This is a genomic window from Parabacteroides sp. ZJ-118 (genome assembly GCF_011038785.1).
Lineage (GTDB): Bacteria > Bacteroidota > Bacteroidia > Bacteroidales > Tannerellaceae > Parabacteroides.
This window is the reverse complement of record NZ_JAAKDT010000033.1, coordinates 1-40,774: the sequence shown is the minus strand read 5'-3', so window position 1 is coordinate 40,774 and position 40,774 is coordinate 1. Positions and strand designations below refer to the sequence as shown.

Below are 40,774 nucleotides of genomic sequence, written 5' to 3'. Positions count from 1 at the left end.
TCAGACGATTTTTAGCGAGGTCCGGTCTGCGACCGAACAGAACTTTAAATGCTAAACTTGTCAATGAACTCTTTGGCCTTGTGGCTGATGCCGCTTAGCCGATAGTTATATTTTTAACGGACTATTGTTATTAAGGTACAGTGTTTTTCATGGTATTAGAATTAAGTTAGATTAGGTTATCCGTCTTGTTCGCGAGAATAGGGCGGTTTCCCTGTTTATAGGGGTCTGTACTTTGAGGCGGTTAGGATCTCTTGGGCGTCGTTGTTTTGCATCAACGCCTCCGGGGTAGATCCTGTCTCCTTCATGTATTGGTTGATGATCTGCCAGCCTATCCAAGTCCCGATATTTCCGGGAGCGTCGTTCTCGGGGAAAACGGTCGGGATGTCCTCGAAATATTGGGAAGTCGTCAGTTGATCCGGGGTATAAAGATGCTTGTGCTCGATGATCGCTTTCCAGATCGCTCCTTCGTTATCCTTGCACCAGTTGTGGGCCTGTTCGGTGTATCCCATTAGCTCGGCGGCATCGGGAGCGCCTAAGGCTTGCGAGAGCAGGTATTTGATTTTTCCTTCGTAAATCATCCGGTCTAGCAAAACGTTCTCTTTTCCTGCGAAAGGATATTCGGACATGAGCCACCCCGCCAGATAATCGGGGACTACGAGTCTGCGTCGCATTTTCAATCTCTGGGACTCATAGAAGAAATCCTGATACAAGGGATAGTCCTTTCCCATATACTTATCGATGGAAAGGGAAAGCAGGCTGTCGCCTACCAATACGTTCTGGTTGAAACCGGATACATGCATATAGATCGCAGGAACCTGCATCGATGGGAAATTCTCCTTTAGATAGGCAAATCCGTATCCCAAGGATTTCTCGATGTCCTCCACGGAAGCATATTGAGTGATAGCGTCACGATACAAGCCTTTCAAGGTAGGCTCTGAGTAATAACGCCGCATCTTCTCGAAGAAGCCGGGCACCTCGATGGTTTGCAGGTTTAATATGCCTTTCCCGATGATATCCAGCATTTCCGGGTATTGTTTAACCAATCCGGATTGCAAGGTCGTATCTCCCGTATCGATCAGCCGGAATAAATCCTTGTCAAAGCGATGGATATGCAGGGGTTCGACGGTAGCGTAGTTGATCGTATTTGTGTTTTGCCCATTGCAGCTCGATAACGTAGCGGACAAGATACAGGCCAGGATGAGTTTTGTAACCATATCTCTTCGTATAAATGTGATATACTAAGAAACGGATCGCATGGGGTAATATTGTGTGACCGCCGTAGGGTCGCGTGCGAACGTGGCGGTTATCCCATGGAAAGGGAATTGGCGTAACAAGAAAATCGGAAGACTTATCTTTTGATCAGTACGGTAATTCGTAGGGATAAATCAAAAAAGACCATCTTGGCATTCACGTTCTGTGTGATATGGCGTTCCGCTTTCGCCAATTCTTCCATCAAATCGATCACGTTTCGCTCGTTCACGAAGGGGGAGAACTTAACGGAGAAGCTAGCCTCGTCCAGATTCATGTAATTCAGTTCCGGCGATTGGAACCGGTACATGAAGTTCTCCCGGATCAAGTGCTGGCAATAGGAGAGGAAGTTCTTCTGCCGTTCCCGTCCGATCCCTGCCATGACGTCCGCCATCGCTTTCATGCCTTTTACGTTTCGCGCCCATGAGTTTCGCATCATGGCCTTGAATTGCTCCAGAAAGAATTTATTTTCCTCGCCCAAGCTAATCGCCTCCATCGCCTTGATAAAACTTCCGGAGGAGAGGTGGGCGACCTGTTTGGCGTCCTCGGGCGAAAGTCCGAAACGGGATACCAGGGCATTCATGATCGCGTCGGTCTGAATGGGACGGATGTGGATGCGTTGCGCACGGGATTGGATGGTCCCGAGGATAAGGTCCGGAGTCTCGGATACCATAAGGATAACCGTTTTCATGGGAGGTTCCTCTATGATTTTCAGAAGCTTGTTGGCGCAAGTGGGATGCAGTTTCTCCGGCAGCCAAACCATCAAGATGCGATATTCCGCCTCATAAATCTTCAGGCTCAGTTTATGGATGATCTCATCGCTTTCCTTGGAATAGATGATCGCTTGTGAGTTCCCGGCCTCGATATAATCCAGCCACCCATCCATATCGAAGTAGGGATGTTCTTTGAGGAACCCGCGCCATTCACCGAGATAATCATCGCAGACCTCTTTCTTTTTCTCTTTCTTGGCTACGATCGGGAATACGAAATGCAAATCGGGATGTGCCAATTCATCATATTTAAGGCATGACGGGCAACGTCCGCAAGCGTCCGCGTCCGTCCGGTTCGTGCAATTCAGATAACGGGCGTACGCCAAAGCCAGCGGAAACGCCCCGGCCCCTCCCTGTTCCGTGAACAACTGCGCATGGGGTACGATCCCTGTCCGGGCTGATTGTCTCAGCCGTTCTTTGACCTCCTCTTGCCCGATGATATCTTTAAAATACATGAGACAGTCCCTTTCCCATCAATAAATGGCTTTCGCTATTTTGTAAACGCTATCCGAGGCCATCATTGTGTAGAAATGCAAGCTCGGTACGCCATGAGCGATCAGCTCCTTGCACTGTTGTATACACCATTCCACACCCACTTCTTTCGCTTCCGCGTCATCTTTGCATTTACGTAGTTCTGTCGCGAAAGGCTCCGGTATGTCCGTACGGAATATCTTCGGAAGAACCGTTAATTGGTTCTTGAAAACGACCGGTTTAATACCGGGGATGATGGGAACCGTGATCCCTTCCGCACGGCAGCGATCCACGAACGCATAGTATTTGTCATTATCGAAAAACATCTGGGTCACCAGATACTCGGCTCCATTTTTGACTTTCTCTTTCAGGTAATAGATATCCGATTCCATATTGGGCGCCTCCTCGTGCTTCTCCGGATAGCAAGCCATGCCGTACGAGAAGGGAGTCTCTATGCCGTCTATCTTGGAACCGTCCAACGCGATACCTTCGTTGAAACGATTAACCTGCTGTTGCAAGTCGGTCGCGTGGTCGTGATAGAACTCCGGATTTTGTTGGGAGGCCTCCAAGGCCTTTACATCTCCTCTCAATATCAAGAGGTTGTTTACACCCAGGAAGTTCAAATCGATCAAAGCGTACTCCGTCTCGTCTTTCGTAAAGCCCTTACATATAAGGTGGGGTACGGCAGGAATACCGTATTTATTCTGGATAGCCGAAGCGATCGCTACGGAGCCCGGACGTTTACGGATGTTTACCTTCTGGAAGCTTCCGTCCGGCAAGGCCTTATAGACAAACTCGCTATGATGCGCGGTGATATTGATGTATTTAGGGTCAAATTCCTTCAACTTGTCAATTACATGATATACCTTCTGGATGCTGTTGCCTTTCAACGGCGGTAATATCTCGAAAGAAAAAGCGGTGCACTTACTATTCCTTATCAGATCAATGACTTTCATAGTTCAATTATTTTTGGTGCAAATGTAGCGAATATACTTCGAAACAGCCTACATTTACGACCATTAATCTTGACAAAGCGGCTAATCGGGCGCTTTTGTGTCAACCAAGGGCTTTGTCCGCTTGCTTTTTTTAGCCTATAGGCCGAACTATATATAAATTAGCGTATATTTGCGGTGCGCGAAATCTCCCATGGCGACGGCTGGGGGCGTTTTTTTGCTTTCGAATGATATTATTAATAGTGTGATTCGTTAATTGTAAACGGATTACGATAAATTGTATAGATATGGAAAAGTTAAACTGGTCTGAGCTGGGGTTTGGTTATATCAAGACAGACTACAATGTAAGATGCTACTATCGCGACGGCAAATGGGGTGAGTTGGAAGTCTCTTCCTCCGAGATTATCAATATTCACATGGCCGCTACTTGCCTGCATTACGGGCAAGAGGCTTTCGAGGGTTTGAAGGCCTTCCGCGGGAAAGACGGCAAGATCCGTGTATTCCGTATGGATGAGAACGCCAAGCGTATGCAATCTTCCAGCCGGGGTATCAAGATGGCCGAGCTGCCGGTGGAGATGTTCGAGGAGGCCGTACGGAAGGTCGTGAAATTAAACGCACGTTTCGTCCCTCCTTATGAGAGCGGCGCGGCCTTATATATCCGTCCGCTGATGATCGGCTTGGGCGCTCAGGTGGGAGTGAAGCCGGCTCCCGAATATATGTTCATGATCTTCGTCACTCCGGTAGGCCCCTATTTCAAGGGAGGATTCCAGCCGTCGAAGGTATGCGTGCTTCGTGAGTACGACCGCGCGGCTCCCAACGGGACCGGTACGATCAAGGTGGGAGGTAACTATGCCGCCAGCCTGGTAGCCGGCGAGATCGCTCATTCCAAGGGATACGCCGCCGTATTGTATCTGGATCCGAAAGAGAAGAAATACCTGGATGAGTGCGGTCCGGCGAACTTCTTCGGAATCCGCGGCAACAGCTATATCACTCCGCGCTCCCACTCGATCTTGCCTTCGATCACGAATAAGAGCTTGCAGCGATTGGCCGAGGATATGGGCTTGACGGTAGAGCGTCGTCCGGTTCCGTTCGAGGAGATCGCTACGTTCGACGAGGCTGCCGAGTGTGGTACCGCCGCGGTTATCGCCCCGATCTCACAAATCGACGATTTGGACGAGAACAAATCTTTTGTTATCGCCAAAGATGGCAAGCCGGGTCCTGTTTGCGAGAAACTCTATCATAAGCTGCGTGCCATCCAGTATGGCGACGAGCCGGACACTTACGGGTGGATCTCGATTATCGACAATTGTTAGTTTGAACTTTGCTTTTTGCAATAAGATTGCAATCTCCGCATTGCAAATGAGAAAAGATGTTTATCTTTGCATCGGTAATTTCAAATGATCAATTACCCATTATGTAGGTGGAAGCATTCTTTAAAACACATAAATACTTGGTAGAGCATCTGTATTCTCCGGTGCGAAGGGAATTGATGGATGAGATCAACTGGGAGGATCGGTTGATCGGCATTAAGGGTTCGCGGGGCGTCGGAAAGACTACGTTCTTGTTGGACTACGCCCGCGCGTATTTTGGCGCCGACAATAAGGAATGCTTGTACATCAATCTGAATCATTTTTATTTCACGGAACGCACGCTCGTTGATTTCGCCGCCGAGTTTCGGGCCAAAGGGGGAAAGGTGCTGTTGATCGACCAAGTGTTCAAGTATTCCGACTGGTCGAGAGAGTTGCGGTATTGCTATGATAATTTCGAGGACTTGAAGATCGTTTTCTCCGGCTCGTCGGTGATGCGTCTGAAAGAGGAGAACCCGGACCTGTCCGGCAAGGTGGTATCGTATAACCTCAGGGGGTTCTCGTTCCGTGAGTTCTTGAACCTGATGTCGGGGAACCGGTTCCCCGCGTACACGTTCGATGAGGTCGTGGAGAACCATCCGGAAATCGCCAAACGCATTTGCTCGGTCGTAAAGCCGATGGCCTATTTCCAAGATTATCTCCATCATGGTTTCTATCCGTTCTTCCTGGAAAAGCGCAACTTCTCCGAGAACCTGCTGAAGACCATGAACATGATGCTGGAGGTGGACGTGTTATACATAAAACAGATCGAGCAAAGTTATCTGCCAAAGCTACGCAAGCTACTCTACTTATTGGCTACGAGCGCCCCTTGTACTCCAAACGTGAGTCAGTTGAGTAAGGATATCGAGACCTCCCGGGCTACCGTGATGAACTATATCAAGTATTTGACAGATGCCCGTTTGATGAGTATGCTGTACCCGGTGGGCGAATCCTTTCCGAAGAAGCCCGCCAAGGTATACATGTATAACCCGAACCTGATGTACCCCATCCGTCCGATGGAGGTAAACGCCGGGGCGGTGCGCGAGTCCTTCTTCTATAACCAGCTGTTGAAAGACAATCGGCTGAATGAGGGGAACAAGAACGCCCACTTCCTGGTGAACGCGCGGTATAACTTCCGGATCGAGGAGAGCATGAAAGTGAAGAACAATCCGGATATGTACTATGCGGTCGATAAGACCGAGGTCGGAGAGGGGAACATGATCCCGCTTTGGTTGTTCGGTTTTCTATATTGAGTAAGGATATTTTTTTAATACTAATAGTTTTTAGGTCTATGACAAAACAGAAGAAATTTTTAACCTGTGATGGTAATCAGGCCGCTGCCCATATCTCGTATATGTTCAGCGAGGTAGCCGCGATTTACCCCATCACTCCATCGTCTACGATGGCTGAGTATGTAGATGAATGGGCTGCGGCCGGCCGTAAGAATATTTTCGGCGAGACCGTAATGGTACAGGAAATGCAATCAGAGGGTGGCGCAGCGGGTGCTGTTCACGGTTCACTGCAAGCAGGTGCCTTGACAACAACTTACACGGCCTCCCAAGGCTTGTTGCTGATGATTCCGAACATGTACAAGATCGCCGGAGAATTGCTGCCTTGCGTTTTCCACGTATCCGCCCGTACATTGGCTTCTCACGCGTTGTGTATCTTCGGCGACCATCAAGACGTGATGTCTGCCCGCCAGACCGGTTTCGCCATGTTGGCCGAGGGTTCCGTACAGGAGGTGATGGACTTGGCCGGTGTCGCTCACTTGGCCACGATCAAGTCTCGCGTGCCGTTCGTGAACTTCTTCGACGGTTTCCGTACCTCTCACGAGATCCAGAAGATCGAGGCGCTGGAGAATGACGACCTGGCTCCGCTGATCGACCGGAAGGCCTTGGCCGAGTTCCGTGCCCGCGCCTTGAATCCGGAGCGACCGGTCGCCCGCGGTATGGCCGAGAACCCCGATCACTTCTTCCAGCACAGAGAATCTTCCAACACGTACTACGAGGCAGTTCCCGCTATCGTGGAGGAGTATATGAACGAGATCTCCAAGATCACGGGCCGCAAGCACGGTTTGTTCGATTACTACGGAGCGGAAGATGCTGAGCGCGTGATCATCGCCATGGGTTCCGTCACGGAAGCCGCACGCGAGGCGATCGACTACCTGACGGCCAAGGGCGAGAAGGTCGGCTTGGTATCCGTTCACTTGTATCGTCCCTTCTCGGCCAAGCATTTCCTGGCCGCCGTGCCTAAGACGGCCAAGCGCGTCGCCGTATTGGATCGCACGAAAGAGCCGGGCGCTAACGGCGAGCCGTTGTATCTGGACGTGAAAGACTGCTTCTATGGCCGGGAGGATGCCCCGGTGATCGTAGGCGGCCGTTACGGTTTGGGCTCCAAGGATACGACTCCGGCCCAGATCCTTTCCGTATTCGAGAACTTGGCGTTGCCGATGCCGAAGAACCATTTCACGATCGGTATCGTGGATGACGTGACCTTCACCTCCCTGCCTCAGAAGGAGGAGATCGCCCTGGGCGGCGAGGGGATGTTCGAGGCGAAGTTCTACGGCTTGGGTGCCGACGGTACGGTAGGCGCCAACAAGAACTCCGTGAAGATCATCGGTGATAACACGGATAAATACTGTCAGGCCTATTTCTCGTACGACTCCAAGAAGTCGGGCGGTTTCACCTGTTCGCACCTGCGTTTCGGCGATCATCCGATCCGTTCTACCTATCTGGTGAATACGCCGAACTTCGTGGCTTGCCACGTCCAGGCCTATTTGCGCATGTACGACGTGACCCGCGGCTTGCGCGAGAACGGTACCTTCTTGCTGAACACCGTCTGGGGCGCCGAGGAGTTGGCCAAGCACCTGCCGAACCGCGTGAAACGTTACTTCGCCCAGAAGAACATCACGGTATATTATATCAACGCGACACAGATCGCCCTGGAGATCGGTTTGGGCAACCGTACCAATACGATCCTGCAGTCGGCTTTTTTCCGCATCACGGGGGTCATCCCTGTTGACCTGGCGATCGAGCAGATGAAGAAGTTCATCGTGAAGTCGTACGGCAAGAAGGGCGAGGACGTGGTGAACAAGAACTACGCCGCGGTAGACCGCGGTGGCGAGTATAACCAACTGACGGTGGATCCCGCGTGGGCCAACCTCCCGGATGACGAGGCGGCCGCGAACAACGACCCGGCGTTCATCAACGAGGTGGTCCGCCCGATCAACGCGCAGGATGGCGACCTGTTGAAGGTCTCCGCTTTCAAGGGCATCGAAGACGGTACCTGGCACCCGGGCACCGCTAAATACGAGAAACGCGGCGTGGCCGCTTTCGTCCCGGCATGGAATGAGGCGAACTGTATCCAGTGTAACCAATGCGCCTACGTCTGTCCTCACGCCGCTATCCGTCCGTTCGTGTTGAACGACGAGGAGCAGCAGGGCGCCGGCTTCGCGATGTTAGACGTGAAGGCCCCGGCCGCGCTGAAGGGCATGAAGTTCCGCATGCAGGTCGACGTGCTCGACTGTCTGGGTTGCGGCAACTGCGCGGATATCTGCCCGGGATTCAAGGGCAACAAGGCCTTGTCGATGGTTCCGCTGGAAGGCCAGCTGGCCGAGGCCGATAACTGGAGCTACTGCGTGGCGAACGTCTCCTCCAAGCAAGAGTTGGTAGACATCAAGTCCAACGTGAAGAACTCGCAGTTCGCGACCCCGTTGTTCGAGTTCTCCGGCGCCTGCTCCGGTTGCGGCGAGACGCCGTACGTGAAGCTGATCACCCAGTTGTTCGGCGACCGCGAGATGGTGGCCAACGCTACCGGATGCTCTTCCATCTACTCCGGATCGGTTCCTTCCACGCCTTATACCACGAACGAGAAGGGGCAAGGACCCGCTTGGGCGAACTCCCTGTTCGAGGACTTCTGCGAGTTCGGCCTGGGTATGGAATTGGCGAACGAGAAGATGCGTAAGCGTCTGGAGGGTTTGTTGCGACAGGTCACCGCGGGCGAGCATGCCCCGGCCGAGGCCAAGGAGATAGCCGCCGCCTGGATCGCCAATCAGAACGACGCCGAGAAGACGAAGGAACTGGCCCCGCGGGTAATGGCATTCGTCGAGCAGGGCATCCAGGAGGGTTGTCCGGTTTGCGCCCAGATCAAGGAGCTGTCTCACTTCCTGGTGAAACGTTCGCAATGGATCATCGGTGGCGACGGCGCCTCTTACGATATCGGTTACGGCGGTCTGGACCACGTGATCGCCTCCGGCAAGAATGTCAATATCCTGGTATTGGATACGGAGGTGTACTCCAACACGGGCGGTCAGTCCTCCAAGGCGACTCCGGTGGGCGCGATCGCCAAGTTCGCCGCCGCCGGCAAGCGGGTACGTAAGAAAGACCTGGGCTTGATGGCTACCACTTACGGCTATGTATACGTGGCCCAGGTGGCCATGGGCGCCGACCAGGCGCAGACCTTGAAGGCGATCCGCGAGGCGGAGGCTTACGACGGTCCCTCCCTGATCATCGCTTACGCGCCTTGTATCAACCACGGCCTGAAGAAGGGTATGGGCAAGTCGCAAGCCGAGGAGAAAGAGGCCGTAGCGTGCGGTTACTGGCACTTGTGGCGCTACAACCCGGCCTTGGAGGCAGAGGGCAAGAACCCGTTCACCTTGGACAGCAAGGAGCCGGATTGGAGCAAGTTCCAAGACTTCCTGAAGGGGGAGGTCCGTTTCGCTTCCGTCATGAAGCAATATCCGCAGGAGGCCGCCGAGTTGTTCGCTGCCGCCGAGGAGAACGCGAAATGGCGTCTGCGCAGCTACAAGCGCATGGCCGCCGAGAATTGGGATGTAGAGGCTTGATTATAGAACAGCTCCTTTAGAGCAGCATGAGGGCGGTGCCTCCGGAGACGGAGAAGGCACCGCCTTTTTTTCTTGCTCGGCAGCGCGGAAAACGTTACCCTCGCGAACGAGCGGGCCTGTCGCAAGGCGGGAGATATGCGATAAAAAGCCCCGCCCGGCAAGCGATACGCGCGGGAAATAGGACAGGATGTTTTATCTTTGCCCCCAAAACAGGATAACGATATGATTAAGGCGGTATTTTTTGACATTGACGGTACGTTGGTAAGTTTCAAGACGCATAAACTGCCGGACTCCGCGGCCCGCGCCTTGGACCGGTTGCGGGAAAAGGGGATCAAGGTTTTCATCGCCACCGGCCGCCAGGCGCGGTCGATCAATAACCTCGGGACGCAAGTCTTCGACGGCTATGTAACCTTGAACGGAGGCTATTGCCTGGCCGGGAAAGAGCGGGTAATCTACAAACACCCGATCCCGCCGGAGGATATAGCGGCGTTGATCCGCTATCAGGAGGAGGTGGAGGAGTTCCCGTGCGCCTTGGTGGAGGAAGACGGGATCTACCAGAACTACGTGGACGACTCCGCGCGGCAGCTTTACGGCATGCTGGACTTCCCCCATCCCCCCGCGCGCCCCTTGCGCGGCAACGGCGGGAAGGAGGTGTACCAGCTGATCGCCTTTTTCTCTCCCGCCCAGGAGGAGCGCATCCTGTCCGTCCTGCCGCATTGCGAGGCCACGCGCTGGAACCCGCTGTTCGCGGACGTCGTGCCGCGGGGCAGCAGCAAGGCGGTGGGGATCGACAAGATCATCGCGTATTACGGGATCTCGCTCCGCGAGACGATGGCCTTTGGCGATGGCGGCAACGACAGCGCCATGCTTCGCCATGCCGGGATCGGGGTGGCGATGGGCAACGCCGGCGACGCGGTGAAAGCGGCGGCGGATTACGTGACCGACTCCGTGGATGACGATGGCGTCTGGAACGCCCTGAGGCACTTCGGCCTGATCGCTGAATGAGCGCCCGGCCGGTTCAGACTTATTTGCACGAGTCATAAATAATCGAAAAAACGAAATATTTTCATATGTTCTACAACATTGTTTTGAATAAAACGGTTATATTCGCGACGGTTTAAGAGAGAAAGATCGTTTTAGGATTAGTTATTAACTGGCTTTCCAAGCGCGGGAAGCGTAAAACAAAAAGAGTATGATGATGAGAGAAAAAGAGAAAAGCATGCGTGCTTTAGCGATGTTGCGTTATCAAGCGGATCGTTACCGGTCGACCGGCAACGGCGCCATGAGTCAGCGATTAAGCGCTGAGATCCGTCGCCTGATGAGCGAGATACGTGTAGACGCGGACAAGAACTGAAAGGCCGCGTCTCTCCCCCGACGTAAAGAATTAAACCTACCTTCCCCCTCCCTGCTCCTTCGCGTTATCCGGGAAATTACCTATATTTGTGGATGAAAAAACAAAAACAAGAATCATTAGAACATGACAACGATGAAAAAAGCAGGATTACTCGTAATGTCGCTGGCATTCGGTACGGCTCTTTGGGCAGAGAGCCCGGAGAAGAGGGGTTTGGACGTAATAAACCGGTCGACCGCCGAGGCGCATATCGGCTTCCTGGCCGATGATGACCTGGAGGGTCGCGAGGCCGGCTCCCGCGGCGGCCGCGTGGCGGGCGATTATATCGTGGCGAACTTGAAGGCCCTGGGAATCGATCCCGTGGGCGATTCCTATTACCATCCGTTCGAGGCCTACCACCTGGAACGCCAGAAAAGGGGAGCCCGTTGGCAGGTCCACCCGGACTCGGTGGCCGCGATCAAGCAGACCGGCATTTTCCGGAAGCTATCCTTGAATAATATATTGGGTAAGATCGAGGGGAAGCGCCCGGATGAGATCGTGATTGTCGGCGCCCATTACGACCACCTGGGCATCGACCCGGCGCTGGACGGCGACCCGATCTATAACGGGGCGGACGATAACGCCTCCGGGGTCTCCGCCGTTTTGCAGATCGCGAGGGCTTTCCTCGCCGCGGGCCGGCAACCGGAGCGGACCGTCATATTCGCCTTCTGGGACGGCGAGGAGAAGGGGCTCCTCGGGTCGAAAGCCTTTGTCCGCTCCTTCCCGGAGATAAAGAACGTGAAAGGCTATTTGAATTTCGACATGATCGGGCGTAACCATGATGAGGCGAAGCCCGCGCACGTGGTCTATTTCTACACGGAGGCGCACCCGGCTTTCGGCGATTGGCTGAAGAGCGACATCCGGAAATACAACTTGAACCTGACGCCGGATTACCGTCCGTGGGACAACCCCGTGGGAGGGAGCGACAACGGTCCCTTCGCCCGGATCGGCATTCCGATCATCTGGTACCATACCGACGGGCACCCGGATTACCACCTGCCCGGCGACCATGCCGAAAGGATCAATTGGGACAAGGTGGTGAACATCACGAAGGCCTCTTTCCTCAACATGTGGTATATGGCGAACGAGGAGACATTTTAGGAGAACCGCTGAAAACCGCGCCGTAGGGCGGCGGCGCGGTGAGCGAGGGGGCGAAACGAAAGCAGGTCGGAAAACATCCGTTTCCCGACCTGCTTGTTTTTAAGTACGATCCCTCTCCGCTAAAGGATTAAAGGGCCGGACCGGCGCCCCATTGCGGCGCGTTGATATCTTGCCAGATGCGTTCGCTGTTCAAGATATCGCCGGAGCCGACGCTGAAGCCCTGCTCTTTGTAAGTCTGATTCAAGACATCATACATCAAGTCCGTTGGCGACGGCGCGTTCAACGCCACCCGACGCGGGATCTTGGTCACGGGGAAACCCTGCGCGCTGTAATCCATGCGCGGGAAGATGGAGGATCCGATCTTGGGCACACCCGAACGACGCGCGGTCGCGTAAGCGTCGATCGGCGACATCAGGAAGTGCAGGATCTGCTGGATGTATACCTTCTCCAGATCCGAGGCCTTGTCTCCGGTCAGCTGATAGTCCTTGTGAGACATCATCTCGTCGATCTCGCCGGCCACCAATTCGATCGATTTCTCGTGCGGGTCGTAATTGTAAGTCGTGCCGTAGTACGGGATCTTGTTCAAACGAGCCAGACGGTCGTATTCCTCGACGGAAGCGCGGATCGCCTTGTTGAAATAGCCTTGGGCGGACCCGGGCAGATTCGCGCCCAACAGCTTGAACTCCGCGAGATACAGGTTCACCTCGGCGGTGGTCAAATACATACCATACCAGGGGTTATCCTCAACGTCTTGGATGACAGGATCTCCCGCGGCGACCGGGTAGGTGAAATCGATCCGGCCATACACCAGCTCTTGCTGGAAGCCAGAGAACGGTATGTAGGTATAATCATCGTTGTACTTGCAATTGATGGAATAGTTGAACCAATCGCCAAACTTACCGGCTTGCTGTCCGGCGTTGTAATCCAGCGGGAATCCGTAGTAGCGTACCCACGGCTCGCCGGCGCCTTTCCACGCGTTGAATTTGTATTTGCCGTCAGCGCCCACCGTATAATCGATGTTCTCCATGATATAGTGGGGCACTTGAGACTGCTTGCCCGCATCGAAGAACAACTGTACGACCTTGGAGTTCCAATCATTCTTCTGGAAGACGAACCGGACGCGCGGGTCGCGGTTGTTTACCATCAAGTCGATCAATGTCTTCGATCCTCCCACGCTTTGCAGGACGCCGTTGTTCCAGTGATAGGTCTTATCCTGGTTGGATGAATTATAGGTAGCCTTGTTGAACAAGAAATCATCGGCCTCGCCATCCAATACGCCGCAAGAGGCTTGCGCCACTTGTTCCGCGATCTGGAGCGCTTTCGCGCGGTCTTGCGAGATCAGACGGGCGGCGATTTTCAATTTCAATGAGTTCGCCAATTTCGCCCATTTGTCTTTCTGGCCGTTATAGATCGCGTCCTGTTGCGCGCTGAATACTTGGTCCTGGGCCGTCGTGAAGGTGACGATCGCCGCGTCCAGATCGCTCAGCCATAAGTTATACAAGCTTTCCACGCTGTCGTACTTCGGTGTCAACGTACCCCCGTGCAACGCTTGGGCGGCCTCCGTATAGGGTATGTTCCCGATGAAATCGGAATCGAAGATTCCCATATAGGCGCACAATACATTGATGGCTGCCTCGTAAGCCTCGTACAAGCGGCTCTCTTCTTCCGGCATCTGCGAGCGAAGATACTTGATCTCGTTGGCATACTTCAATACGTCGATCGCTTTGAGCCCGGGATTCGTACCCCCGTCGAACACGGTGGATGTCACGCCACCCGTGTTGACCAGCAGCTGTGTCCATTGGTACATCTGGTCTGCGTTATAGAACCAATACGTATAGTCGGATGGCTCAAAGTCCAAAACGCCTTGGGCGAACAAATAGCTGATATCGCCTTTCGTTACTGCCGAGGGATCTTGGTTCAATTCTGCGAAATCATCCTGGCAACCGGTCATCAACAAAGAGGAACCTGCCAGCAGCAAGGATGTTATGTGATGATATTTTCTCATATCTCTATTCTTTATTTTATGCGTTAATGAATGAATTTAGAAACCTACGTTTACCGTGAATGTAAAGCTTGAGGTTACACCCGTCAACGAACGGATACGGAACTCTGCCGCCGCCGTACCGGATACAGACTCCGGGTTGATGTTGTTAGGCAGCGAGTTCAATAAATAACCCAAGTTGTGTCCGTTCAATGTCAGCACGCAATGCTTTGCCTTGATCTTCTCGCAAGCGGTGCTGGGCAATCGATAACTTAACGAGATATCGCGCAGCGCGATATAGTTCAAGTCTTCCACCCAAGAGTCGTTTACTACACCATAATTACGTCCGGCCATGGTCCAGGCGTTGTTCCGATACGTCCAGGCCGAAGCGTGGGTAGGCTCGATCACGCCCTGGTTGATCAATTCCTGATACGATTGTCCGGCTGTAGACACGCCGCCCGAGCCTACGGTATAGACCGAGCCATCCGGTTGCGTGATCTGGGTGCCTGACGGGATGATACCTTCCGGGATAACACCGTCGTTGTAGGTCTTGCCGTCATATTTGGAGGTCCAGCTGAGGCCACCATGTCCCGGTGTGCCTTTCAAGGATTCTTCCATGAAGCCGTAAGCCGTTCCGTAACGGGAGTTGTAAGACGCGACCTTACCGCCGAAGCGCATATCCAACGAGACGCTCAAGCTCCAGTTCTTATATTTCAATCCGGTTGATACGGATCCTAAGAAATCCGGAATCATGGAACCGATCTCTACGATCTCGGCCTCATTACGCAAATAGTGAGCGCGACGCGATCCATCTGTCCATACCAACATGGGCAAGCCGGATGACTCGTCGAATTTATAATAACTATCGGTCATCAAGGTACCGTACGCGGAACCTACCTTGGCGACAGATCCGATACGGTAGTTTCCGTACGCGACATCACCGGCCAATACGATATAGTCCGCTACATTCTCGTGCAATTCCACGATCTTGTTCATGTTCTTCGTCCACGTGAAGTCCAACGTCCATTCCCAATCCTTGTTCTGGAACGGGATGGTGTTCAACGCCAGCTCCACACCTTGGTTTTGGATGTTACCCGCGTTGATCATCTGCCTCTTGATACCCGATACGGAAGGCACCGAGATCTCCATGATCTGATTCTTCGTGTTCTCCTTGTAATACGTAGCGTCCAAACCGATCCGGTTGTTCAGGAAACGCCAGTCCAAACCGATCTCCCACGCGTTCTTACGCTCAGGCTTCAAGTTCTGGTCGTACATGGTTCCGGGCAATGACATTCCATAATAGTTCGTCCCGTTCAATGTGGAGGTATTGATGCTGTAAGCCGAGTTGATGATATAAGGGCTTGTATCATTACCTACCTGGGCCCATGATCCGCGAATCTTGGCGAAGGAGATCCACTCCGGTAACTGGTCGCGATACGTGTTCGTGATCAACCACGATCCGTTTACTGACGGATAGAAGTAAGAGTACGTCCCGTGCCCGTCGGCGTAAACCAACGCGGAAGACCAGTCGTTACGCCCGGTAACGTCCAGGAAGAACTGGTCTTTCCAGCTGGCGCCGGCCTGGAACGCTACCGACAACATCTTCTTGCGATCCTGGATCCTCGCGCTGTAAGAGGGTGTCTGCTTTGAGTTTCCGATGAAATACTGGTTCGGGGCGATCAATCCTCCGTTCGTATTCATGGACTGGGCTTGCTGGAAGTTCTCGTAATATTCACCGCGGATGAAACCATTCACCGTGAAATCGCCAAATGTCTTGTTGAACAAGAAGTTGGCGTTCAAGTTGCTTTGCTCCTTGGTGGTTTGGCCGAGCCGGTAGTATCCGCCTTCGTTCGCGTAGCCGGAGCCCGGTCTTTTCTCTTCGAAACGCGTGTAGTAGTAATTATAGCTACCCTCTACATTAAACTTCAACCAATCCAACAGGTCGATGTTCAATTTTACGTTCGGGCGGACGGAGGTCTCTTTCTGCTGGAATTCGTTCTCGTAAATATCCCACCAAGTACCTCTACCCGGCATATTACCCCATTCGTCGCCGTAGCTGGAATTGGCCAAACCGCCATGCGCGCCTTTGTATTTGTCCTTCGCGGTCGACGGGTCGTACGAACGGCCCCATGTGCCGCTGGCGAAGTTCTCGCCCAAGTTGATCGGAGAATTCTTCGGCATGGAGTTGGCGAATGCCATACTAGCCTCCAATTTTACCTTGGGATGGATCATGTGCGTAGCCTTGCCCAAGAATGAGAGACGGTCGAAGCTGTTGTTGGGAGTCGTACCATCCACGTGCTTATACGACAAGGAGGTATAGAAGGTCGTCTTCTCATTGCCACCGCTGATCGCGATATTGGTGTTCGAGCTGAACCCTTTCTGGTACGCTTTACGGAAGTTGTTCTTTACCGGTAAGTAGGGTCGTGTCGAACCGTCGTAGTATTGTACGTCGCGTCCGTCGAAAGCGGGTCCCCAAGACAGTCCTTGGTCGTTCATCAATGAGAATTGACCCTCCGCGTTGGTCGGGTACTGGCCAAAGGTATCATAGATGTAATAGTTGCCATTCGCGTCTTTATCGCCATAGTTTACATAGCCCGCGACGGTACCGTTTCCGAATTCGTTCTGGAAGCTGGGTACTTGTGTAATCGCGTCCATACCAAACGATTGAGAGACGTTGATACCCAATCCCTGTCCGCTCTTACCGCTTTTGGTCGTGATCACGATGGCGCCGTTCAAACCTCTAGAGCCATACAAGGCGGTAGCGGCGGCACCTTTCAATACGGATACCGACTCGAAATCGTCGGGGTTCAGGTTCTTCAACTCATTACCGTAGTCATTCGGGTTGGAGTCCCAGTCCGGGTTACCCTCCTTGATGGAGTTGTCCAAGATAACGCCGTCGATCACATAGATGGGCTGGTTGTTCTTTCCCAAAGTGGAAGCACCACGGATCTGCACCTTGGAGGAACCGAACATTCCACCATCCGAGCCTGAGATCTCCACACCGGCCACCTTACCTTGCAGGGCAGCCACCGGATTGATCAGGTTGGTGTTCAACTCATCGCCCTTCATCTCTTTCATCGCGTAGCCCAAGGATTTCTCCGAGCGTTTCATACCCAACGCGGTAACGACTACCTCGTCCAGCTTTTGCGTGTCTTCCGCGAGTTTGATATTGATCGCTTGTCCGTTGTAGACGATCTCCTGCGTGGTATATCCGATGAAGGATATCTGGATCACGTCTCCGTCTTTGACTCCTTCCAACGTGAAATTACCGTCCATGTCGGTAATGGTTCCATTGGTCGTTCCTTTCACTACTACGGACGCTCCGGCTACAGGACCGAAATCATCCTCTACAGTTCCCGTCACTTTTCCGCTTTGTTGGGAAATGCTTACGTCTAGCCTCTCCGGTATCAGGCTGGCGTATGCACTTGCCGGCAATGCCATAGCTCCCGCTACGAGGATCAGACTAACTGGTTTAAAGTTTTTCAACATAACAGATGGTTTTATAGTAATAATTATAGACAATGTCTTGGCAAAACAGAGTCTGTCGTTCTGCGTTTAAAAGTTCCAAGAGTTCAATGGTTGATGTATACCCCTATTACATAGCGCTTTTACCATAGTACATGAAGAACTCCTGTTCTTTCTCCATTCACCGCCGCAAAGGTATTGAAATATTTGTTACGAATGTTATTTTTATCAAAAAAAACGACCAATTATTATATGTTTTAGAATATAAACAAAGGAAATGCCTGCTACCTAACCCGGAAGGACTTGCCGGCACGCATGTCGTCTCTTGATTCGTCGTTAACAGGGCTAATTTACGGGGATTGTGCGTGGAAGTTCTTCATGAACTAATTCGAAATTCCACTTGTACATTGGGATGAATATGATTTACGAACTGGCGCGAGACGAACGTCGGGGCATATTATGAATGTGAAAGCAAATAAACAAAAAGGACAAATGTTGCGCCAAGACATTGTCTCAGTATTTATTAAATAAAAACCATCAGTTATGTTGAAAAACTTCAAACCGGTTAGCTTAATTCTGTGTATGGGTGCGTTGTCTCTTTCCGGAGGTGTATACGCGAGTATCGTACCGGTAGAGCAAGGTACCTCGATTTCCCAGCAAGAGGGGAAAGTCACAGGTACAGTAGAAGATGATTTCGGCCCGGTGGCCGGAGCGTCCGTCGTTGTGAAAGGCACAACCAACGGAACCATTACCGACATGAACGGTAATTTCACGTTGGAAGGAGTGAAAAATGGAGATGTGATCCAGATCTCGTTCATCGGTTACTCCACGATCGAGATGACTTATTCCGGCCAGCCGCTGGGGGCTGTCAAATTGGCGGAAGATACGCAAAAGCTGGACGAGGTCGTGGTGACGGCTTTGGGTATCAAACGCGAAAAGAAAGCGCTGGGATATGCTACGCAAGAATTAAAAGGAGACGAGCTTGTAAACGCGCGAGAGAGTAATATCGCGAACGCGTTGTCCGGTAAGGTATCGGGTTTGCAGGTGGTACGTTCGAGTAACGGCCCCGGTGGTTCCTCCAAGATCGTATTGCGCGGTAATAACTCATTGACCGGATCGAATCAACCGTTGATTGTTGTCGATGGCATTCCGATGGATAACTTTACGGGAGGAATTGATGACACTTGGGGAAATAGCGGCGTGGACATGGGTAACGGTTTGTCGGATATCAATCCGGAAGATATCGAGTCCATGAACGTGTTGAAAGGAGCTTCCGCCGCCGCGTTGTACGGTTCCCGTGCGGGTAACGGCGTAATTTTGATCACGACGAAATCGGGTAAAAAACAGACCGGGTTAGGTATTACCGTAAATGCCGGAGTTACCGTGGAGGATATGTTCTTGAAACCGGAGTTGCAGAATACGTATGGTCAGGGTACGAATGGTATCTATAGCGTGAAAGATCGTTCAAGCTGGGGGCCTGTTGCCGATGGTTCCGTAACGATTGATCGCTGGGATGGGCAGAAGGTCCAGATGTATACCTATGATAACATTGATGCTTATTTCCAGAAGGGGACTTCATTCAATGAAGGGATCTCTTTTCAGCAGAGCTACGATGGAACGGCGGTATTCGCCTCGATCAATCGCTCGGATGATAAGGGCATCGTTCCGGGCGCGTCATTGAATAAAACTTCTCTTACTTTGCGCGGGACAAGCGAGTTCGGCCCGGATAAAAGATGGAAGTTAGACGCGAAAGCCAACTATTTAAATAATAACGCGAAGAATCGTCCGATCCAAGGTATTAACCCGTCGAACGCCTTCAGTACGATCTATAATTTGCCGCGGTCGCTCGATATCCGGGATCTGGAGAACTGTTTAGACGAGAACGGAAAGATGATCTGGTGGGATACAGAGAGCTCTCCTCAGGAAAACCCCTATTGGATTAAAGATTATAGAACCAATCAAGACTCGCGTAATCGGTTGTTGGGTACAATTTCTCTCTCGTATAAGATAACGGACTGGTGGAACCTCGAGCTAAAAGGCGGTACGGACTATTATACGACTACGACTACCAATAAGGTGTACTCCGGTGGTAATGTGAATCCGAAAGGGCGTTACTCCGAGAAGTCGGAGACTTTCTACGAGAACAACTATAGCTTCTTGACTACCTTTAAGAAAGATAACCTTTTTAGCAAGTTGGGCGGTTTTGTAACCGTGGGTGGAAACTTGATGATGCAGCGGCGCAAGAAATTAGAGGCCGGTACGGGTGATTTGTTGATCCCGAATCTATTCTCGATGGCGAATGCCGCCGACAAGAATAACATGACGCATACATCCGAGGATGTACAGCGCAAGATGAATTCTATTTACGGTTCTTTGCAAATGAACTGGGATGGCTGGCTGTTTATGGATGTTACGGCTCGTAATGACTGGTCTTCCACGATGAGTAAAGAAAACCGATCTTATTTTTACCCCTCGGTCAGCTTATCGGGTGTTATCTCGGATATGGTGGAAAAGGTTGGCGGTACAATGCCGGAATGGATAAGTTTCGCTAAGGTCCGCGCCTCTTACGCGGAGGTGGGTAATGATCTTGATCCGTATCAATTGTATACGGTATTCAAGGTTGATAAGGATCCCAATGGTAACCCAACCGCGGCTTTAGGTACTACTCTGTATGATTCTTCCGTACGTTCAGAGTTGATTAAGTCTTGGGAGGCCGGTGTTGATTTGAAGTTTTTCAATAATCGGTTAGGTATTGATGCCGCTTGGTACAAATCTAACGCTACCCGCCAATTGCTGGACTTGGCAATGGATCCATTCTCCGGTTATTCCAGACGTAAGATCAACGCGGGTAATATTCAAAATTCGGGTGTGGAATTAATGCTTTATGGCACTATCTTACAGAATCCGAAAGGCTTTAATTGGGAAACGACATTAAATGTTTCCTTCAATAAGAATAAAATCCTGGATCTGTACGACGGGGTAAATGAATATGGTATCAAGACGTTCGATGATTTGAAGATCGTGGCTCGTACGGGCAGCTACTACGGTGATATATATGGTAAGAAATTCCAACGTGTTGAAAGCGGGGAGCATGCCGGTAAGATCATCGTAGACGCGCAAGGTTTGCCTTTGGTTACTTCAGACGATCATTACCTGGGGAATCAGCAACCCGATTGTATGTTGGGATGGACGAACTCGTTCTCTTATAAAAATATCTCTTTGAGCTTTTTGATCGATGCCCGTATTGGTGGAAATATTTATTCAGCGACCACCGCTAATTTGTATAAGGTAGGTAACGCCGCGGGTACCGTTGTAAATGGAACGCGTGAGGAATTTGTAGTCCCGAATTCCGTGACTTCTGATGGAAACGGCGGCTATACGACAAATTCCAGTGCTGTTACTCCCGAGTTATACTGGGGACGTGCCGCCGGAGGTAATATCGGCGTGGGTGAGGCATTTTTATATGATGCTACTAACATTCGTCTACGTAATATTACCATTGGTTATGATTTTGAGAAAAAGTGGTTGGAGAAAACCCCATTGCAGAAAGTACGTGTGTCATTCGTGGCGAATAACGTTTGGATGATTGTAAATCATTTGGAAGGTATTGACCCGGAATCTATTTCGGCTACAAATACCAATGCCACCGGTTTTGAGAATGGAGCAGCTCCGACTTCTCGCTCTTTCACATTTAACGTAACAGTTGGTTTCTAATAAGAAAGGTGATTTTAAGTATGAAAACATTAAAAAGAACAATAATAGGGTTCGCTTCATTAGCCGTTTTATTTACTGCATGTAGCGACTTTGAGGAGATAAATAAAGACCCGAATGCCGTAGATGAAAGTGCGATCAAAGTATCTTATCTACTGAATAAATCAATTATGGGGGCACAGCAGAACCCGCATATCGCAGAACGAATCTTCGTGTATCAATGGAAAAGCGCGGCTCGTTTCGAGCGTCGTAATGGCTTAGCCACGGGCGCGAATTACAATGATTACAATACGGACTACTTTAGCGTCGATTATGGAGTGGGATGGCTGAACAATGTCAATATGGCCGTGAAAATTGGTACGGAGCGTGCCGCCAATCCGGAGTATCCTTATGAGAACAATTTGCTACAGATGTCTCGTATTTGGCGGGCTTATGTCATTTCTGAATTGGCGGATAACTTTGGCCCAGTGCCTCCGGTAAACGCTTTTGATGGTATTGTGGAATATAAGAGTATAGAAGATATTTATGATTTTATCCTCTCTGAATTGAAAGATGCCGCTGGTAAGATTGATGTGAACGCGGATATGAGCGCTATTATATCGGAGAAAACGGATGCCTTTTATGATGGGGATGTCTCCAAATGGATAAAGTACGCGAACTCATTGCGCTTGCGCTACGCCATGCGTTTATCCGCGGTAGATCAGGCGAAGGCAAAAGCTGCTTTCGAGGATGCCGCGTCGACGAATAATTTTATTACTACGCAAGATGAGATCGCTCAGGTGGCGGAAAAAGGAGGTTGGACGGATCTCGATGGTGTGATGTCTCGTCCTTGGAATGCCCAACCCATTTCGGTCACCATCAATAATATGATGATCGGCCTGGGAGGAATCGATTTCCAAGTTCCCGCGGCGATAAAAGGGGATGTGGTATTGAAAGATGCCCGTAATTATCTGGGCCTTCGATTGGAAAAACACTTACCGGTTTCCACGAACGATCCGGCGGCGGGCTATTTCTTCGACGCGCTTCCCGCGAAGATTGATCCTCGTGCCACTAAGTTGTTCCATATCCCGGGGTATGACGACGGTGTTGTTTATTTCTCGGGCATTGGTTTGGCGGATAAGGCTCGTTTGGCGGATCCCGCTACCGGGAATGTAGAAGAAAACGGCAAGGCCTATTTGGAGTTGAACGTGAAATATACTTGGAACACTTGGGTCGCGGGAAAATGGGATAAATACGCCGCATTAACCAGTGAATTGACAGGCGCGAGTAAGACGTATCCCTCTTTATCCAAGATCTATCGGGAAAGCACAAACAAGCGTGTTTGGTTTGGCCCGTGGGAAACGGAGTTCTTATTGGCGGAAGCCGCTTTGTATGGTTGGAATGTACAAGGTAGTGCCAAATCTCATTATGAGGCGGGTATAGCGGCTAGTTTTGAGTATCATGGTGTATCCGGGTTTTTAAATGATTATTTGAGCTCTACGGAATATAATCGGGTGGGTACCTCTGTCGCTTTTGACCATACGGCGGAAGCAAAGTCTCATACGGCTGAATATGTAGATGGTTATACCGGCGAGAAAAAGACGGTTACTTATACTTATCCGAAGAACTCCATTTATAAGAATGGTACGGTCAATAATGACAAGCTGACAAAGATAATCTCACAGAAATACTTGGCACAAGTTCCTTGGTTACCTTTAGAGGCATGGTCTGATCATCGTCGTTTAGGTTTACCCTTCTTTGAGAATCAGGCTGTTGAAATAGACTATAACGTTTCCAGCAATGAGTTGCCTCTTACCCGCGCTAACTGCAAAGAATGTAAGTGGGAATTCTATCAAGAACGTCTACGCTATCCGGCGAATATGGAAATCAATAGCAGGGATAGTTATGTAAAAGCTGTCGAGCTACTGGGTGGAGCGGATTTAATCTCTACTCCGCTATGGTGGGTTAAACATTGATTTATAGGAAAGCCCAAGGTGAGGGATTATGCCTCCGCCTTGGGCTGTTTTGGGTTACCTCTTGTGTCTGTGTAAGCTTATCGCGCGGTAGGGTAAAAATTATTGCATACCCTCCGTAGTCATTTCCTTGTTGATCTTTTTAACCAATCCCTGAAGAACGGCACCCGGGCCCAACTCGATGAAGTGAGTGGCACCGTCGGCGATCATGTTCTGTACGCTTTGGGTCCAACGTACCGGGGCGGTTAACTGCGCGATCAAGTTTGCCTTGATTGTCTCCGGGCAGGTCTCGGCTATCGTGCTTACGTTCTGGTAAACCGGGCAAGATGGTTTACGGATCGTCGTAGCTTCGATAGCGGCGGCCAACTCCGCACGGGCCGGTTCCATCAACGGTGAGTGGAACGCTCCACCTACTTTCAACTTCAAAGCGCGCTTGGCGCCTGCGGCCAATAACTTCTCGCAAGCCTGATCGATACCGGGGATAGAGCCGGAGATAACCAGTTGACCCGGGCAATTGTAATTGGCGCAAACCACTACCTCGTCCTTGATGCTCGCGCAAATTTCCTCAACCGTCGCGTCCGGCAAGGCCAATACAGCGGCCATTGTCGAGGGAGTCTTCTCGCAAGCCTTCTGCATGGCCAGGGCACGTTTGGAAACTAATACCAGGCCATCCTCGAACGACAAGGCTCCGGCGGCTACCAAGGCGGAGAATTCTCCTAATGAGTGACCTGCGGTCATGTCCGGTTGGAATTGATCACCTAATGTTTTCGCGAGAATGACAGAGTGTAAGAAGATCGCAGGTTGAGTAACCTTGGTTTGTCTCAGATCCTCGTCTGTTCCGGCAAACATTAAATCCGTGATGCGGAAACCCAGGATCTCATTCGCCTTCTCAAACATCTCTTTAGCAAGAGGATTATTCTCGTAGAGGTCTTTGCCCATACCTACGAACTGTGCTCCCTGACCGGGAAATACGTACGCTTTCATCTTTCTAATTTTTCTAATTTCAGTTTTTTAAGACGGCGCAAAGGTAATAAATTTGGAATAATGAGGCTACTATCCATTACAAATTGTATCTTTGCCCCCGTAGAAACGGGAATATTAATGACTAATATTACAATATCATGAATGAATTACTCTTTTTAGGAAATTTAGGTACAGGCGAGATCGTGATCATCGCCATTGTTGTGTTGTTGCTTTTCGGTGGTAAGAAAATTCCTGAGCTGATGAAAGGTATCGGTAAGGGTGTGAAGAATTTCAAGGACGGTGTAAAAGGATTGGAAGACGATATCAAATTAGACGATACGGAAAAGAAGTAAAGGAAGATGCAACAAGAAGAAATGTCATTCTGGGATCACCTGGAAGAACTTCGTTGGACTTTATTTCGTTCTATTTTAGCGCTCTTTGTTTTTGCTATAGCCGGGTTCTCGGTAATGCCGTGGCTGTTCGATAATGTCGTGATGGCCCCGTGTAGCTCCGATTTCATCGTCTATCGGGAAATGTGCAAGATCAGTTCTCATTTTTCTTTTCTCCCGGACTTTTGTAATGATACGTTCCATGTGAACATTGTCAATATCAAGCTGGCTTCCCAGTTCTTCACGCACATGACCAGTTCTTTCTGGTTGGCGTTGTTATTGACTTTTCCCTATTTGATGTGGGAGGTCTGGAAGTTCGTAAGTCCGGCTCTCTACGAGAATGAGAAGAAAAATGTACGTTGGGTATTCCTGTTCGGGACCATTATGTTCTTTGTCGGATGCGCGATCGGCTATTTCCTGGTGTTCCCGATGACACTGCGTTTCTTGGCGACCTACGAGTTGAGTGCCGCCATTACGGAACAGGTATCCCTTGATTCTTACATGGATAACTTCTTGATGTTGATATTCGTGATGGGAATCGTATTCGAGATGCCCTTGTTGTCTTGGCTATTATCTCAGATAGGGCTGCTAAACCGCTCGTTCTTCCATAAATACAGGCGGCATGCTGCTGTCGGCCTGTTAGTGGGCGCGGCGTTCATCACTCCAAGCAGTGATCCGTTTACGTTAAGTATCGTATTCTTGCCGCTCTACGGTTTGTATGAGTTGAGCGCGTTCTTCGTGAAGAAAGCCCCCGAGGAGGAAGAAGACGAGGAGAACGAGGATGAGGCGGATAAAAATGAGGAATAAATCCCGAAAGTGATAAACGCGATAGAAAAAAGACGTAACTCTGTTTAAGGGTTGCGTCTTTTTTGTCATAAACAGTTTCTCTTTCGAAATAATTTACGTATGTTTGCTCAAACTCAAAACGAATTGCATTACATGAAGCACAGGTTTATATGGGCGGTCTCTTTGCTGGCACTCGCGGCCTGCACGCCTGAAAAGAAACAGGAGGCGGATTATCTGCGGTACGTGAATCCGATGGTCGGTACGGATTTCACCGGGAATACGTATCCGGGAGCGCAGGTTCCTTTTGGAATGGTACAATTAAGTCCGGATAACGGCTTGCCGGGCTGGGATCGGATCTCCGGCTATTTCTATCCGGATACGACAATCGCCGGCTTTAGCCATACGCACCTTTCCGGTACGGGAGCCGGCGATCTATATGATATCTCTTTTATGCCCGTGACCCGTCCCTATAAGGAGGCTCCGGCGCCATTGGGCATTTATTCTACGTTCTCGCATAATGACGAGGCGGCATCAGCGGGGTATTACCGGGTGCTGTTGAAAGATTATAATATTAATGTAGAGCTGACGGCTACTGAGCGTTGCGGCATCCAACGCTATACCTTCCCGGAGGCGGAGGCTTCGGTATTCTTGAACTTGAAGAAGGCGATGAACTGGGATTTCACCCTGGACTCTAAGATTGAGGTGGTGGATTCCGTGACGATTCGCGGCTATCGTCTCTCACAAGGTTGGTCGCCCCTGCAACAGGTTTATTTCGAGACTCGTTTTTCGAAGCCATTTGTTGCCTGTCACATGGACACGACCTCTATCGTGACGAAAGATAAAGGGTGGATCGGCACGGCTTATGTGGCCCGTTTCGATTTCAATACGAAAAAGGACGAGGAAATCCTTGTTACTACAGGTATCTCCGGTGTGAGTGAGGAAGGCGCGGGAAAGAATCTCCGTGCGGAAGCTCCGAAAGACGATTTCGATTTCTATCAGGCGCAGGCCGGCGCGAATTGGAATAAGCAACTTGCCAAGATCGAGGTGAAAAGCCGGAATACAGAGGACAAGGTGAAATTCTATACCGCCTTGTATCATTCCATGATCGCCCCGACTATCTACAGTGACGTGGATGGCTCTTATTATGGTCCGGACCGGCAAATCCATAAAGCCGACGGTTGGACGAATTATTCCACCTTCTCATTGTGGGATACCTATCGTGCGTCCCACCCGTTGTTTACCTATACGGAGCCGGAACGTACGAATGATATGATCAAGGGGTTCCTTAAATTTTACGAGCAGAGTGGCGCCTTGCCCTTGTGGAACCTGTATGGTTGGGAGACAAATATGATGATCGGTTATCACGCTGTGCCGGTTATCGTGGACGCTTATCTGAAAGGTGTGGGCGATTTTGACCCGGAAGAGGCGCTCGATGCTTGTGTCGCTACGGCGAATCGGGATGATTACCGGGGTATCGGCGATTATAAGAAACGGGGATACGTGCCGGCTTATAGCGATCCGGAAAAATGGGAGAACTGGTCTTTATCGAAGACGTTGGAATATGCCTACGATGATTATTGCATCGCTAAGATGGCCGAGAAGATGGGCAAGAAAGAGATCGCCGACGAGTTTTATAAACGTGCCCGGAATTATCGTAACGTATACAATCCGGCCACTTCTTTTATGCAGCCTCGCGACGAGAAAGGTAATTTCGCCACGAACTTCAGCCCGGACGATTATACCGAGGATATTTGCGAGAGCAATGGCTGGCAATATTTCTGGTCTGTTCCTCATGATTTGGACGGATTGATCGGTTTGGTAGGAGGTAAGGAGCGTTTCGCCGAGAAATTGGATAGCATGTTTACCCATGTGCCGAAGTCGGATAAGGAATTGCCTATCTTCAGTACCGGTATGATCGGCCAGTACGCGCATGGTAATGAGCCTAGCCATCATGTGATTTACCTATATAATAAGGTAGGCCAGCCTTGGATGACCCAGAAATACGTGGCTCAGGTATTACATGACTTGTATCGGAATGCCCCGGACGGTATTTGCGGTAATGAGGATTGTGGGCAGATGTCCGCCTGGTTCGTATTCAGTTCGATGGGATTCTACCCGGTAGATCCGGTTAGCGGGCTGTATGAGATCGGTTCCCCGCTATTCCCGGAAGTGAGGATGCGTCTGGAGAATGGAAAGACCTTTACGGTATTGGCTCCGGAAGTGTCTGCCGAGAACATTTACATCCAATCCGTGAAACTGAATGGACGGCCTTATGACAAAAGTTATATCACCCATGAGCAAATCATGAGCGGGGCGACATTGGAGCTCGTAATGGGTAGCCAGCCGGGACCGGTATGGTATACGGGCGACTCTTTCCCATAAGCCGCGGCAAGATTCTTTACGATATTCCAAGTACGCTTATCACGGTGGCGGCATATTCCGCGGATTCTTGTATATTTTTGTATCTTTACGCCAAATTCAGGATAGAATGGCGAAAACAAAAACGGTATATGTCTGCTCCAACTGTGGCGCTGATTCCCCGAAATGGCTGGGCAAATGCCCGAATTGCGGGGAGTGGAACACCTATGTAGAGGAGATCGTGACAAAGGAGCCTGCCATGAAGCGGCCGGTTCCCGGTAGTATGGAGGGCAATAAGATCCGCCCGGTGTTGTTGCGTGATATAACGACGGAAGCGGAGGCCCGTATCGATTTAAAGGATGATGAATTAAACAGGGTTCTCGGCGGAGGCTTAGTAAAGGGCTCTTTGGTCTTGATCGGTGGAGAGCCGGGAATCGGTAAATCCACGTTGGTCTTGCAAACCGTGTTAGGCTTGACAGGCTTGAAAACCCTATATGTCTCGGGCGAGGAGAGCAGCCGCCAGTTGAAACTCCGGGCCGACCGATTGCCGCACGACAATCCGAACTGTTTCATCCTATGCGAGACACATCTGGAACAGATCTTCGCGCAGGCGGCCCATATCCGGCCGGACTTGATGATCATAGATTCCATACAGACCATCTTCACGGAAGTCGTGGAATCTTCCCCCGGCAGTGTCTCCCAGGTACGCGAGTGTAGCGCCGCTATCTTGAAATACGCCAAGGAAAGCGGTGTTCCGGTCTTATTGATCGGCCATATCAATAAGGAAGGCAGCATCGCCGGCCCGAAAGTGCTGGAGCATATCGTGGATACGGTGTTGCAGTTTGAGGGTGATCAACATTATATGTATCGTATCCTGCGGAGCATCAAGAACCGTTTCGGCAGTACGGCGGAACTCGGGATTTACGAGATGCGCCGGGACGGGCTTCGGGAGGTCAGCAATCCATCCGAGTTATTATTAACCCAGAATCATGAGGGCCTGAGTGGTGTCGCCATCGCCGCCGCTATCGAGGGGGTACGTCCTTTCTTGATCGAGACGCAAGCCTTGGTTAGCTCGGCGGTTTACGGTACGCCACAACGTAGTGCCACCGGATTCGATTTACGCCGTATGAATATGTTATTGGCGGTATTGGAAAAAAGGGCGGGTTTTAAGTTGATCCAAAAAGATGTTTTCTTGAATATCGCCGGAGGATTGAAAGTAAATGATCCGGCTATCGACTTGGCGGTAATCAGCTCCATCCTTTCCTCTAGCTTGGATATCAGCATCGAGCCGGGTGTTTGTATGGCCGGAGAGGTAGGCCTGTCCGGGGAGATCCGTCCGGTCAACCGTATCGAGCAACGTGTTTTGGAGGCGGAGAAGCTGGGGTTCTCCCGGATTATCATTCCATATAATAATCTAAAAGGTTTCGATACGGCGAAAAGCAAGATCCAAATCGCACAGGTAAAGAAAGTGGAGGAAGCCTTTCGGCAATTATTCGGTTAATATATAAAACAATGATAAAAGAATTACAACTCCGGGTATTGCCGGAAGAGGCTGTTAATGAGCAATCGCTGAGGCAAGTAGTAGCTCGTGAGACGGGTGAGGCTCCGGAAAACATTTGGGTCGTACGTGTATTGAGACGTTCGATAGACGCACGCCGGCGGACGATATTTGTCAACGTGAAACTGCGTGCCTTTATGAACGAGATGCCCGGCGAGCCGGAATACCAATCGATAGCCTATAAAGATGTCTCGGCCGGGAAACCGGTGATTGTGGTAGGCGCCGGTCCGGGAGGTCTGTTCGCTGCCTTGCGTTTGATAGAGTTAGGCTTGCGCCCCATCATCATCGAGCGAGGTAAGGACGTGCGGGAACGCAAGAAAGATATTGCCTTGATCAGTCGCGAGCAGAAGGTGGACGGAGAGTCAAACTATAGTTTCGGCGAGGGCGGTGCCGGCGCTTATTCCGACGGTAAGCTGTATACCCGTAGCAAGAAAAGAGGCTCGGTAGATAAGATATTGAATATCTTCTGCCAGTTTGGAGCCAGCCCCTCTATCTTGGTGGATGCCCATCCGCATATCGGAACCGATAAGCTCCCCCGTGTGATCGAGAATATCCGGGAGCAAATCAAGCGATGCGGCGGAGAGGTGTATTTCGAGACCCGTATGGATGCTTTTATCATGAAAGAGAACGAGGTGATCGGTATCGAGACAAATACGGGAAAGGCGTTTTATGGGCCTGTTATCTTGGCGACCGGCCATTCCGCCCGTGATGTCTATAACTATTTATACGAACGCCAGATCCGGATCGAGGCGAAGGGGATTGCGGTCGGTGTTCGTCTGGAACATCCTCAGGAATTGATCGACCAGATCCAGTATCACCGGAAAGAGGGACGTGGGAAATATCTTCCCGCGGCAGAGTATGGTTTTGTGACGCAAGCGAATAACCGAGGCGTCTATTCCTTCTGCATGTGTCCGGGAGGTTTCGTGGTTCCTGCGGCGAGCGGGCCTAAGCAGGTCGTGGTAAATGGGATGTCGCCTTCCAACCGAGGTTCCCGCTGGTCGAACTCCGGGATGGTGGTGGAGATCCGACCGGAAGATTATTCCGAGCTGGTGGGGCAGGAAGAACTTTATCTCCGGAATGGCGAGAAGGTGGACGCGGATTCCCCATTAGCGTTGATGGCCTTTCAGGAACGTCTGGAAGAGGTCTGCTGGCTAAACGGAGGCATGAGGCAAACAGCTCCTGCCCAGCGTATGGACGATTTCATGCGGAAGAAGAACTCTTTCGATTTACCGGTATCCTCGTATACGCCGGGCCTGCTGGCCTCTCCGTTGCATTTTTGGATGCCGGAATTTGTGACCGTTCGCCTGCGTGAAGGTTTCCGTTATTTCGGTAAGGTCTCCAGGGGCTTCTTGACCAACGAGGCGACCATGATCGGCGTAGAAACCCGTACATCCGCTCCGGTTCGTATCCTCCGTGATCGGGAGACCTGTCAACACGTCACGATAAAAGGTCTTTTCCCTTGCGGTGAGGGGGCCGGTTACGCGGGAGGGATCGTATCTGCCGCTATCGACGGAGAACATTGCGCGGAAGGCGCTTCCCTCTTTTTAGCATAGGAGCGTCGAATTATTCGATCGTTATACTTTGGATGCGGATGTCTTTCTTCGGACGGTCATTCCGGTCTTTCGGCTGGGTGGCGATCAGATCCAGGACGTCGAAACCCTCCGTCAGCTCTCCGAAGATCGTATAGGTGCCGTCCAGATGATGGCAACCGCCTACGGTGGTATAAGCCTTCCGTTGCTCGTCCGTAAATAGCAAATGTCCGGGAGTCGCTTGAATAACGGAATCTATCTGGGCGTTGATCACTCTCAATCGCTTCTGGTATTCCCGTTTATTACTCATCTTTATCATATTCAGCTCCGCACGGACCGGCGTGTAAAACTCCTTCAGGGCCTTTTGCCGGGCCGGGTAGTTGGCGATACGCTCCAATGTGTCCAGTTCGGTTTCCCGGTAGACCTTCCCCTGCACGATAAAGAATTGCGACATATCCGATTTCTTTTGCGGGTTGATATCGTCCGGTTGGCGGGGAGCGGCCAAGGCTCCTCTCTTATGAAAATAGTTCTCGTTGATCTCGGGCGGGATCTCGGCGGAAGGATCGCCGAAACCGCATTTGGCACCGGCGGGAGCGTTCTTGGAATCCGGGGCTCCTCCTTGGATCATAAACTCCGGCAGGACACGGGTGAATAAGGTCCCGTTGAAATCCCCCCGTTTCGCCCGTTCGATGAAAGTACGGGTGTGATTAGGCACATCATCGTATAGCATGGCTTTCATAGTGCCTACATTTGTTTTAATAACTACCGTTTTCCCCGCTTCTTGAGCCGGGGTGGCTACCGCGCAAAGGAGTAGCGCTGATAAAATATAATAGATCTTTTTCATGAGATTTTAATTTGAAGGGTAAATATAAGCGTTATGTTGTAAAACACAAAGTAAATGCCTAACTTCGCGCCTATATTAATAGGTATTAATAGGTAATAAGATTTTTAAAGATTTTGGTATGGATTGGATAAACGATTTATTATGGGGAGAAGGTATCGGGCACTCCATCCTTTTACTATCTTTCGTGATCGCCGCCGGCATCCAGTTAGGAAAGATAAAGGTGTTTGGGATTTCGCTTGGGATTACTTTGGTGTTGTTTGTAGGTATTATTCTAGGGCATTTCGGATTTACGATTAGCCACAATGTGATTCATTTCTTTAAGGAGTTTGGATTGATCTTATTTGTTTATTCGGTAGGTATGCAAGTCGGGCCGGGTTTCTTCTCGTCGTTTAAGCAGGGGGGGATCACGTTGAATATGCTTGCCTGTGGAATAGTCTTCCTCGGTGTGGCTACGGCTTTGGTATTGCATTTCGTGACAGGTGTCCCGATGCCTACGATGGTGGGTATTTTATCGGGAGCGGTGACGAATACTCCCGGATTGGGCGCGGCTCAGCAGGCTTATTCCGATATGTATGGAGTTTCTGATAATACGATCGCCTTGGGTTACGCCGTGGCTTATCCGCTGGGCGTGATCGGTATTATTCTTTCGATCATTTTCGTGCGTTACGTATTCCGTGTGAATTTCGATAAGGAGAATGACGATTTGAATAAGGAGGATACCTCGCATACGAATGAGGCGAAGCCGATCTCGTTGGTCGTAAAGAACCCGGCGGTTTTCGGTAAGACAGTAGGGGAGTTATCCGGTTTGATGGATCATCTGGATTTCGTGATCTCCCGTGTGTGGCGTAATGACAACAAGCAGATCGAGATCGCTTCCGCCGGTACGATCTTGCATGAGGATGATAAGATTTTCGTGATCACGACCGATCAAGATGCTGACTCCGTAAAGATATTCATCGGCGAGGAGATCGATATGGAGCGTAAGCAATGGATCCGTATGGAAAGCCAGTTTATCAACCGCCGTATCTTGATCACAAAGCCGGATTTGAATGGCAAGAAGCTGGGACAATTGAAATTACGCAAGCTATACGGTATCAACATCACCCGTATCACCCGTGTGGGAGTGGACTTGGTAGCTACGCCGGGCTTGACGTTGCAGGTGGGCGACCGTGTGAATGTGGTGGGTACCGAGACGGCCGTGGCTAACGTGGAGAAGGTATTGGGAAACTCCATGAAACGTCTGAACGAGCCGAACTTGATCACGATTTTTATCGGTATTGCTCTCGGTATTGTCTTAGGTAGTATTCCGATCACGTTCCCGGGTATTCCGCAACCGGTTAAGTTAGGTTTGGCGGGAGGTCCGTTGATCGTGGCGATCTTGATTAGCCGTTTTGGCTACCGCTATAAGTTGGTTACCTATACGACCCAGAGCGCTAACTTGATGTTGCGCGAGGTCGGTATCACCCTCTTCCTCGCTTGCGTGGGTATCAGCGCCGGCGATGGTTTTGTGGATACGATCGTGAACAATGGTGGATTCGCTTGGATCGGCTACGGTTTCATTATCACGACCGTTCCCTTGCTGATCATCGGTTGTGTAGGCCGCTATTTCTATAAGATCAATTATTTCACCTTAATGGGTTTGATCGCCGGTAGTACGACGGATCCGCCCGCCTTGGCTTACTCGAACGCCACGGCCGGAAACGACGCTCCTTCCGTAGGTTACGCCACGGTATATCCGTTAACCATGTTCTTGCGGGTGCTTACGGCGCAAGTATTGATTTTGTTCTTCGCTTGACGCGGTAGACTTCTTATCAGGTTAAAAAGGGAAAATCCCTCTTCGCTTTCTCTTGTTCGAGATTGAGCGAAGGGGGATTATTTTTTATTAGATTAACAGCGGTGAAGGTAAGACTAATAAAATAAAGCGCGGGACGAACGGTTTGTTTCTATGTGAACGGCGTTGACATGATTCAATAAAAGATAACAAAAAGGTCGGATAAACAAGTATTTAAGGAGGATTTATATGAAAAAAGGAGATGTAGTGGCGGGTATATTGGCTTATATAGCCCACCTTTGCGAGTTGGGCCGTTATTCCACGGCGAAGAGCTATCGGGACGCTTTACGCTCGTTCAAGAGTTTTTGCGGGATGGAGGAAATCCCATATGCCTATATAGACAGAGAACGGCTCTTGCTTTATCAGGCATGGTTGTTGAAGCGGGGCTGTACGCGCAATACGGTATCGACGTATATGCGGCGGATCCGGCATATCTATAACTTGGCGGTGGAGGCGGGCGAGGCCTCGTACATCCCGAATCTGTTCAAGGGAGTGTTCACGGGGGTGGAGAACCGTCGGAAAAGGGCCTTGCCGGCGGAGGAGATGCGCCGTTTGATGCGCGGCACGGTGGTTGATCCGTCCTTGCGTCACATGCGCCTGGCCGTCCGTTTGATGTTTGCGTTTTGCGGGATGGCGTTCGTGGATCTGGCGCATTTGCGTTGGGCAAATATTCGCGAGGGGGTCTTGTCGTACTATCGTCAGAAGAGCGGTTCATTCATCCAGATCGAGATTCCCTCCGAGGTGTTTCCGATCTTGGAGGAACTGGCGGCATGTACGGGCAAGGATTCGCCTTATCTTTTTCCATTCTTGAGTGGCGCACGGGAAGGGGAGGATGCCTATAAGGAGTACAACGGAGCCTTGGCGCGTTTCAACCGGTCCTTGAAGTCGTTGGCGAAAGCGGTGGGGCTGACCACTCCGGTCAGTTCGTACACGATCCGCCATTCGTTTGCCACGACCCTGAAAGAGCGAGACGTGCCGATAGCGGTGATCAGCGAACTTTTAGGCCACAAGTCGATCCGGACTACACAGATCTATCTGAAAGGCTTTTCCATGGAACGGTTGTCGGTGGTGAACCGGGCTTGTTTCGAGAGCGTCTACCTGCCGATACACAAGGAGGCGGGAGGATAGCTACTTGGCGAGTAGCGCTCGCATTACGGGCGCAAATGTAAGGAAAAAAAACGAAAATCAAGCCTTTTCGGAGTAAAACTTTCCTTTTTTACGTATTGTCAATCCGCCCATGGCTTCGTTCCGGCTTATTGGACGGGTGTTTTTCCCCTTATTCTGTCTTTCCCGTTCATGTATGCGCATGACGATCCGGGCAGAAGGTATATCCCTTTTGCCTTTATTCCGCATGAAGCGGTAAAATGAGCCGCAGATGACGCGGATCGAGCAGATGTACGCAGATTTTAAAGATAAAACATACGTATCCGCATCATTCTACGGCCCCCCCGATACCTGATTTTTGGCTACTCGCCAAGTAGCTAACCGATTCAAGCGATGGTAATTTTCAGTATTGCCAAAAAGCAAAATATAAATAACTGTTTATCAAGATGATATAAAGGTATCTTGGTAGGGCTCCGAATTGTCGTGAGGTCTGTTTTCGGGCCATGAGACAACCACTGGAAAAGATAATCATAAGGATGGAACTATTGACAAGCAAGTGCTCGGATAGGATCATGGAGCATGTTCGCAAGCGACGTGACCAAGAGGCTGTCCGCTGGTACGTGCTCACGCTTCCTACCGCGGGTGGCGGGCGTGACAAGATCAGCCCCTCGAAGGGGTTGGACGCGGAGCTTTCCCGCCGCGAGCGTCGCGGGGAGACGTTGTTCGAGTATTTCGCTCCCTCGTACGTCGAGGCGAGGAAGGTAGGTGGCAAGCTGGTCAACACAAGGCGACCCCTGCTATACAACTACGTGTTCATCCACGCCTCGGAGAACGAGATCTTCCGGATGAAGCGAACGCTTCCCCTGTACAATTTCCTACCCCGGATCTCCTCCGACGGACCGTCTTACTTTCCCTACCTCTCGGATTGCGAGATGGATACCTTACGTTGGGTGGCGAAATCGTATTCCAACGAGCTTCCCGTATATGTGCCGGATAATGCTCGTTTGCTGAAAGGCGACCGTGTGCGTATCACCTCGGGCGCTTTCTCGGGAATGGAGGCGGAGGTGGTGATCCAGCCGGGCGGTGGTCATAAGGACGTGATGGTGCGCATCCTCGATTGTATGTGGGTTCCCTTGTTTGAGGTGAGGCGTGGCGAGTACGAGCTGATCGAGTTGAACGCGAGGAGCAAGCATATCTATACCCATTTGGACAACGACCGTATCGCCAAGGGGCTTCACGATGCCCTGGGTCGTCACCGTTCCGGCGGTGTCGTGCGCGAGGAGGATCTTCGCCTGGCCCGCGAGGTGCTTTGCGGTTATGCCTTCCTCAGTCCGGACACCGATGTGACGCGTTGTAAGGTATACTCGTTACTCCTCCCGGCCTACAAGCTGTTGGGCGAGACGGATGAGTTCGATCGCTTGCACGCTACGGTACGTAGCATACTCCCCGCGGTAAAGGCGGCGCAATCCCGCGCCTTGTTGTTGGTCACGCTCTACGGCTGCACGGACAGCAGCCTTTACCAGCGCATGGCGCACGAGCTGGTTGACCCTTGGCAAGCCGAGGCCTCACCCAAGAAGAGCAAGTCCGTATTGATACATCGTTTACGTGATTACGACCGTTGGTTCGGGCACGAGATCGGTTGACGATCTAGTAGGCAGTCGACAGGGGAAAGTGATACATGAGAGCTATGAGAGAAGAGAGAGAGGGGTGCGACGTTCCTTCGGGCATCCGGTTGATGAACCTGTTGCGTGCGCGTTTGGCAGAGATCATGGATCGCGAGCGTGCGAACCGAAATGCGATACACCTCTATTGCACGGGATCCTATTGGGTGGCCTTCGAGCGCTCGGCCTACCAGTTGCGCCGTGCGTTCCCGGACAGCGAGACCATGCCGATGCGCCTGTTCGGTTACCCCTTCCCGGTGGTGATGGTATCCGTCACGGATCGCTCGCTCCGTGCGTATGCCCGTGCGCACATCCTTAAAAAGGACGAGAAGGATTACAAGCTATTGACCGTCCCCGGACTTCCCATAGCGGCCTACCGTGAGTGGCATGCCGGCGAGGTGGAAGGGTTGCCTGCATCTAGGCTTGAATGGTCTGATCAAGCGAAATAAGGAACAATAAGATACTTTACCAACGCACCTAAGATACTTTACCAACGCACCTAAGATACATGGGGGATGAACCTAAGATGCTTTTTGTACGAAACAAAGCCCCGCATGTCAGCTACTTCGTAAGCAGTCACTTTAGACCATATTGACATTCCTTATAAATAGATTCACTTTCACCCCGAATTTAAAACGTAGTGAAAGATGAATCGCAAAAAGAGAGAAGGAGACTTTTATGCCTCCAAGGTTCGCCTGTTCCCGACATAAAGCAATCCGTAGATCTGAACCGGCCGATTGAACGGAGTCGGGAACGGAAAAAGAGCGAACAACCCCGATAAGTAAAGAATTATTATCGAGATAGGTATGGAGAAATCGTAAATGTGATTATCTTTGTTGGGGAGAAGAGGTAACATTTAAAATTCAAAGAGGGTCATGAAAGGACTAAATAGGCGATTATATCCGATAGGGATCCAGACATTCTCGGAAATCCGGGAGGGTAATTATGTGTATGCTGATAAGACGGATTTGGTCTATCGGTTGACGCATTCAGACTCGAAATATATCTTCTTGAGCCGTCCCCGCCGTTTCGGCAAGTCGTTGCTGACCTCCACGCTCCGCAGCTACTTCGAGGGTCGTAAGGAACTGTTCGAGGGGCTGGCCGTCGAGAAATTGGAGAAGGAATGGACGAGCCATCCGGTGCTTCATTTCGACATGAGTACGGCCAAGCACATGGATAAAGAAGACCTGATCCTTGAGTTAGAGGAAAAACTGATCAATTACGAGGCTCAATATGGCCGAGGAGAGGGAGAGATCAAGGTGAATCAACGGTTGAAAGGACTTATCAAGCGTGCTTACGAGCAGACGGGTCAAAAGGTAGTGGTCTTGATCGATGAGTACGACGCTCCGCTCTTGGATGTGGTGCACGAGGAGAAGGATCTTCCCGTTCTTCGCAACGTGATGCGTAACTTCTACAGCCCGTTGAAGGCGTGCGACCCCTACTTGCGTTTCGTCTTCCTGACGGGTATCACGAAATTCTCCCAACTGAGCATCTTTAGCGAGTTGAACAATATATTGAACATCAGTATGTTCCCGGAGTATGCCACGCTCTGCGGCATCACGGAGGAGGAGATACGGGAACAGATGGGCGAGGGTATTGACCGTTTGGCAGTCAACCTCGGCGTTACCCCGGAAGAGGCTTTGAAGTCATTGAAAAAGAATTACGACGGATACCATTTCGCTTGGCCGTCGCCTGATATCTATAATCCGTTCAGTTTGCTGAACGCGCTGGCAAACGGTCGGATCGACTCCTACTGGTTCGGTAGCGGGACGCCTACTTATCTGATTGAGATGCTGCGTAAGTTCCACGTGATCCCGCAGGAGATCGGTAATCGAAAATGCGTGGCGGCCGACTTTGACGCGCCAACGGAACGGATGACGAGCATCACGCCGTTGCTGTACCAAAGCGGCTATATCACGATCAAGGGCTATTCCCGTTTTTCCGACCTGTATCAGTTGGACATTCCGAACAGGGAGGTGCGGATCGGTTTGATGCGCAGCCTGTTACCCAACTACGTGCAACGTCCCGCCGAGCTGAATACGCTGGTAGCGGAAATGGCGGAGAAGATCTACAACGGTGACATGGAGGGTGCGTTGCGTTTGATGCGCACGGTTCTTTCCACGATCCCCTATTGCGAGAACACGCATTACGAGGGCCATTACCAGCAGCTGCTTTATGTGATTTTCACGCTGCTCGGCAATTATGTGGATGTGGAGGTCCGTACGCCGAAGGGCCGTGTGGACATGGTGCTCCGCACACCTTCCACGCTTTACGTGATCGAGTTGAAGCTGGACCAAAGCGCCGAGGCAGCCATGGAGCAGATCGATCTGAAGGAGTATCCCGAACGTTTCGTCCTCTGCGGTCTTCCGGTGGTGAAGGTCGGCATCAATTTCAGTACGGAGAAGCGTACGATCGAGGGGTGGAAGATAGAAGATGGGGGATTATTATCAGGATAGGCGTGGAGGAATCGTAAATGTGATTATCTTTGTTGGGGAGAAGAGGTAACATTTAAAATTCAAAGAGGGTCATGAAAGGACTAAATAGGCGATTATATCCGATAGGGATCCAGACATTCTCGGAAATCCGGGAGGGTAATTATGTGTATGCTGATAAGACGGATTTGGTCTATCGGTTGACGCATTCAGACTCGAAATATATCTTCTTGAGCCGTCCCCGCCGTTTCGGTAAGTCGTTGCTGACCTCCACGCTCCGTAGCTACTTCGAGGGTCGTAAGGAGCTGTTCGAGGGTCTGGCCATCGAGAAATTGGAGAAGGAGTGGACGAGTCATCCGGTGCTTCATTTCGACATGAGTACGGCCAAGCACACGGACAAGGATCGGCTTCTGAACGAGTTAGAGAGGAAATTGTATGATTACGAGCAGATATACGGACGTGATGAGAGCGCTGTTTATACGAACCAACGATTGGAAGGTCTTATCAAGCGGGCTTATAAGCAGACGGGGCAAAAGGTAGTGGTCTTGATCGATGAATACGACGCTCCACTCTTGGATGTGGTGCATGAGGAAAAAGACTTGCCCCAGTTGCGCAACGTGATGCGCAATTTCTACAGCCCGTTGAAGGCCTGCGACCCCTACCTTCGTTTCGTCTTCCTGACCGGTATCACGAAGTTCTCCCAGCTGAGCATCTTTAGTGGGCTAAACAATATATTGAACATCAGCATGTTTCCGGAGTATGCCACGCTCTGCGGCATCACAGAGGAGGAGATGCAGGAACAGATGGGCGAAGGCATTGACCGGTTGGCTGCTAACCTCGGCGTTACCCCGGAAGAGGCTTTGAAATCATTGAAACAGAATTACGACGGGTACCATTTCGCATGGCCGTCGCCTGATATATACAATCCGTTCAGTTTGCTGAACGCATTGGCCAACGGTCGGATCGACTCCTACTGGTTCGGCAGTGGAACGCCTACCTACCTGATCGAGATGTTGCGTAAGTACCATGTGATCCCGCAGGAGATCGGCAATCGAAAATGTGTGGCAGCCGATTTTGACGCGCCAACGGAACGGATGACAAGCATCACGCCGTTGCTATACCAAAGCGGCTATATCACGATCAAGGGCTATTCCCATTTTTCCGACCTGTATCAGTTGGACATCCCAAATAGGGAGGTGCGAATCGGCTTGATGCGCAGCCTATTACCCAACTACGTGCAACGTCCCGCCGAACTGAATACGCTGGTGGCGGAAATGGCGGAGAAGATCTACAACGGTGACATGGAGGGTGCGTTGCGTTTGATGCGCACGGTCCTCTCTACGATCCCCTATTGCGAGAATACGCATTATGAGGGTCATTACCAGCAATTGCTTTATGTGATTTTCACGCTGCTCGGCAATTATGTGGATGTAGAGGTCCGTACGCCGAAGGGGCGCGTGGACATGGTGCTCTGCACACCTTCCACGCTTTACGTGATTGAGTTGAAACTGGATCAAAGCGCCGAGGCTGCCATGGAGCAGATCGACCTGAAGGAATATCCCGAACGCTTCGCCCTCTGCGGCCTTCCGGTGGTGAAGGTAGCTATCAATTTCAGTACGGAGAAACGTACGATTGAAGAGTGGAAGATAGAAGATGGGTGTATTAAAAATTAATGAAGATTATGAAAGGGAGACGATTATATCCGATAGGAATCCAAACATTCTCGGAAATCCGGGAGGGTGGTTATGTGTATGCTGATAAGACGGATTTGGTCTATCGGTTGACGCATTCAGACTCGAAATATATCTTCTTGAGCCGTCCCCGCCGTTTCGGTAAGTCGTTGCTGACCTCTACGCTCCGCTGTTACTTCGAGGGGCGTAAGGAGTTGTTCGAGGGGTTGTCCATCGAGAAATTAGAGAAGGAGTGGACGAGCCATCCTGTGCTTCATTTCGACATGAGTACGGCCAAGCACACGGACAAGGATCGGCTTCTGAACGAGTTAGAGAGGAAATTGTATGATTACGAGCAGATATACGGACGTGATGAGAGCGCTGTTTATACGAACCAACGATTGGAAGGTCTTATCAA

At 50.9% G+C, this 40,774-nt stretch carries 27 protein-coding genes; 20 read left to right on the top strand and 7 right to left on the bottom strand.

Translation table 11 applies throughout. From position 1 onward, the window contains the following. Positions 1-215: 215 nt before the first annotated feature. From G7Y39_RS09865 to metF, 3 genes are all read right to left on the bottom strand, one after another. On the bottom strand, positions 216-1,214 hold the full coding sequence (locus G7Y39_RS09865; protein ID WP_165157315.1) for a gliding motility protein GldB: 999 nt from the start codon (positions 1,212-1,214) through the stop codon (positions 216-218). 134 nt (positions 1,215-1,348) lie between these two features. After that, entirely contained in the window at positions 1,349-2,473 is a 1,125-nt protein-coding gene (locus G7Y39_RS09860) for a DNA polymerase III subunit delta (RefSeq protein WP_165157314.1), read from the bottom strand. 18 nt (positions 2,474-2,491) lie between these two features. Beyond that, positions 2,492-3,445, bottom strand: coding sequence for a methylenetetrahydrofolate reductase [NAD(P)H] (metF, locus tag G7Y39_RS09855; RefSeq protein WP_165157313.1), 954 nt, complete (start codon positions 3,443-3,445; stop codon positions 2,492-2,494). A gap of 284 nt (positions 3,446-3,729) precedes the next feature. On the opposite strand from metF, the gene G7Y39_RS09850 reads away from it, so the two are divergent. The 6 genes from G7Y39_RS09850 to G7Y39_RS09825 all read left to right on the top strand — a co-directional run bounded on the left by G7Y39_RS09850 (position 3,730) and on the right by G7Y39_RS09825 (position 12,122). Then, entirely contained in the window at positions 3,730-4,755 is a 1,026-nt protein-coding gene (locus G7Y39_RS09850) for a branched-chain amino acid aminotransferase (protein WP_165157312.1), read from the top strand. A 107-nt stretch (positions 4,756-4,862) separates the two neighbouring features. Next, entirely contained in the window at positions 4,863-6,041 is a 1,179-nt protein-coding gene (locus G7Y39_RS09845; RefSeq protein WP_165157311.1) for an ATP-binding protein, read from the top strand. 38 nt (positions 6,042-6,079) lie between these two features. After that, positions 6,080-9,631: a pyruvate:ferredoxin (flavodoxin) oxidoreductase gene (gene nifJ, locus G7Y39_RS09840; protein WP_165157310.1), complete on the top strand. Its 3,552-nt coding sequence runs from the start codon at positions 6,080-6,082 to the stop codon at positions 9,629-9,631. A gap of 222 nt (positions 9,632-9,853) precedes the next feature. Further along, a complete protein-coding gene (locus G7Y39_RS09835; protein ID WP_165157316.1) occupies positions 9,854-10,636 on the top strand; it encodes a Cof-type HAD-IIB family hydrolase in 783 nt (260 codons plus the stop codon). Between the two features lie 187 nt (positions 10,637-10,823). Then, positions 10,824-10,985: a hypothetical protein gene (locus G7Y39_RS09830; RefSeq protein WP_165157309.1), complete on the top strand. Its 162-nt coding sequence runs from the start codon at positions 10,824-10,826 to the stop codon at positions 10,983-10,985. A 132-nt stretch (positions 10,986-11,117) separates the two neighbouring features. Continuing rightward, positions 11,118-12,122 carry a M28 family metallopeptidase gene (locus G7Y39_RS09825; RefSeq protein WP_165157308.1) on the top strand — a complete coding sequence of 335 codons (1,005 nt, stop codon included), beginning with the start codon at positions 11,118-11,120 and terminating at the stop codon, positions 12,120-12,122. Positions 12,123-12,249: 127 nt separating this feature from the next. Here G7Y39_RS09825 and G7Y39_RS09820 read toward each other — a convergent pair whose 3' ends face one another. Together G7Y39_RS09820 and G7Y39_RS09815 are read right to left on the bottom strand one after the other, a co-directional pair. Continuing rightward, positions 12,250-14,127, bottom strand: coding sequence for a SusD/RagB family nutrient-binding outer membrane lipoprotein (locus G7Y39_RS09820; protein WP_165157307.1), 1,878 nt, complete (start codon positions 14,125-14,127; stop codon positions 12,250-12,252). A gap of 36 nt (positions 14,128-14,163) precedes the next feature. After that, complete coding sequence (locus G7Y39_RS09815; RefSeq protein ID WP_165157306.1) at positions 14,164-17,592, bottom strand: SusC/RagA family TonB-linked outer membrane protein; 3,429 nt, start codon at positions 17,590-17,592, stop codon at positions 14,164-14,166. A 519-nt stretch (positions 17,593-18,111) separates the two neighbouring features. Here G7Y39_RS09815 and G7Y39_RS09810 point away from each other — a divergent pair. Together G7Y39_RS09810 and G7Y39_RS09805 are read left to right on the top strand one after the other, a co-directional pair. Beyond that, positions 18,112-21,282, top strand: a complete 3,171-nt coding sequence (locus G7Y39_RS09810; protein WP_165157305.1) for a SusC/RagA family TonB-linked outer membrane protein — start codon at positions 18,112-18,114, stop codon at positions 21,280-21,282. Positions 21,283-21,302: 20 nt separating this feature from the next. Beyond that, positions 21,303-23,234 (top strand): SusD/RagB family nutrient-binding outer membrane lipoprotein, encoded by a 1,932-nt coding sequence (locus tag G7Y39_RS09805; protein ID WP_165157304.1) that lies wholly within the window; start codon positions 21,303-21,305, stop codon positions 23,232-23,234. Between the two features lie 99 nt (positions 23,235-23,333). On the opposite strand, the gene fabD is transcribed toward G7Y39_RS09805, so the two are convergent. Then, complete coding sequence (fabD, locus tag G7Y39_RS09800) at positions 23,334-24,215, bottom strand: ACP S-malonyltransferase (protein ID WP_165157303.1); 882 nt, start codon at positions 24,213-24,215, stop codon at positions 23,334-23,336. Positions 24,216-24,352: 137 nt separating this feature from the next. On the opposite strand from fabD, the gene G7Y39_RS09795 reads away from it, so the two are divergent. The 5 genes from G7Y39_RS09795 to G7Y39_RS09775 all read left to right on the top strand — a co-directional run bounded on the left by G7Y39_RS09795 (position 24,353) and on the right by G7Y39_RS09775 (position 30,838). Further along, entirely contained in the window at positions 24,353-24,547 is a 195-nt protein-coding gene (locus G7Y39_RS09795; RefSeq protein ID WP_005858259.1) for a twin-arginine translocase TatA/TatE family subunit, read from the top strand. Between the two features lie 6 nt (positions 24,548-24,553). Next, entirely contained in the window at positions 24,554-25,390 is an 837-nt protein-coding gene (tatC, locus tag G7Y39_RS09790; protein WP_165157302.1) for a twin-arginine translocase subunit TatC, read from the top strand. Positions 25,391-25,489: 99 nt separating this feature from the next. Beyond that, positions 25,490-27,751, top strand: a complete 2,262-nt coding sequence (locus G7Y39_RS09785) for a GH92 family glycosyl hydrolase (RefSeq protein WP_165157301.1) — start codon at positions 25,490-25,492, stop codon at positions 27,749-27,751. Between the two features lie 106 nt (positions 27,752-27,857). Further along, positions 27,858-29,228 carry a DNA repair protein RadA gene (gene radA / locus G7Y39_RS09780; protein ID WP_165157300.1) on the top strand — a complete coding sequence of 457 codons (1,371 nt, stop codon included), beginning with the start codon at positions 27,858-27,860 and terminating at the stop codon, positions 29,226-29,228. 11 nt (positions 29,229-29,239) lie between these two features. Further along, positions 29,240-30,838: an NAD(P)/FAD-dependent oxidoreductase gene (locus tag G7Y39_RS09775; protein ID WP_165157299.1), complete on the top strand. Its 1,599-nt coding sequence runs from the start codon at positions 29,240-29,242 to the stop codon at positions 30,836-30,838. Between the two features lie 10 nt (positions 30,839-30,848). Here the strand turns inward: G7Y39_RS09775 and G7Y39_RS09770 are convergent, their stop codons facing one another. Beyond that, on the bottom strand, positions 30,849-31,658 hold the full coding sequence (locus tag G7Y39_RS09770) for a peptidylprolyl isomerase (protein ID WP_165157298.1): 810 nt from the start codon (positions 31,656-31,658) through the stop codon (positions 30,849-30,851). A gap of 118 nt (positions 31,659-31,776) precedes the next feature. Here G7Y39_RS09770 and G7Y39_RS09765 point away from each other — a divergent pair, with 118 nt between their 5' ends. From G7Y39_RS09765 to G7Y39_RS09735, 7 genes are all read left to right on the top strand, one after another. Beyond that, positions 31,777-33,453, top strand: coding sequence for a putative transporter (locus G7Y39_RS09765; protein ID WP_165157297.1), 1,677 nt, complete (start codon positions 31,777-31,779; stop codon positions 33,451-33,453). Positions 33,454-33,678: 225 nt separating this feature from the next. Continuing rightward, positions 33,679-34,617 carry a tyrosine-type recombinase/integrase gene (locus tag G7Y39_RS09760; RefSeq protein WP_165157296.1) on the top strand — a complete coding sequence of 313 codons (939 nt, stop codon included), beginning with the start codon at positions 33,679-33,681 and terminating at the stop codon, positions 34,615-34,617. 512 nt (positions 34,618-35,129) lie between these two features. Next, positions 35,130-36,236 (top strand): transcriptional regulator, encoded by a 1,107-nt coding sequence (locus tag G7Y39_RS09755; protein ID WP_165157295.1) that lies wholly within the window; start codon positions 35,130-35,132, stop codon positions 36,234-36,236. A gap of 44 nt (positions 36,237-36,280) precedes the next feature. Further along, positions 36,281-36,703 (top strand): hypothetical protein, encoded by a 423-nt coding sequence (locus G7Y39_RS09750; protein ID WP_165157294.1) that lies wholly within the window; start codon positions 36,281-36,283, stop codon positions 36,701-36,703. A gap of 426 nt (positions 36,704-37,129) precedes the next feature. Beyond that, on the top strand, positions 37,130-38,710 hold the full coding sequence (locus G7Y39_RS09745) for an ATP-binding protein (RefSeq protein WP_165157293.1): 1,581 nt from the start codon (positions 37,130-37,132) through the stop codon (positions 38,708-38,710). A gap of 71 nt (positions 38,711-38,781) precedes the next feature. After that, positions 38,782-40,359, top strand: coding sequence for an ATP-binding protein (locus tag G7Y39_RS09740; protein ID WP_165157292.1), 1,578 nt, complete (start codon positions 38,782-38,784; stop codon positions 40,357-40,359). An 8-nt stretch (positions 40,360-40,367) separates the two neighbouring features. Then, the coding region (locus tag G7Y39_RS09735; protein WP_165157291.1) for an AAA family ATPase at positions 40,368-40,774 on the top strand (407 nt) is incomplete at its 3' end.

Bases quoted from the DNA above. Each gene is read 5' to 3' on its own strand.
- G7Y39_RS09865 (WP_165157315.1), bottom strand. From the start codon at position 1,214: ATGGTTACAAAACTCATCCTGGCCTGTATCTTGTCCGCTACGTTATCG.
- G7Y39_RS09860 (WP_165157314.1), bottom strand. From the start codon at position 2,473: ATGTATTTTAAAGATATCATCGGGCAAGAGGAGGTCAAAGAACGGCTG.
- metF (WP_165157313.1), bottom strand. From the start codon at position 3,445: ATGAAAGTCATTGATCTGATAAGGAATAGTAAGTGCACCGCTTTTTCT.
- G7Y39_RS09850 (WP_165157312.1), top strand. From the start codon at position 3,730: ATGGAAAAGTTAAACTGGTCTGAGCTGGGGTTTGGTTATATCAAGACA.
- nifJ (WP_165157310.1), top strand. From the start codon at position 6,080: ATGACAAAACAGAAGAAATTTTTAACCTGTGATGGTAATCAGGCCGCT.
- G7Y39_RS09835 (WP_165157316.1), top strand. From the start codon at position 9,854: ATGATTAAGGCGGTATTTTTTGACATTGACGGTACGTTGGTAAGTTTC.
- G7Y39_RS09830 (WP_165157309.1), top strand. From the start codon at position 10,824: ATGATGATGAGAGAAAAAGAGAAAAGCATGCGTGCTTTAGCGATGTTG.
- G7Y39_RS09825 (WP_165157308.1), top strand. From the start codon at position 11,118: ATGAAAAAAGCAGGATTACTCGTAATGTCGCTGGCATTCGGTACGGCT.
- G7Y39_RS09820 (WP_165157307.1), bottom strand. From the start codon at position 14,127: ATGAGAAAATATCATCACATAACATCCTTGCTGCTGGCAGGTTCCTCT.
- G7Y39_RS09815 (WP_165157306.1), bottom strand. From the start codon at position 17,592: ATGTTGAAAAACTTTAAACCAGTTAGTCTGATCCTCGTAGCGGGAGCT.
- G7Y39_RS09810 (WP_165157305.1), top strand. From the start codon at position 18,112: ATGTTGAAAAACTTCAAACCGGTTAGCTTAATTCTGTGTATGGGTGCG.
- G7Y39_RS09805 (WP_165157304.1), top strand. From the start codon at position 21,303: ATGAAAACATTAAAAAGAACAATAATAGGGTTCGCTTCATTAGCCGTT.
- fabD (WP_165157303.1), bottom strand. From the start codon at position 24,215: ATGAAAGCGTACGTATTTCCCGGTCAGGGAGCACAGTTCGTAGGTATG.
- G7Y39_RS09795 (WP_005858259.1), top strand. From the start codon at position 24,353: ATGAATGAATTACTCTTTTTAGGAAATTTAGGTACAGGCGAGATCGTG.
- tatC (WP_165157302.1), top strand. From the start codon at position 24,554: ATGCAACAAGAAGAAATGTCATTCTGGGATCACCTGGAAGAACTTCGT.
- G7Y39_RS09785 (WP_165157301.1), top strand. From the start codon at position 25,490: ATGTTTGCTCAAACTCAAAACGAATTGCATTACATGAAGCACAGGTTT.
- radA (WP_165157300.1), top strand. From the start codon at position 27,858: ATGGCGAAAACAAAAACGGTATATGTCTGCTCCAACTGTGGCGCTGAT.
- G7Y39_RS09775 (WP_165157299.1), top strand. From the start codon at position 29,240: ATGATAAAAGAATTACAACTCCGGGTATTGCCGGAAGAGGCTGTTAAT.
- G7Y39_RS09770 (WP_165157298.1), bottom strand. From the start codon at position 31,658: ATGAAAAAGATCTATTATATTTTATCAGCGCTACTCCTTTGCGCGGTA.
- G7Y39_RS09765 (WP_165157297.1), top strand. From the start codon at position 31,777: ATGGATTGGATAAACGATTTATTATGGGGAGAAGGTATCGGGCACTCC.
- G7Y39_RS09760 (WP_165157296.1), top strand. From the start codon at position 33,679: ATGAAAAAAGGAGATGTAGTGGCGGGTATATTGGCTTATATAGCCCAC.
- G7Y39_RS09755 (WP_165157295.1), top strand. From the start codon at position 35,130: ATGGAACTATTGACAAGCAAGTGCTCGGATAGGATCATGGAGCATGTT.
- G7Y39_RS09750 (WP_165157294.1), top strand. From the start codon at position 36,281: ATGAGAGAAGAGAGAGAGGGGTGCGACGTTCCTTCGGGCATCCGGTTG.
- G7Y39_RS09745 (WP_165157293.1), top strand. From the start codon at position 37,130: ATGAAAGGACTAAATAGGCGATTATATCCGATAGGGATCCAGACATTC.
- G7Y39_RS09740 (WP_165157292.1), top strand. From the start codon at position 38,782: ATGAAAGGACTAAATAGGCGATTATATCCGATAGGGATCCAGACATTC.